At 67.8% G+C, this 56,539-nt stretch carries 57 protein-coding genes and 1 pseudogene (2 of these 58 only partly in view); 18 read left to right on the top strand and 40 right to left on the bottom strand.

What is annotated here, in order from left to right:
* The 7 genes and pseudogenes from AA983_RS08425 to AA983_RS08400 form a co-directional block, all read left to right on the top strand.
* Window positions 1-368, top strand: partial view of a cytidylyltransferase domain-containing protein gene (locus AA983_RS08425; protein ID WP_047311833.1) — the 3' portion only. It extends 340 nt beyond the left edge of the window; the window shows 368 of its 708 coding nt (coding positions 341-708); the start codon falls outside the window, past its left edge; it ends in the stop codon at window positions 366-368.
* Between the two features lie 118 nt (window positions 369-486).
* A complete protein-coding gene (locus tag AA983_RS08420; RefSeq protein WP_047311832.1) occupies window positions 487-2,760 on the top strand; it encodes an N-acetylneuraminate synthase family protein in 2,274 nt (757 codons plus the stop codon).
* Entirely contained in the window at window positions 2,761-4,785 is a 2,025-nt protein-coding gene (locus AA983_RS15190) for a glycosyltransferase (RefSeq protein WP_082128809.1), read from the top strand. It begins immediately after the preceding gene.
* Window positions 4,782-5,198: pseudogene (locus AA983_RS16010) on the top strand (glycosyltransferase); the annotation flags it as partial. The gene AA983_RS15190 and the pseudogene AA983_RS16010, both read left to right, overlap by 4 nt.
* A gap of 6 nt (window positions 5,199-5,204) precedes the next feature.
* Window positions 5,205-5,816 carry a glycosyltransferase family 4 protein gene (locus AA983_RS15805; RefSeq protein ID WP_231579572.1) on the top strand — a complete coding sequence of 204 codons (612 nt, stop codon included), beginning with the start codon at window positions 5,205-5,207 and terminating at the stop codon, window positions 5,814-5,816.
* Window positions 5,813-6,736: a glycosyltransferase family 2 protein gene (locus AA983_RS08405; RefSeq protein ID WP_047311830.1), complete on the top strand. Its 924-nt coding sequence runs from the start codon at window positions 5,813-5,815 to the stop codon at window positions 6,734-6,736. Before AA983_RS15805 ends, AA983_RS08405 begins: the two co-directional genes overlap by 4 nt.
* Window positions 6,733-8,631: an ABC transporter ATP-binding protein gene (locus tag AA983_RS08400; protein ID WP_052947011.1), complete on the top strand. Its 1,899-nt coding sequence runs from the start codon at window positions 6,733-6,735 to the stop codon at window positions 8,629-8,631. Before AA983_RS08405 ends, AA983_RS08400 begins: the two co-directional genes overlap by 4 nt.
* Here the strand turns inward: AA983_RS08400 and AA983_RS08395 are convergent.
* From AA983_RS08395 to rfbA, 10 genes are all read right to left on the bottom strand, one after another.
* The gene (locus tag AA983_RS08395; RefSeq protein ID WP_187037728.1) at window positions 8,587-9,360 is read right to left on the bottom strand and encodes an alpha-1,2-fucosyltransferase; all 774 of its coding nucleotides are present in this window, start codon (window positions 9,358-9,360) and stop codon (window positions 8,587-8,589) included. The two genes, AA983_RS08400 and AA983_RS08395, sit on opposite strands and share 45 nt — an antisense overlap.
* An 89-nt stretch (window positions 9,361-9,449) precedes the next feature.
* Window positions 9,450-10,457 (bottom strand): glycosyltransferase, encoded by a 1,008-nt coding sequence (locus AA983_RS08390; protein WP_047311828.1) that lies wholly within the window; start codon window positions 10,455-10,457, stop codon window positions 9,450-9,452.
* Window positions 10,454-10,978 carry a DapH/DapD/GlmU-related protein gene (locus AA983_RS14835; RefSeq protein ID WP_197078990.1) on the bottom strand — a complete coding sequence of 175 codons (525 nt, stop codon included), beginning with the start codon at window positions 10,976-10,978 and terminating at the stop codon, window positions 10,454-10,456. The genes AA983_RS08390 and AA983_RS14835 overlap by 4 nt, the downstream gene beginning before the upstream one ends.
* 17 nt (window positions 10,979-10,995) lie before the next feature.
* Window positions 10,996-11,898, bottom strand: a complete 903-nt coding sequence (locus AA983_RS08380) for a glycosyltransferase family 2 protein (RefSeq protein WP_047311827.1) — start codon at window positions 11,896-11,898, stop codon at window positions 10,996-10,998.
* On the bottom strand, window positions 11,895-13,154 hold the full coding sequence (locus AA983_RS08375) for an O-antigen ligase family protein (protein ID WP_156170303.1): 1,260 nt from the start codon (window positions 13,152-13,154) through the stop codon (window positions 11,895-11,897). The genes AA983_RS08380 and AA983_RS08375 overlap by 4 nt, the downstream gene beginning before the upstream one ends.
* A 119-nt stretch (window positions 13,155-13,273) precedes the next feature.
* Entirely contained in the window at window positions 13,274-13,546 is a 273-nt protein-coding gene (locus AA983_RS08370) for a PqqD family protein (protein ID WP_047311826.1), read from the bottom strand.
* The gene (locus tag AA983_RS08365) at window positions 13,543-14,451 is read right to left on the bottom strand and encodes a nucleotidyltransferase family protein (protein WP_052947008.1); all 909 of its coding nucleotides are present in this window, start codon (window positions 14,449-14,451) and stop codon (window positions 13,543-13,545) included. The genes AA983_RS08370 and AA983_RS08365 overlap by 4 nt, the downstream gene beginning before the upstream one ends.
* An 11-nt stretch (window positions 14,452-14,462) precedes the next feature.
* On the bottom strand, window positions 14,463-15,518 hold the full coding sequence (locus AA983_RS08360; protein WP_047311825.1) for an NAD(P)-dependent oxidoreductase: 1,056 nt from the start codon (window positions 15,516-15,518) through the stop codon (window positions 14,463-14,465).
* 70 nt (window positions 15,519-15,588) lie between these two features.
* The gene (locus AA983_RS08355) at window positions 15,589-16,191 is read right to left on the bottom strand and encodes a dTDP-4-dehydrorhamnose 3,5-epimerase family protein (RefSeq protein WP_047311824.1); all 603 of its coding nucleotides are present in this window, start codon (window positions 16,189-16,191) and stop codon (window positions 15,589-15,591) included.
* 3 nt (window positions 16,192-16,194) lie between these two features.
* A complete protein-coding gene (gene rfbA / locus AA983_RS08350) occupies window positions 16,195-17,082 on the bottom strand; it encodes a glucose-1-phosphate thymidylyltransferase RfbA (RefSeq protein ID WP_047312156.1) in 888 nt (295 codons plus the stop codon).
* Between the two features lie 77 nt (window positions 17,083-17,159).
* Between rfbA and rfbB the strand changes: the two genes are divergently transcribed.
* Together rfbB and rfbD are read left to right on the top strand one after the other, a co-directional pair.
* Window positions 17,160-18,167, top strand: a complete 1,008-nt coding sequence (rfbB, locus tag AA983_RS08345; protein WP_047311823.1) for a dTDP-glucose 4,6-dehydratase — start codon at window positions 17,160-17,162, stop codon at window positions 18,165-18,167.
* On the top strand, window positions 18,164-19,009 hold the full coding sequence (gene rfbD / locus AA983_RS08340; RefSeq protein ID WP_047311822.1) for a dTDP-4-dehydrorhamnose reductase: 846 nt from the start codon (window positions 18,164-18,166) through the stop codon (window positions 19,007-19,009). The genes rfbB and rfbD overlap by 4 nt, the downstream gene beginning before the upstream one ends.
* A gap of 303 nt (window positions 19,010-19,312) precedes the next feature.
* Here the strand turns inward: rfbD and AA983_RS15915 are convergent, their stop codons facing one another.
* Entirely contained in the window at window positions 19,313-19,435 is a 123-nt protein-coding gene (locus AA983_RS15915; RefSeq protein ID WP_255352622.1) for a hypothetical protein, read from the bottom strand.
* Window positions 19,436-19,442: 7 nt separating this feature from the next.
* Between AA983_RS15915 and AA983_RS08335 the strand changes: the two genes are divergently transcribed.
* Window positions 19,443-19,961: a hypothetical protein gene (locus tag AA983_RS08335; protein ID WP_047311821.1), complete on the top strand. Its 519-nt coding sequence runs from the start codon at window positions 19,443-19,445 to the stop codon at window positions 19,959-19,961.
* 127 nt (window positions 19,962-20,088) lie between these two features.
* On the opposite strand, the gene AA983_RS08330 is transcribed toward AA983_RS08335, so the two are convergent.
* From AA983_RS08330 to AA983_RS08295, 8 genes are all read right to left on the bottom strand, one after another.
* Entirely contained in the window at window positions 20,089-21,312 is a 1,224-nt protein-coding gene (locus tag AA983_RS08330) for an NADP-dependent isocitrate dehydrogenase (protein ID WP_047311820.1), read from the bottom strand.
* A gap of 142 nt (window positions 21,313-21,454) precedes the next feature.
* A complete protein-coding gene (locus tag AA983_RS08325; protein ID WP_052947007.1) occupies window positions 21,455-21,955 on the bottom strand; it encodes an NUDIX domain-containing protein in 501 nt (166 codons plus the stop codon).
* Window positions 21,952-22,794, bottom strand: coding sequence for an HAD-IIA family hydrolase (locus AA983_RS08320; protein WP_047311819.1), 843 nt, complete (start codon window positions 22,792-22,794; stop codon window positions 21,952-21,954). The genes AA983_RS08325 and AA983_RS08320 overlap by 4 nt, the downstream gene beginning before the upstream one ends.
* Window positions 22,795-22,824: 30 nt before the next feature.
* Window positions 22,825-23,646 carry a hypothetical protein gene (locus tag AA983_RS14830; protein ID WP_052947006.1) on the bottom strand — a complete coding sequence of 274 codons (822 nt, stop codon included), beginning with the start codon at window positions 23,644-23,646 and terminating at the stop codon, window positions 22,825-22,827.
* 1 nt (window position 23,647) lies between these two features.
* Window positions 23,648-24,457, bottom strand: a complete 810-nt coding sequence (locus AA983_RS08310) for an exodeoxyribonuclease III (RefSeq protein ID WP_047311818.1) — start codon at window positions 24,455-24,457, stop codon at window positions 23,648-23,650.
* Between the two features lie 91 nt (window positions 24,458-24,548).
* On the bottom strand, window positions 24,549-25,886 hold the full coding sequence (locus AA983_RS08305) for a UDP-glucose/GDP-mannose dehydrogenase family protein (protein ID WP_047311817.1): 1,338 nt from the start codon (window positions 25,884-25,886) through the stop codon (window positions 24,549-24,551).
* A gap of 73 nt (window positions 25,887-25,959) precedes the next feature.
* On the bottom strand, window positions 25,960-26,223 hold the full coding sequence (locus AA983_RS08300) for a DUF3017 domain-containing protein (RefSeq protein WP_047311816.1): 264 nt from the start codon (window positions 26,221-26,223) through the stop codon (window positions 25,960-25,962).
* Window positions 26,220-27,077 (bottom strand): bifunctional methylenetetrahydrofolate dehydrogenase/methenyltetrahydrofolate cyclohydrolase, encoded by an 858-nt coding sequence (locus AA983_RS08295; RefSeq protein ID WP_047311815.1) that lies wholly within the window; start codon window positions 27,075-27,077, stop codon window positions 26,220-26,222. The genes AA983_RS08300 and AA983_RS08295 overlap by 4 nt, the downstream gene beginning before the upstream one ends.
* 101 nt (window positions 27,078-27,178) lie before the next feature.
* Here AA983_RS08295 and AA983_RS08290 point away from each other — a divergent pair, with 101 nt between their 5' ends.
* Window positions 27,179-27,880, top strand: a complete 702-nt coding sequence (locus tag AA983_RS08290) for an SGNH/GDSL hydrolase family protein (RefSeq protein ID WP_082128806.1) — start codon at window positions 27,179-27,181, stop codon at window positions 27,878-27,880.
* Here the strand turns inward: AA983_RS08290 and AA983_RS08285 are convergent.
* From AA983_RS08285 to AA983_RS08275, 3 genes are all read right to left on the bottom strand, one after another.
* Window positions 27,858-28,829, bottom strand: coding sequence for a DMT family transporter (locus AA983_RS08285; RefSeq protein WP_047311813.1), 972 nt, complete (start codon window positions 28,827-28,829; stop codon window positions 27,858-27,860). The genes AA983_RS08290 and AA983_RS08285 overlap by 23 nt on opposite strands.
* A 104-nt stretch (window positions 28,830-28,933) precedes the next feature.
* The gene (gene purH / locus AA983_RS08280) at window positions 28,934-30,544 is read right to left on the bottom strand and encodes a bifunctional phosphoribosylaminoimidazolecarboxamide formyltransferase/IMP cyclohydrolase (protein ID WP_047311812.1); all 1,611 of its coding nucleotides are present in this window, start codon (window positions 30,542-30,544) and stop codon (window positions 28,934-28,936) included.
* A complete protein-coding gene (locus AA983_RS08275) occupies window positions 30,537-31,202 on the bottom strand; it encodes a phosphoribosylglycinamide formyltransferase (protein ID WP_231579571.1) in 666 nt (221 codons plus the stop codon). The genes purH and AA983_RS08275 overlap by 8 nt, the downstream gene beginning before the upstream one ends.
* Before the next feature lie 410 nt (window positions 31,203-31,612).
* Between AA983_RS08275 and AA983_RS08270 the strand changes: the two genes are divergently transcribed.
* The gene (locus tag AA983_RS08270) at window positions 31,613-32,257 is read left to right on the top strand and encodes an endonuclease domain-containing protein (protein ID WP_197078989.1); all 645 of its coding nucleotides are present in this window, start codon (window positions 31,613-31,615) and stop codon (window positions 32,255-32,257) included.
* Window positions 32,258-32,325: 68 nt separating this feature from the next.
* On the opposite strand, the gene AA983_RS08265 is transcribed toward AA983_RS08270, so the two are convergent.
* The 8 genes from AA983_RS08265 to pcrA all read right to left on the bottom strand — a co-directional run bounded on the left by AA983_RS08265 (window position 32,326) and on the right by pcrA (window position 41,370).
* Window positions 32,326-32,712 carry a hypothetical protein gene (locus AA983_RS08265; RefSeq protein ID WP_047311810.1) on the bottom strand — a complete coding sequence of 129 codons (387 nt, stop codon included), beginning with the start codon at window positions 32,710-32,712 and terminating at the stop codon, window positions 32,326-32,328.
* Window positions 32,713-32,764: 52 nt separating this feature from the next.
* Window positions 32,765-33,898, bottom strand: a complete 1,134-nt coding sequence (locus AA983_RS08260; protein ID WP_047311809.1) for a DUF6350 family protein — start codon at window positions 33,896-33,898, stop codon at window positions 32,765-32,767.
* Window positions 33,899-34,302: 404 nt separating this feature from the next.
* Window positions 34,303-34,974: a DUF4352 domain-containing protein gene (locus AA983_RS08255; RefSeq protein ID WP_047311808.1), complete on the bottom strand. Its 672-nt coding sequence runs from the start codon at window positions 34,972-34,974 to the stop codon at window positions 34,303-34,305.
* Window positions 34,975-35,052: 78 nt separating this feature from the next.
* Entirely contained in the window at window positions 35,053-35,748 is a 696-nt protein-coding gene (locus AA983_RS08250) for a DUF4352 domain-containing protein (protein ID WP_047311807.1), read from the bottom strand.
* A 217-nt stretch (window positions 35,749-35,965) separates the two neighbouring features.
* Window positions 35,966-36,865 carry a succinate--CoA ligase subunit alpha gene (gene sucD, locus AA983_RS08245; protein ID WP_047311806.1) on the bottom strand — a complete coding sequence of 300 codons (900 nt, stop codon included), beginning with the start codon at window positions 36,863-36,865 and terminating at the stop codon, window positions 35,966-35,968.
* Between the two features lie 16 nt (window positions 36,866-36,881).
* Entirely contained in the window at window positions 36,882-38,066 is a 1,185-nt protein-coding gene (sucC, locus tag AA983_RS08240; RefSeq protein ID WP_047311805.1) for an ADP-forming succinate--CoA ligase subunit beta, read from the bottom strand.
* Between the two features lie 101 nt (window positions 38,067-38,167).
* On the bottom strand, window positions 38,168-38,599 hold the full coding sequence (locus AA983_RS08235; RefSeq protein ID WP_047311804.1) for a cobalamin B12-binding domain-containing protein: 432 nt from the start codon (window positions 38,597-38,599) through the stop codon (window positions 38,168-38,170).
* Window positions 38,600-38,733: 134 nt separating this feature from the next.
* Entirely contained in the window at window positions 38,734-41,370 is a 2,637-nt protein-coding gene (pcrA, locus tag AA983_RS08230) for a DNA helicase PcrA (RefSeq protein ID WP_047311803.1), read from the bottom strand.
* Between the two features lie 147 nt (window positions 41,371-41,517).
* Between pcrA and AA983_RS08225 the strand changes: the two genes are divergently transcribed.
* Together AA983_RS08225 and AA983_RS08220 are read left to right on the top strand one after the other, a co-directional pair.
* Entirely contained in the window at window positions 41,518-42,186 is a 669-nt protein-coding gene (locus AA983_RS08225) for a DedA family protein (protein WP_047311802.1), read from the top strand.
* A 73-nt stretch (window positions 42,187-42,259) separates the two neighbouring features.
* Window positions 42,260-42,607, top strand: a complete 348-nt coding sequence (locus AA983_RS08220; protein ID WP_047311801.1) for a hypothetical protein — start codon at window positions 42,260-42,262, stop codon at window positions 42,605-42,607.
* Between the two features lie 182 nt (window positions 42,608-42,789).
* On the opposite strand, the gene AA983_RS08215 is transcribed toward AA983_RS08220, so the two are convergent.
* Both AA983_RS08215 and AA983_RS08210 read right to left on the bottom strand, forming a co-directional pair.
* Entirely contained in the window at window positions 42,790-43,476 is a 687-nt protein-coding gene (locus AA983_RS08215) for a response regulator transcription factor (protein WP_047311800.1), read from the bottom strand.
* On the bottom strand, window positions 43,473-44,696 hold the full coding sequence (locus AA983_RS08210) for an ATP-binding protein (RefSeq protein WP_052947004.1): 1,224 nt from the start codon (window positions 44,694-44,696) through the stop codon (window positions 43,473-43,475). The genes AA983_RS08215 and AA983_RS08210 overlap by 4 nt, the downstream gene beginning before the upstream one ends.
* A 125-nt stretch (window positions 44,697-44,821) precedes the next feature.
* On the opposite strand from AA983_RS08210, the gene AA983_RS08205 reads away from it, so the two are divergent.
* Together AA983_RS08205 and AA983_RS08200 are read left to right on the top strand one after the other, a co-directional pair.
* The gene (locus AA983_RS08205; protein WP_047311799.1) at window positions 44,822-46,231 is read left to right on the top strand and encodes a PspC domain-containing protein; all 1,410 of its coding nucleotides are present in this window, start codon (window positions 44,822-44,824) and stop codon (window positions 46,229-46,231) included.
* A gap of 67 nt (window positions 46,232-46,298) precedes the next feature.
* A complete protein-coding gene (locus AA983_RS08200; RefSeq protein WP_047311798.1) occupies window positions 46,299-46,604 on the top strand; it encodes a hypothetical protein in 306 nt (101 codons plus the stop codon).
* A gap of 356 nt (window positions 46,605-46,960) precedes the next feature.
* Here AA983_RS08200 and AA983_RS08195 read toward each other — a convergent pair whose 3' ends face one another.
* Together AA983_RS08195 and AA983_RS08190 are read right to left on the bottom strand one after the other, a co-directional pair.
* A complete protein-coding gene (locus AA983_RS08195; protein WP_052947003.1) occupies window positions 46,961-47,668 on the bottom strand; it encodes an NUDIX hydrolase in 708 nt (235 codons plus the stop codon).
* Window positions 47,665-48,783: a glycosyltransferase family 4 protein gene (locus tag AA983_RS08190; protein WP_047311797.1), complete on the bottom strand. Its 1,119-nt coding sequence runs from the start codon at window positions 48,781-48,783 to the stop codon at window positions 47,665-47,667. Before AA983_RS08190 ends, AA983_RS08195 begins: the two co-directional genes overlap by 4 nt.
* 35 nt (window positions 48,784-48,818) lie before the next feature.
* Here AA983_RS08190 and AA983_RS08185 point away from each other — a divergent pair, with 35 nt between their 5' ends.
* On the top strand, window positions 48,819-49,697 hold the full coding sequence (locus AA983_RS08185; protein WP_231579570.1) for a PIG-L deacetylase family protein: 879 nt from the start codon (window positions 48,819-48,821) through the stop codon (window positions 49,695-49,697).
* A 2-nt stretch (window positions 49,698-49,699) separates the two neighbouring features.
* On the top strand, window positions 49,700-50,818 hold the full coding sequence (locus AA983_RS08180; protein ID WP_052947002.1) for a lysylphosphatidylglycerol synthase transmembrane domain-containing protein: 1,119 nt from the start codon (window positions 49,700-49,702) through the stop codon (window positions 50,816-50,818).
* 87 nt (window positions 50,819-50,905) lie between these two features.
* Here the strand turns inward: AA983_RS08180 and AA983_RS08175 are convergent, their stop codons facing one another.
* The 6 genes in view from AA983_RS08175 to AA983_RS08150 are tightly spaced (at most 49 nt apart) and all read right to left on the bottom strand, a layout consistent with a single transcriptional unit that may run on beyond the window.
* Window positions 50,906-51,730, bottom strand: coding sequence for a cobalamin biosynthesis protein CobB (locus AA983_RS08175; RefSeq protein ID WP_082128804.1), 825 nt, complete (start codon window positions 51,728-51,730; stop codon window positions 50,906-50,908).
* Window positions 51,727-53,046 carry a Mur ligase family protein gene (locus AA983_RS08170; protein WP_047311795.1) on the bottom strand — a complete coding sequence of 440 codons (1,320 nt, stop codon included), beginning with the start codon at window positions 53,044-53,046 and terminating at the stop codon, window positions 51,727-51,729. Before AA983_RS08170 ends, AA983_RS08175 begins: the two co-directional genes overlap by 4 nt.
* Window positions 53,047-53,055: 9 nt before the next feature.
* The gene (locus AA983_RS14825; RefSeq protein ID WP_052947001.1) at window positions 53,056-53,907 is read right to left on the bottom strand and encodes a hypothetical protein; all 852 of its coding nucleotides are present in this window, start codon (window positions 53,905-53,907) and stop codon (window positions 53,056-53,058) included.
* 8 nt (window positions 53,908-53,915) lie between these two features.
* On the bottom strand, window positions 53,916-54,815 hold the full coding sequence (locus AA983_RS08160) for a phosphatase PAP2 family protein (protein WP_052947000.1): 900 nt from the start codon (window positions 54,813-54,815) through the stop codon (window positions 53,916-53,918).
* 10 nt (window positions 54,816-54,825) lie between these two features.
* Window positions 54,826-56,403, bottom strand: coding sequence for a glutamine-hydrolyzing GMP synthase (gene guaA / locus AA983_RS08155; RefSeq protein ID WP_047311794.1), 1,578 nt, complete (start codon window positions 56,401-56,403; stop codon window positions 54,826-54,828).
* A gap of 49 nt (window positions 56,404-56,452) precedes the next feature.
* Window positions 56,453-56,539 carry the end of a DUF3817 domain-containing protein gene (locus tag AA983_RS08150; protein WP_047311793.1) on the bottom strand. Its footprint extends 270 nt past the window's final position, so the window shows 87 of its 357 coding nt (coding positions 271-357); its start codon lies beyond the right edge, outside the window; its stop codon occupies window positions 56,453-56,455.

The raw sequence follows: 56,539 nt of genomic DNA, 5'->3' as shown, positions 1-56,539 counted from the left end.
TCGCGGGCACCCTCGAGCGATGCCTCGCCGAGTTCGCAGCCTCCGGCACCGACTCGATGGTCGGCGTCGTGCCGGCCGAGATCTTCCTGTGGAGCGCCGCGCCGACGGTTCAGGCGCACTACCCCTACGAGGCGCGCCCCCGCCGTCAGGACATCACGCCCGAGCAAATGCGCTATCGGGAGACCGGCTCGCTGTACCTCACGCGCACGGAGGTCTACGAGCGTCACCACAACCGCCTCGGCGGGCGCATCGAGTTGTTCGTCATGGATCCACTGGAGGGCATCGACATCGATGCCGAGGAGGATTTCGTCGTCGCGGAGCAGCTTCTGCGTCGTGCCGCCGAGGAACGCAGCGTCCCCGAGCTGTGAGGGTCAGCGGCGGTTTCGTGTGGTCGGCCGAAGGTAGGTCGCTCGGTAGAATGACGATCGGGATGCTCGCGGATCCGAGCCGCGAATCCCAGGCACGGCAAGGAAATCTGGGAGAAGAATGACGACGATCGACCGGCTCACCGGGCCCTTCGTGGTGGCGGGCCAGGAAACCATCCTGGCGTCGCTCAACAAGATCGGCGAGAACAAGGCGGGCATCGTCTTCTGTGTCGACAGCCGAGGCATCCTCATCGGCTCCTTCTCCGACGGTGACTTCCGCCGGTGGGTGACACAGGCCTCCCCCATCGACCTTCAGCGTCCTGTGTCGGACGCCATGAACCCCGACTGCGTCAAGGTCGCCCACGGTTCCGAAGCCGATCACATCGCTGCGGCCTTCTGGCCGGGCGTCGAGATCGTTCCCCTGGTCGACGAGCGCGGTCATGTCATTGCGGTGGCGCGTGAGGACGCCGGCGCGATGCGTATCGGGCGGCACGTCGTGGGCGAGGGTCACCCTTCGCTCGTCATCGCCGAGATCGGCAACAACCACCAGGGCGACGTGGACCTGGCGAAGCGACTCGTCGACCTCGCCAAGGAATCCGGTGCCGACGCGGTGAAGTTCCAACTGCGTGACCTCGCCACGCTCTATCGCCAGGGAGACGTCGCCTCCAGCGCCGGCGAGGATCTCGGCCCGCAGTACACGATGAACCTGCTGGCCAAGTACTCCCTCACGCCCGAGCAGATGATCGAGGTGCTCGATCACTGCAAGAGCGTCGACATCGATGCGTTCTGCACGCCTTGGGACGAGCCGTCGCTCGAGGTGCTCGCCGACTACGGTCTGCCGGCACTCAAGATCGCGAGCGCCGACCTCACGAACCACACCTTGCTCCGCGCCTGCGCGGCGAAGCATCTGCCTTTGCTGGTGTCCACAGGCATGTCGACCGAGGACGAGATCGCCGCGAGCGTCTCAGTGCTGCAGCGCGCGGGCGCGCAGTTCGTGCTCCTGCAGTGCCAGTCGACCTACCCGGCGCCGTACAAGGACGTCCACCTGCGCTACATGGACCGCCTCGCCGAACTCGGCGAGTGCCCGGTCGGGTACTCGGGTCACGAGCGCGGCATCCACGTGCCGATCGCGGCGGTGGCGCGCGGCGCCCACGTCATCGAGAAGCACTTCACGATCGACAAGACGCTCGAGGGCAACGACCACCAGGTCTCGCTGCTGCCTGAGGAGTTCGCCGACATGGTGGCGCGCATCCGCGAGGTGGAGCTCGCCCTGGGTAGCGGTGCGTCACGTTCCGTGTCGACGGGCGAGTTGATGAACCGCGCGAACCTCGCGAAGTCGCTCGTCGCGACGCGCCCGCTGGCGGCCGGCGAACAGATCACGCGTGACGCGGTGAGCATCAAGGCGCCGGGGCGCGGCTTGCAGCCCAACCGCCTCGAAGAGCTCGTCGGGCGCACCCTGCGTCGCCCGATCGAGGACGGCGACTTCTTCTACGCCACGGATCTCACGGACGCCGTCGCCGAAGGCCGGGCCTACTCGTTCAACCGCCCGTGGGGCCTGCCGGTGCGCTACCACGACGCCCGCAAGCTGCTCGGCTCCGGCGAACACGCCACCAACCCCGATTTCCTCGAGGTCCACCTCTCCTACCGCGACGTCGAGATGGACGATCAGGCGATCGGCGAGCTGTTCGGCTCGAAGTTCACGGGCATGTTCCACACCGTCCACTGCCCCGACCTCTATGCCGGCGACTTCATCATCGACCTCGCGAGCAGCGACGATCAGGTCTGGGAGCGCTCGATCCACGAGGTGCAGAAGGTCGTCGGCATCACCCGGGATCTCGGCCGCTGGTTCGACGGCACGGACGAGCCGGTCGTGATCTGCACGATGGGCGGCTTCACGCGTGACGCCTTCGACGCTCCCGAAGCACGCACGGCGAAGTACGAGCGCATCGCGCAGGCGCTCGAGCGCATCGACGACGACGGCGTCCGCCTCACCGCGCAGACCCTGCCGCCATACCCGTGGCTCATGGGCGGCCAGCAGCATCACAACCTGTTCATGGACGTCGACGACACCGTGTGGTTCTGCGAGCAGTTCGGTCGCCGTCTGACGTTCGACCTGTCGCACTCGAAGCTCGCGGCGAACTTCACGCGCAAGCCGTTCAGCGAGTACGTCGAGAAGCTCGCACCGCTGACGGAGCACCTGCACATCGTCGACGCCGAGGGCGTTGACGGCGAAGGCCCCCAGATCGGTGACGGCGAGATCGACTGGCCCACCACGGCGCAGCAGCTGGACCGCCTCGCGCCGGGCGTGCCGTTCATCCCCGAGATCTGGCAGGGACATGTCAACAACGGCGAAGGGTTCTGGACAGCGCTCGAGCGCCTGGAGACGTGGTTCTGAATGACTGGCGGCCCTCCCCCCACGGCCAGCGGCCACGTGGAACCGTTGGCGCTGTGGATCGCCCCGGTCTCCAACCTCGCCGGGGTGGCCCGGCACATCATCGACACCGCTCGCGCTGGATTGCCGGGATGGCGGCTCGTCGTCGCAGCGCCGGAGGGGCCTTTGCTCGATGAGTTGCGCGCGCTCGGCTGCCCTGTCGTGCCGTTCGAGGTCGACCAGCCGGTTCACCGGGCCGTGGCTGACCTGCGCGACATCATCGGCAAGCTTTCGCCGACGATCGTGCACTCGCACCTGGCCAAGGCGGACTTCCTTTCCGCCATGGCGACTGTCGGCATGCCGGTGACTCTCGTGTCGACCGAGCACCACATCCCCGAGGACCCGTCGGCTCTGCACAGTTCGCGAGGGAAGGCCGTCACCCGCCAGATGGCGCACCACGCGCGTATCCGCCGCTTCGCGCAGCTAATCGCGGTGAGCGATTCGACGAAGCGCGACATGCTGCGTTACTGGAAGCCGAGCGTGCTCATCACGGTCGTCAAGAACGGCGTCGACCGACCGGAGCGAGTTGAGCGTGAAACCGGTCTGCGCCTCCTCTCGCTCACCCGGCTCGACCGTGAGAAGAACCTCGAGATGACGCTGCGCGTGTTCGCGGGCGTCCTCACGAGGCACCCCGACGCGACGCTGACGATCGGCGGTACCGGGCCCCTCGAAGATGACCTTCGCGCCTACGCCCGCGAGCTCGGCATCGACCACGCCACGACCTTCGCCGGATTCATCGACGCGAACCGAGCGATGGCGGAGCACGACGTTCTGCTCCAGCCTTCGCGAGCCGACAACCTCTCCTACACGCTGCTCGACGCGGTGGCCGCAGGCATGGGCGTCGTGGCGAGCAACATCGGCGGCAACCCCGAGATCCTCCCCGAGCACGCGCTCGCTTCCCTCGACGACGTCGCAGCGATGGTCGATGCCGTGATCGATCAGGGTCTCGATCTGACCAAACGCCCGACGCTACCGGACACGATCCCGAGCGTTAGGGAAATGGTCGATCAGGTCCTCGACGTATACGCCGATCTCGGGCATGGAGGGTCACAACTCGCCGAGAGTTTGCGCAATCCCGTGCGGGAGGAGTCTCCCCGCGTCAGCGTCGTCACGGCTTACTACCGCAACCAGGCGACACTCGGCGCCCAGCTTGATGCACTAGTGAACCAACAGGACGCACCACCGTTCGAGGTCATCATCGCGGACAACGAGGGCTCGGTACGCTTGCCGCGCATCGTGGCTCCCTACCGCGACAGACTCGACGTGCGCATAATTCCCGCAACGCGAAAGCGCGGTCAGTGTTACGCGCGAAACGTCGGCGCACGCTCGGCGCGCGGCGAACACCTCGCGCTCTGTGACGCTGACGATGTTGTGGCATCGACATGGGTCGGAGCTCTGCACAGAGAGCTTGAGCAAAGCGACGCCTTGGTAACGGGGCCGCTCCGACTCGATCGGCTGAATCCTGAGATCGCTTGGCGCACCTACCTCGGGCTGACGGACGAGGCGCCCGCGCCGGATCCTGTCGAGGGCCTGCCGTACGAGTTCCTCGGGTATGAGCGATTCGCGGTCGGATGCAACCTTGGCATTCGGGCTACGACGTTCGATCTCCTCGGCGGAATGGACGAGGAGATGCTCGGAGGTTCGGAGGACGTCGACTTCTCCTGGCGTGCCCTTGAGACTGGTCTCCCTCTGGTCGTAGCCCCCGAGGCCGTTGTGGACTACAGGCTCCGCACAAAGCCCCGGGAGGTCTTCCGTCAGCGGCGCGCGTATCAGCGCTCTCAGCTGAATCTGTGGAGGAAGAGCGTCGACGCCGGACGCCCGGTCCGCGGCATGTCGCTACGGTGGGCCCTACAAGAAACAGCCAAATTGCCCCTTTCCTACGTTCCTACGTTCTCCATCTCGGCGAGCGAGCGCTATCGTCGAGCCGCGCGTACCGGGGCGGTGCTTGGCAATCTCCAGGGCCAGATCGAAGAGCGGATACTCCCATGAGGAGAAGGCGAATTGCGCTCCTATCAAATCAAGGCGAGATCGGTGGTGGGGAGGTCATGCTTCTCGCCATCGCGGAAGCCGCCCGAGAGTTGGGTCACGACGTCACCGTCGCCGCACCCGCGACTCCGTCCGAGGTCGCCGACACAGCCCGCACGGCCGGCTTCGTGGTCGAGCGCATTAGGGGCGAGGGCGCACGCTCGTACGCCCAGAATCTTCGTTCGTGGGCGCGTCAACATGACGCGGACCTCCTGTGGTGCAACGGCCTTCGACCGGCGTTCGCCACGGCCGGCCTCCCCCGCCGCGTAGTCCACCTTCACCAACTGCCCGCAGGGAAGACAGCATTGGCGGCCCGTGCCGCGCGGGGCGGAGCCCTCGCGACAATCGTGCCGTCCCACTTCGTGGCCGAACGCCTACCAGGCTTGAAGGTCCTCGAGAACTGGGTCGCACCAGTCGAGGTGAACCGTACGCCACCGCGGGATCCCCGCGTCATCGGCTACCTCGGGCGCCTGTCCGAAGACAAGGGCGTGGGCGTGCTCGCCGAAGCCGTCGAAAAGGTGATCGCTGACGGCCATGATGTCCGGCTGCTCGTCGCCGGGGAGGCGCGCTTCGTTGACAGAGCAACGGCAGCACGCATCGAAGCCAGCCTCAACCGACTTGGTGACCGCGTCGAACGACGCGGCTGGATGGATCGGGCAACGTTCTTCAGTGAGGTCGACTTGGCCGTATTCCCCTCGGTTTGGGAAGAGACGTTCGGTCTCGTCGCTGCGGAAGCCATGGCCGCGCGGTGCCCGTTCGTCGTCTCCGACGCGGGCGCCCTGCCTGAGGTTGTCGGCGCCGACTACCCGTTCGTCGCCCGCGCCGGGAACCCCGATGCACTGGCGGATGCACTCGTTCGCGCGTTGGGAACAGATGGAACGTCGGTGACCGAAAGCTCTTACGTTCGGTGGTCTGAGCGCTACTCACCCGAAGCCGGGCGAACACGCCTCTCCGTGCTCTTGGACTCCGTTCTCAGGGAGGTGCAGCGCTCATGACCAGCGCCTCCCTCGTCATCCCCACACGCGGTGGCGCCCAGCGGCTACCCATCCTCTTCGACGCCCTTCGCCACCAGACCCACACCGATTGGGAGGCCCTCGTCGTCATCGACGGCGACATCGACGACTCGGCGGCCGTCGTCGAGCGTTACGGCGACCTGCCGCTGCGTGCCGTCGTGCTTCCGGAGAACCGGGGACGCGTTTCCGCGCTCAACGCCGGCTTCGAGGCAGCCGAAGGTGATGTGCTCATCCGGTGTGACGACGATTTCGAGCCGGCCCCCGGCCATGTCGCCGCCCACGTGGCTGCCCACGAAGCACACGTCTGTGGTGCCATCGGCCTGCCCCTCAACATCGCGCCCGAGAATGCGTACATGCGTGTCTACGGCCATGACGCCGACGCAGGCAGCCGCCGCGAGGCCTATGCCACCGCGCCGGACGAACGCTGGAAACTGTGGGGCGGTAACACGTCCGTGCGGCGCGAGACCTTTGCCGAGCTCGGCGGTTTCGACACGCGCTATCGGGGATACGGTTGGGAGGACGTGGATTTCGGTTACCGGCTCCACAGTCTCGGGCTTCCGATCGAACTGGTGCCCGACGCAGAAGTGCGTCACCACATGGCGTCGGTGAACACCGTCGCTCGCGCGAACCGTGCTCTGATGTCGGGCAAGGCCCGCCACACCTTCGACCGCCTTCACGGGCAAGGGTCGTCCGGCTCGTCCCTGCGGGCACTCTCCTCGCCGTGGAACGCGGCCGTCGTCGCTGCATCGCGAACGATGACACCCACCACCACGCCCGTCATCGCCGAGGCTGTCGACCGCCTCATCGGCCCGCTGCCGAACAGCATCGGCCGCAAGCTGGTCGCCCTGACGGTCGAGGCTGCCGGGGCGTCCGGTTACCGCTCGGGTCAGGACCGAACATGACCTCGGCAACAGGCCCGGCAACCCCGGCAAAGCGCTCGATGATCCAGGACGTTCGCTACCTCCTCGGCACGTTCACCCCTGCCGATCGACGACGCTTCGTCCTCACCGGCCTCGTACAGTTCGTGCTCGCAACGATGGACCTCCTCGGCGTCGCGGCGATCCTCCCACTCATGCAGATCATGATGGGAGCGCCCCTCGACGAAGGAACCCTCGGCGCCCTGCATTCGCTGCTCGGCAAGCCTTCCCAGCACACCTTCGTGCTCCTCCTGGCCGGCGGGATGATCGCGACCTTCGTCCTGAAGGCCGTGCTGGCCCTCTGGCTCACGTGGTGGAGCGCGCGGTACGTGGCCCGGCTGCAGACACAGACTGCTCGTCGGCTTCTCGGTGCCTACATGTCGGAAAGCTTCCTCACGCACCGTCGCCGCAACACGGGTGAGCTCATCCGGAACGTCGGGACCGCCGTCACCGACGCTCACGCGCGTGTTCTCGGCGGGTTCCTGTCCGCCCTGAGCTCGTTGCTGTCCATCGTCCTCATCGTGGTGCTCTTGCTCGTGGTCTCCCCTGTGCCGACGCTGGTCGCCGTGCTCTACTTCGGTACCGCGGTTCTCCTCCTTCAGCGTCTTCTCGGACCCGCTAACCGCAGAGCGGGCAAGGAAGCCCAGCACACCTCCTGGGTGAGCAGCCACGCTCTCGTCGATGCGATGCACGGCTTCCGCGAGGCTGTTCTCCACAACGCCCGCGGGTACTTCGTCGACAAGTTCGACGTCGCGAACCGCCGAACCGCAGAGGCATCGATGCGGGCCAACTACTACTCGACGCTGCCGAAGTACGTCCTCGAACTCGTGACGATGGTGGGACTCACAACCTTCATCGTGGTTGCGATCCTCACCGGTTCTGCGGATCAGGCGATGCCGACGATGAGTCTCTTCGTCGCGGCGACGGTCAAGATGTTGCCGCTCATGGTCGCTCTGACCGCGACTGTCGGCTTCATCCGTGTGGGCAGAGAGGGTCTCGCCATCACCGTCGACTCTCTGCGGAGCGTCGACGACGGCGTCGCGCGGGCTCCTCGACGTCAAGGCTCTGCCCCGGCCATGCCCCGGGGAGGTGGAGCCATCGCGGTGCATGACGTGAGCTTCCGCTACCCCGACGGTGACGCCGATGTCCTTTCCCACATCTCGTTGCGAGTGCCTTCCGGCTCGTCCCTCGCCCTGTGCGGTATCAGTGGTTCGGGCAAGACGACTCTCGTCGACATCATCCTCGGCCTCATCACCCCCACCTCCGGGACGGTGACGTTCAACGACGTGCCGACCGACACGGCAGGTGACGCGTGGCACGACATCGTCGCTTATGTCCCTCAGGACGTCTACATCACCGATTCGACGTTGGCGGGCAACGTGGCCTTCGGCCTAACCGCGGAGGAACGTGACGAGGCGAAGGTGCGCGAGTGTCTCGAGCGTGCGGCCCTCGGTGGCCTGCTCGACAGCTTGCCCGAGGGCTTGGAGACGCTCGTCGGCGAACGCGGTACGCGCCTCTCGGGCGGTCAGCGCCAGCGCATCGGCATCGCCCGTGCCTTGTACCGTGACCCGCAGGTCCTCGTGCTCGACGAAGCCACCTCCGCACTCGACAACGAAACGGAACACCAGATCACGGCCACGCTTTCCGCTCTGCACGGACACATCACGACGATCCTCGTGGCGCACCGCCTGTCGACGGTGCGCGATGTCGATGCCCTGGCCTTCCTCAGCGAAGGTCGCGTTGCGGCCCTGGGGACGTTCTCGGAGGTCGTCGAGGCCTCGCCCGAGTTCGCTCGGCTCGTGGCCCTGGGCACGTTGGACGGAGCCACGGATCGATCAGTCGGCGAGCGCCCAACCACCGGGAATGTGACGCACGACTGACCATGTCGGGTCGAGCTGCCAGGCGACGCCGTCATTGATGTCGCGGCGATGGAACCGCGGAGCCCAGACGAGTTCGTGGTTGTCGCCGTGCAGGACATTGCTGACGTAGGCGCCCCAGTAGGAGAACGACGAGTTGCCGAGAATGAGCCGACGCGCCGATGCGAGGCGTACAAAGTGGTCCATCGGATCGCCGTTCGGCCCGTGCCAGGCCACGTCTCGACCTTTGTCCGCCAGCCAGCTCAGGTTTCGACGACACCACTCGGCATCATCACTGACGACGTTGATGCGTTCGATCGGCCCTTGTCGCCGGGCACCGTCGAACGCCACGCGCACATAGGCATCGATGTCGAAGCCGTACAGGGCGTGCCATCTGGGGTCGGAGTAATAGTCGCCTCGGCGTACGTTGATCGTGAGGCTGCGGTTATCCGAATCTGCTGCGCGTGCCCCTTCGAGTCGCGGCGCGGTGAGAATCCGCTGCCTTACGAAGTCCTCGAGGACGTCCCGCGGGTGGAGATCCCACTCCTGCCCCCAGACCAGAGTGCGCGCGCTGAGCAGTCCGATCTCCGATCGATCGATGAGAAGGTCGCGAACGGTAGGGAACTGCGCAAGCCAAGGGTCCATCGCGGTCGTCCGCATCGTCCACGCATCGCGCCCCGCTCTCCGCTCAGCGTGGGCCCACAGCCAGAAGCTCAACATGTTCCCCACGCCGATGCCGCTCTCGGGCGGCATGTTGACGAGCCGCGAACTGCGCCGACGCGCAATGCCCAGCCCAGCGCGAACCATCGCCCCCGGCCACTGCCTCACGTTCGGAAGATCCCTCACCACAGCCCTTCCAGCTGCTGCGCACGGTGCCGAAGGGTGTGCTCGGCGAGGGTGCGACGACGTGCCGCTTCCCTCAATGCAACGAAGCCTTCCGGTCTTGCCTCCACTCGGCGGGCGATCTCAACGAGTTCCTCGGCGTTCTCGAACACCAACACTTCCTCACCAGTAACGTAAACCTCGCTGACGTCGGCTCGGTCCACGAGCTGCACGCCGCCGCTGCCGGCAGCCTCGAACGTGCGCATCGTGAATCCGTCCTGGTCGCCGTGAATGTTGAGCGTGGCAATCGAGTTCCGCATGATCGCGTGTGCGACGGGTCCCGGCGTGTCACGACCGTTCGGCAAACCACTGGAGGAAAGGCGCCACGTACGAGCACGATCGAAGGGATGGTCCGACCACCCGCGTCCCCACGCACGCACCGGGATTCCTGCCTCGTGCAGGGCAAGAAGCGCGCCGTGACGCTTGGGAGATGGCGCGCCGAGAAAGCTCACGACACCGATTCCCTCGGTGCTCGCATTGGGCTCGGCCGTGTCGTCATAGCCGAGCGGAACGTGGAGTGCCTCGATCCCCTCGGCCACCAAAGCCTGCACGTCGAGTGGGCTGTAGCTCGCGATGCGCGCGTACTTCGAAACGAGCGAAGCATCGAACGCCGTCCTCCGCATCTCGTCGTACATCCACACGACCACGGGTCGCCCACCTGCGGACGCGACCTGCCAGAACTCCTCCGTGAGCGTGTCGCCGCGAACGACGAGGACGACGTCCGGCGCCACGTCGCGGACGCGCTCGGCCGCCCGCCGTGAAGAGGTGTCCGCGGATTGGTGCGCGTCGCCCCCGACGAGCTTGGTCGGCAGCTCGTAGCGCAGCTTGTTCCAGACCTTCTCGGTCGTCGAGTCAACCGCGTCGTAGCAGTACGTCACGGCGTCGTAACCGAGCTTCTCGAACGCTCGCGCGATCGCTGCGTGGTAGCCGTGGAAGCTCGGCGACACGATGAGCATTCGCCGCGTCATGCGGTCACTGCCAATTCACGCGCGGGCACTCCCCCGACAACAGCGCCCGCAGCAACGTCACTAATCACCACGGCACCAGCGGCGACCGTGGCCCCGTCCCCGATCGAGACACCGCCCAGCACGACGACGTTCTGGCCCAGGAACACGTCGTCACCAATGGTGATCGGTCCCGTCCCGTGAACCTGGTGTCGGTCGCGGCGGTCGTGGTCGGTCGTCGAGACCATGACGTTGTCGGCGAAGACGCAGCCGCGTCCGATGACCACGGGGTCGATCGAATGCAGGTGTGCGCGGTGTCCGATGTAAGTGTCGTCTCCGATCCGCAAGGCCGAGACCTCGTTCTCCGTGGCAAGCCACGCACCGTCACGCACCAGCACGCCGTCGCCGAGGTGGATGCGATCAACGCCCCGGAGATACAGGGGTGCCATGATCACGCTCCCCGCACCGAGCCCGCCGAATGCTCGACGCAGAATCGGCGCCCGGAGTTGGGCCCGGCGATAGCGCAGGCCGGCGCCCTTCTCCACGAGAAGTTGTGCCACGTTCATCGACGGTTCCTCCAGGCATGACGGACAAGAGAGATCTGACGCTCGTAGCCGCCGCGGGCGTCCACGTCGCGCCCAGCGAGCGCACGCGCCGAGTTCCACGCAAAGTTGACCACGGCCGCGGAGCCGAGCCCGAGGGCGAGGCCGGGCCCGCCGTGCCACTTCTCGTGGTAGCGCAGACGCGCGTCCATGAGCCACTGCGAGCGCCGAGCAGAATCGGACGATCCGCCACCGATGTGGCGAATGAGTGGGGCGGGCAGAATGACGGTTGGGAGGCCGCGACGATGCAGGCGGCGCTGGAGGTCGACTTCTTCACAGTTCATGAAGAAGTCCTCGTCGAAGCCACCGACTGCGCGGAAGGCATCCGCCGGCATGAACAGGCAAATGCCCGTTGCCCAGTCCGTCGGCATGGCCACTGGCGCGTCCCACGATCTGAGGTCGTTACCGAGTTGCTTCTCGAACCACGGCCGACCGTGGAAGCGCGCAAGCGGCTCGAGGTTCTCGAGGACGACGTGGCGTGCGCGCGGCCAGAGCCGTCCAACGCAGCGCGAACCGAACGGCTCCTCCACGCGGGTGGCGACGACGGCCGGCATCCATGGCTCCGCGCCGTCGACCAGCTCGGCGAGGAAGCTCTGCTCGATCGTGATGTCGCTGTTGAGTACGAGCAGGAGATCGTGCTCGGCAACCGCGACGCCGGAGTTGACCGCCGAGCCGAAACCCCCGTTGCGGTCGCGACGAACGACGTCGCACCCGTCGGCTGTGAAGGGCTCAGGGGACGCGTCATCACTGACGATCACCTGAACGGCTCCGTCGTAACGCTGTGCGGCGAGCTGCGCGAGGAGATGCCGCGTCGGTTCCGGGCTGCCGTAGTGCGGCACGACGATGCTGAGCGCCGGTCTCACAGTGTGGCTCCTCGGCTCGGTGACGGCTGGTGCTTCTTGGGTGAGGTCTGCTCCGGATCGACGAACTCGAGATGCTGCCAGGCCCACACGTCGTCACGCTCGATCGGTGTGCCGAGGCGGTACGCGACGGCGATGCCGAGGATGAGGAAGGCAGCAGGCGTCATGAGGGTCTCACCGAGCTTCCACGCGCAGACCATCATGGCGATCGTCGCGCCCTCGGCGACGAGCAACTCGCGACTGATGTGCAGGCGACGATCGAGGAGCCCGACGCCGAGCAGGAGGAACACCCCTGTGACGATCCACAGGTTCGGATAGCCACCCTCGACGAACGCCTGCACGTACGAATCGTGGAACCACTGCGGTCGCGTTCCGATGACGACCTGGCCCTCGTTGAGCCCGAGTCCGTACCAGGGAGTGATGTCAGCCTTTGCCTGCATCGCCAGTTCGACCTGTTCGCGATACCAGTCACTTCCCGTGCGATCACCGAACACCTTCGACTCGGCCAGGTTGTTCACCGCCCACGTCAGGGTGGCGAGGCCGAGGGCCGCGTAGATGAGCCGATAACTGACGCCCACCCGATTGCGGAACGCCAACCAGGCAAGTGCTCCCAGGTAGGCAGCGATGGACGTGCGCGATCCCGTGGCGAACAGAAACCCGAAGGAGACGACGACCCATGCGAGGCTCGTGAAGCGACCTCTCAAAGCCAGGAGCCCGAGAATGCCCCAGACGACGTAGTACAGGCCCGCGACGTTCTTGTCGCCGTAGAAGCCGGTGAGATACGGGGGGTAGTTGTTCGGTGTGAGGCCGGCGTAGAACAGCGGAACGTTGACCACGGCACCCAGGCACCCGCCGATGACGAGCGAGCGCACGTTGATGCGCCCCGTGGCCAACACCGAGCACAGGAGCAGAAGCAGGGCGAACTTGCCGGTGCGCTGCGTCCAGGGCTGGCCGTTGAGCATCGAAACGGCCACGAGGAACACGAGCAGCGCCATGCCGAGCAGAAAGAGCAGGCTGCCCCATTTCACCTTCAGCGTCGAGGGCCGAAAGACACCCACGGCGATGACCGCCACCGCCGCGGCCACACCGCCCGGCAGCTTCGCGGTGATCGGGTAGCCCGCCCACATGAAGAGGAACCCGAGAAGGCAGTCGAGCAGCACGATGGGGCCGGCGAAGGTGCGCACGCTGTGCCCGACGGCCAGGAGACGCCGCTCGAGGGCACCGGATGGGGCGTCGTGGACGGACCTGTGCTCCTCCATCGCGCCCGGCTCTGCTGGGTCGCGGCCGCCTGGGCGATCACCCCTGACGCCGCCGCGGACGTTCGCACCGCCTCCGTCTGAGAGAAGGCGACCCCACGCAGACTCCTGCTCGAAACGGGTCACGCCGTCACCTCGTCGAGAAGGCGGGCGTCGAGCAGATGCGGCACGAAGGCCTCCACATCGCACCGGACAGCGGTGACATCGACATCGTGTTCTCCTGCGATGCGGTCCGCGACCTGATCCGTCGAGGCCGCCCCATCGGCTGCCTGCCAGATGACGTAGCCGTGGACGGACAGGCCGTGCGGCTCGCGGCTTCCGACGCGAAGGGCCCAGAAGCGCTCGTGGGTTTTGTCGTAGGTGACGGCGACGTCACCCGGGATTCGCCAGGTCATCGTTGCCCCTGCTTGCGTCGTCGTCGCGCGGAGCTGACGAGGTCGCCGACGGCTGTGCGCAGACGGAGGCGGTAGGCGTGGGCGTACTCACGCGTCGTCGGTTCGCGCCCCAGATCGAAGCGCAGCAGGTCTGCGTTGACGGAGACGAGACCCCGAAGAACGAGCATCTTGGCACGCACTCCTGTGGCTGCTTCGTAGCGGCCCCACCACTCCTCCCAGCGGCTCTGCTCGCCACGGACGAAGTAGCGCCACAGTGCGTACCCTGGTCGGCTGCGGAAGTTCTCGAGCTGGCCCAGGGCAGCGGCGAGCGCGAGCTCGGCGTCGAATTGCTTCGCGAGGTCACGGATACGACGACGGGTGGCCTCGTCGGAGTCGGCCCAACCCGCCTCGAGGTCACGTGTCGAACCAGACCCGCTGCGTGCGTGGTGAAGAAGAAGAATGAGTCGTTGATCGTCCAAGGAGGGCACCGGACACGGGACCTCGGCGATCGACATCTCCTCGTGCCGACTCCAGAGGGTTTCGAAGGCTTCGACAGGCGACACCTCGAAACCAGGCCAATGCCGGTGCAGGTCGATGAGCCCCAGTTCGTGGCGCATGTTGGTGGCGTGCCCGAACGCCGAGCCCTCCTCGAAACCGGTCAGCCTCTCCCACCCCAGGGTTGAAAGGGCATCGAGGAACGGAGCCACGTCGTCCGGATGAACGAGGACGTCGACGTCGAAGCTCGTTCCGTGCCCACGCCGAAGACCCTCGTGCACCGCCGCGCCCTTGAGGTGCAGCAGGCGGACCCCGTGCCGCTCGGCGACGAGTTGGACGTAGCCGTGCAGCAACTCGAGGCGCACCCGATCAGGCACGTCGACTGCTGCGCCCGAGGCCTCTGCGCCCTTGCGGTGACCTATCTGAACCATGCCGGTCCAGCTCAAGAGGTGAGGCCGCGGCGGCCGAGCTCGTCGAGGGCAGAATCCCAGGCGCTCGAGTCTGCCCCCGGCACCTCCCACGAACGAGTGATGAAGTCGGTGACAGCGTCCTCACTCGAGAGGGCGGGTAAGGGCGCACCCGAGGAACGCAGCGCCGTGAGGTCAGCGACAGCGTGGTCGATGTCTCCTGCGCGGTGGACGTCCACATGTTCCAGAGGCGGACTCTCCAGAGGCGCTGCACGCCGTGCCGTCTCTGCCAGGTGGGTGAGGGTCATCCGTTCTCCCGTGCCGGAGTTCAGCACGCGCGGCGTGCCAGGCTCGGTCGGATGTTCGACCAGCCAGGCGATGAGCGCTGCGACGTCGCTCACGTGCACGAAGTCACGTGTCGCCGTTCCGTCGCCGTACACCGAGAGGGGCCGCCCCTCTCGCAGCCGGGCGAGAAAGGCCGCGAGCACCCCCGTGTAGGGGTTGTGCAGCGCCTGGCCGAAGCCCACGACGTTCTGCGGGCGAACGACGTCCACAGGAATCTCGCGGGCGTACTCGCCGAGAAGCTGCTCGCCGAGCGACTTCGTCTCGCCGTAGACGGAGACGGGGCGGTGCGGGTCGCTTTCACGCGACGCGGCCGGCACCGCCTTCGCACAACACGGCTCGGCATAGGAGTCGCCGTGTTCCGGGCAGGAGAAGCGTCCGTTGCCGTAGACAGCTCGCGAGGACATCGCAACGAGGGGCACGCCCCAGGCGCGCGCGGCCTCCGCTGCGCGTCGGGTGCCTTCGACGTTGACGAGCCGGTAACGATCCTGATCGTACATCGACTGGCCGGTACCGGTCTCAGCGGCGAGATGCACGACCGCCTCGGGGCGATCGAGCCGGCCCCAGGCATCCGGGTCACTCACGTCAGCGCGGATCACTTCGCCGGGAAAGCGCGACGCGGCCGCGTCAGGGTCCGCGTGAACCTGTGCACTGAGCAGATCGAGCGCAACCACGTCGTGCTCAGGCGTGAGCGCCCGAGCGAGGTACTGCCCGATGAAACCGGTGCCTCCGGTGATGAGGATCGCCATGGTGCCTTCCGGTCTGACGTACGGGAGAGTCCAGTTTAGGCGTCGTCGAACCACTCCGAAACCAACGGTCTCAAGCGCGGCGCAGGCTTTCCGCGAACGCGAGGCAATCGTCATAGTCCGGAAGCAGGCCCTGAGCAGCAGCTTCCTCGAGATTCGGCGCCGCGGCGTCCTTGGCCGAGACAACCGGCTCCAGGTCGGCAGGGAGGTCGAGGCCCACGCGGGGATCGAGCGGGTTGATGCCGTGTTCCCCCGTCGGGTTGTACGGCTGCGAGCACAGGTACACGGCCGTCGAGTTGTCTTCAAGGGCGACGAGGCAGTGCCCGAGGCCCTCGCTCAGGTACACCGCCACACGGGAGTCCGTGTCGAGTCTCACGCTCTCCCATTCACCGAACGTCGGTGAGCCGACGCGGATGTCCACGACGAAGTCCAGGAAAGAGCCAGTCACCGCAGTGACGTACTTGGCCTGTGACGGGGGAACGTCGGCGAAGTGGATTCCACGCACGGCCCCGCGGGAGGAGACGGAGATGTTCGTCTGCACGACGCGCATCTCGTGGCCGATGTGTTCGGCTAGCTTGTCGCCGCGGAAGCCTTCCATGAAGACACCGCGGTCATCGGGGAACTGGCGTGGAGCGACGCGGTAGGCGCCTTCGATTCGCAGCGGCGTGATTTGCACGGGTCAGTACACCTTCGGCATGGGTCGGGGGTCGGACGCGATACGGGTGAGGTACGTGCCGTATCCGCTCTTCTCCAAGGGCGCGGCGAGATCGAGCAGCTGCTCGGTGGTGATCCAGCCGTTGCGCCAGGCGACCTCCTCGATGCAACCGATCTTGAGGCCCTGTTGCTGCTCGACGACGGAGACGAACTGTGAGGCGGTCATGAGGCCCTCGAACGTACCCGTGTCGAACCACGCCGTACCGCGCGGCAGCACCTCGACGGTGAGTGTTCCCTCGTCGAGGTAGGCCTCGTTGAGCGACGTGATCTCGAGCTCTCCTCGCGGGCTGGGCTCCAGCGCCTTCGCGCGCTCGACGACTGTGTTGTCGTAAAAGTAGAGGCCCGGGACGGCGAAGTCCGACTTGGGCTCCTTCGGCTTTTCCTCGAGAGAGATCGCTGTACCGCTCTCGTCAAATTCGACAACGCCATAGGCGGTCGGGTTGGTCACGTGGTAGGCGAAGATGAGGCCCCCCTCGGAGGGGATACGGCGCTGGAGCGCCGTCCCCATTCCCGCACCGTGGAAAATGTTGTCGCCGAGCACGAGGCCGGCACTGTCACCGTCGAGAAATTCCTCGCCGAGGATGAATGCCTGCGCCAGCCCGTCCGGCGAAGGCTGCACCGTGTACTGGATGTTCATTCCCCAGGTGGTTCCGTCACCCAGGAGCCGCTGGAACTGCTCCGCGTCATGCGGCGTCGTGATGACGAGGATGTCGCGGATGCCCGCCATCATGAGCGTCGAGAGCGGGTAGTAGATCATCGGCTTGTCGTAGACCGGCATGAGCTGCTTGCTGATGCCGCGGGTGATGGGGTGCAGCCGTGTGCCCGAGCCCCCGGCCAGAATGATGCCCTTCATGCGGTTGAGCATACTGGCCGGGCTATGCCGAAGTCCTCGAAGATCGGGATGGCGCCCGCCCCCGTATACTTGCCGCCATGCGAGTTCTCGTCACCGGTGGAGCCGGATTCATCGGCAGCAACTTCGTCCACCTCACCCGCCGGGAGCGACCCGACGCGCAGATCACGGTGCTCGACAAGCTCACGTACGCGGGTACGACGCGCTCACTCGACGGTGTGGAGGACGACATCACCTTCGTCGAGGGCGATGTGGCCGACCGCGAACTCGTCGACCGCCTCGTAGCTGACTCCGACGTCGTCGTGCACTTCGCGGCGGAGAGCCACAACGACAACTCGCTCGCCGACCCGTGGCCGTTCGTCGACACGAACGTGCTCGGCACGGTCTCGCTTCTCGAGGCGGTGCGCAAGCACGAGGTGCGCTACCACCACATCTCTACCGACGAGGTCTACGGCGACCTCGAACTCGACGACCCGGCGCGCTTCACCGAGGCCACGCCGTACAACCCGTCGAGCCCCTACTCCTCGACGAAGGGCGCGAGCGACCTTCTCGTGCGCGCCTGGGTGCGGTCTTTCGGGGTCAAGGCCACCATCTCGAACTGCTCGAACAACTACGGCCCTCGCCAGCACGTCGAGAAGTTTATTCCCCGCCAGATCACGAACGTCATCGACGACGTGCGCCCGAAGCTCTACGGCGACGGTCTCAACGTGCGCGACTGGATTCACGTGGACGACCACAACTCGGCCGTGTGGGCCATCATCGAGCGCGGTCGTATCGGCGAGACGTACCTCATCGGCGCCGACGGCGAGGAGAACAACAAGACCGTCGTCGAGTCGATCCTGACGACGATGGGCAAGGACGCCGGAGACTACGACCACGTCACCGACCGTCCTGGTCACGACCGGCGCTACGCGATCGACCCGACGAAGCTGCGTGACGAATTGGGTTGGGTGCCGAAGTACACGACGTTCAGCGATGGACTGTCCGCAACCATCGACTGGTACCGCGAGAACGAATCCTGGTGGCGTCCGATGAAGGACGAGACCGAGGCGAAGTACGCGAAGACGCAGAAGATCGAGAAGCGTTGAGCCGCTGGGTCATCACCGGCGGAACGGGGATGTTCGGCACCGACCTCGCCGCGGTGGTTCGCGAGAGCGGGCACGAGGTTACGGCTTTGGGCTCGGCTGACTGCGACATCCGTGACCTCGAGGCCGCGCGAGCAGCCGCGGCCGGCGCTGATGTCGTCGTCAATGCGGCCGCCTACACTGCCGTCGACGCCGCTGAGTCCGACGAAGCCGCGGCCTTCGCCCTGAACGCCGTCGGTGCGCGCAACGTCGCCCGTGCCGCCCGCGGGGCGGGGGCACGTCTCGTGCACATCTCGACCGACTACGTCTTCGACGGCGGGGACAGCGAGCCCTACCCCGAGGATGCCCCGCAGGCACCTCGCTCGGTGTACGGACGCAGCAAAGCCGCCGGTGAGTGGGCCGTCCGAGCGGAGCACCCGGACGCCCTCGTTGTGCGCACAGCGTGGCTCTACGGCGAACACGGCCCCAACTTCGTGGCGACGATGCTCCGCCTTGCGCAGGCGCACGAGACGCTGAACGTTGTCGATGATCAGCACGGTCAACCGACGTGGACCCGCGACCTCGCGCACTACGTCGTCGACCTGATCGAGGCGAAGGCCCCGGGCGGGTACTACCACGGCACGAGCAAGGGCTCGACGACGTGGTACGAGTTCACGCGCGAGATCTTCCGCCTGAGCGGCCTCGACCCCGAGCGCGTCAACCCCACGACGAGCGAGGCATTCCCCCGGCCCGCGCATCGACCTGCGAACAGCGTGCTGGCGCATTCAGGCGGTCCGCCCCGTCCGGAGTGGCACGTTTCCCTCGCGGCCTACCTCCGGTCGACCTGCCGAGTCGGCGCAAGTTAGGCAGGGTCGCCATCGACTCCCCTACCGGCCGGATGTGACAAGAAACACATCCTTCCCGGAAACGTTCCAGGAGAGACCACTTGAGCCGGGAGCTCCCCCCGCGTCGCCCATTTGGTCGGACGTCATGCTTAACGCGCCCTACAATAGGGACGCAGCTACGACTACCGCAGGGAGAGAAATGAACGCGTCACACCACGGCATCACACGCAGGAGGGTGGTACGAGGCAGCGCCTGGGCTGCGCCGGCCATCGTGGTGGGCGCGGCCGCGCCACGGGCGGCTGCATCCCCGTGCCCGCCGGTCAGCTACACGATCGACTGGTCGAACTCGAGCTTCGTGCGAACGTCAAGCACAAAGGCGAGCATCCGGGCCACGAGCCAGAATGCGTCCGCGCCACCAATCACGTTGACGGTCACGGCCTCGTACACAGGCGCGATGAAATCCGGTACCGAGACTACCGGTGACACCAACCTCACCACAGTTGGTCAGGTCGGCGGCTCATTCACCAACGGCCTGAGGATCCAGCAGACCGTCACCACACCGGTTTATTCCACGCCTAAGCGCGCGGCCCGCGGTGCGTACACCTTCGCGTTCACTGGAGCCGACGGCAGGCCGGTCAGCGTGTCCAACCTGGCGTTCACCGTGACGGACATCGATAGCACGGCGGGCGATTTCTGGGACGTCGTCGAACTGTCAGGCACCTTCTCCTCCACTGCCGGCTCTGGCGTCACTGGCGCGGGCACTACCGACTCCCCAGCCACGGCCACCTCGGGCAACGCCCCCGTAGCGGACACGACGTCGAGCGCCGGTAACCTCAGCGTCACATACCAGGCACCCACGAGCAGTGTGATCCTCACCTACTGGAACAACGCGCAAAGGTTCTCGGGCGTCGACCGCAGCCAGGGCATATACATCGCGGGCATGACGTTCTCCGCCATCGCGAACAACTGCTGACGGCCCCTCGGGGATCGGGTGCCGCACTCCGGTGCTCGGCTGCACAGCCCGCCCCGCCGTGCGAATGAGAAGGCGGCCCACCACCCTGCACGGGTAGTGGGCCGCCTTCTGCATGGCGCATCCTGCGTCAGGCCTGCTGCATGGCCTTCGTCAGGTTCTCGTCGATGGCGGCGAGGAAGTCCTGCGTGTTGAGGTAGGGCTGGTCCTTGCCGATGAGCAGGGCCAGGTCCTTCGTCATCTTGCCGCTCTCGACGGTCTCGATGCACACACGCTCGAGGGTCTCAGCGAACTTCGTCACCTCCGGCGTCTCGTCGAGCTCACCGCGCTTGGCGACGCCACGCGTCCAGGCGAAGATCGACGCGATCGGGTTCGTCGACGTCTCCTTGCCCTGCTGGTGCTGACGGTAGTGACGCGTCACCGTGCCGTGCGCAGCCTCGGCCTCGACGGTCTTGCCGTCCGGCGTCATGAGGACCGACGTCATGAGGCCGAGCGAGCCGAAGCCCTGCGCGACGATGTCGGACTGCACGTCACCGTCGTAGTTCTTGCAGGCCCAGACGTAGCCGCCCTCCCACTTGAGCGCCGCGGCGACCATGTCGTCGATGAGACGGTGTTCGTAGGTGAGGCCGCGCTTGTCGAACTCGGCCTTGAACTCGCGCTCGAACACGTCCTGGAAGATGTCCTTGAACGCACCGTCGTACGCCTTGAGGATCGTGTTCTTAGTCGAGAGGTACACCGGCACGTTGCGCTCGAGGCCGTAGTTGAACGACGCGCGAGCGAAGTCCTCGATCGACTTGTTGTAGTTGTACATGCCCATTGCGACGCCGCCCTCTGCGGGGAACTCGGCGACCTCGTAGACGACCTTCTCGCCGCCGTCGGCAGGCGTGTAGGAGATCTCGACCTTGCCGGCGCCGGGAACCTTGAAGTTCTGCGACTTGTACTGGTCGGCGTGAGCGTGGCGACCGATGATGATCGGCTTCGTCCAGCCCGGCACGAGGCGCGGCACGTTGCTCATGATGATCGGCTCACGGAAGATGACACCGCCGAGGATGTTGCGGATCGTGCCGTTCGGGCTCTTCCACATCTCCTTGAGGCCGAACTCCTCGACGCGCGCCTCGTCGGGCGTGATCGTGGCGCACTTGACGCCGACTCCGTACTCCTTGATGGCGTTGGCCGCGTCAACGGTGACCTGGTCGTCCGTGGCGTCGCGGTTCTCGATGCCGAGGTCGTAGTACTTGAGGTCGACGTCGAGGTACGGGTGGATCAGGCGGTCCTTGATGAACTGCCAGATGATGCGCGTCATCTCGTCACCGTCGAGTTCGACGATGGGGTTCTTGACCTTGATCTTCTCCATGCCTGTTTGGCTCCTGACTCTGCGACGTGGATGGTGATACCTCGCCCAGGCTATCGCTACGTGGGCGACCTCCCCAAGACGAAGGCGTGGCAGCCCGAACGCCTGTGTCATCACCTACCCCGGCGGCCGTCTCGGGGCACTCCTACCCCACTTGGAAAGAGCCGCTGCGCAGATATGCGCGCAGGTGCGCTGCTGTTGCCCCTGCAGTCCGGTCAAGAGAGGTGGGGAGGCCGGCCAGCGGCCACCACGTGTGCTCTGCGGCTTCACCGTCCGCGCCCCAGGCCGGCGGCCGCTGTGCTACGCGCACAACAAAGCACAAGGCGAACGCCTGCACCTGGTCGCCATTGGAGTAACGAAGATGCGTGATCTTCGGATCGGACAGGCAGGCAAAGGGCTCGAGCTCGTCCTCTCGCACGAGCACCCCGGCCTCCTCGGCCAGTTCTGTGATCGCGATGTCGACGAAAGATTGCCCACGCTCGGCTGAACCGGACGGAAACTCCCACTGGCCTGAATCGGCGCGTCGCTGCATCAGAACGTGGCTACCCGCATCAAGCAGAACCACCTGGGCGCCAGGCATCAGGATGAGCTGGGACCCCACGAGGGCTCGCAAGCGTCCGAGGTACGTCTCGGCGAATTGGGTCATACGGCCTCGTCGTGCGAGCCGTACCCCATGACGTCGTCGTCGGGGTGCGGCGCGAGCTCGTGGACAAGCGGTACGACGTCGGCGATCGAATCGCAGATGCGCGTCGGCACGAATGGGTACCGGTCGACCTGATCGGGCCTCGTCGAACCGGTCAGCACGAGGATGCTGCGCAGCCCCGCTTCGAGGCCGCTACGCACGTCCGTGTCGAGACGGTCACCGATCATCACCGTCGACTCCGAGTGTGCGTCGATACGGTTCAGCGCACTGCGCATCATGAGGGGGTTGGGCTTGCCGACGTAGTACGGCTTGACGCCCGTCGCCGCCGTGATGAGCGCCGCGATCGACCCCGTCGCCGGCAACGGCCCCTCCGTGCTCGGGCCCGTGACGTCCGGGTTCGTCGCGATGAACCGCGCGCCACCCTCGATGAGACGGATCGCTCGCGTTATCGCCGTGAACGAATACGTGCGCGTCTCCCCCAGCACGACGTAGTCGGGGTCTCGCTCCGTCATCGTGTAGCCGACGTTGTAGAGCGCCGTCGTCAGCCCCGCCTCACCGACGACGTACGCGCTGCCACCGGCGCGCTGATCGGCGAGGAACTGCGCCGTCGCGAGCGCCGACGTCCAGATCGCCTCCTCCGGCACGTCGATGGCCGACGCGAGCAACCGCGCCCGCAGATCGCGCGGCGTGTAGATCGAGTTGTTCGTCAGGACGAGGAAGCGACGCCCCGTCTCCTGCAACGCCTGCAAGAACTCCGCAGCCCCCGGAATGGCGCGCTCCTCATGCACGAGAACGCCATCCATGTCCGTCAGCCAGCACTCCACTGCATGGTGGTTGCTCATCCGCTCATCCTCACTGTCGTGCCGAATCGTTCAACCCATGATGCGACGAACGGCCGCCGCCACCCTCGCGAGCGCCGGATCGGCCTGCGCCGCCATCCTCGCAAAGACCTCCGGGCTCTGACGGAACGGGTCGAGAATCTCCGCCTTGGCATCCGAACGAGCGCTGTGACGCTCGACACTGCCCGCCGGCGACTTGGCGACGAACTCCCGCAGCCCGTCGACGCCTCGGGTTCCAGGCACAGGGGCGGCGCAGACGTCGGCGAAGTCGAGCAACGCGAAGACGCGCGACGCCGCCGTCGGCGCCTCTTCGACGAGGATGCGCCGATGCTCGCGCGACGCCGTCAGCACGAGGTCTGCCTCGCGCACGAGCGCTGGCGTCACCTGACGCGGACGGTAGCGCGCGCCGTCGAGGCCGCGCTCGCGCAGGAGGGCCTGCGATCCCGACGACATTCGGTCGATGAGCAACGCGCCCGTCCCGGCGCCCTCGACGCGCACCGACAGGCGAGCCAGGTCGGCAGCCAGCACACGCTCGAAATACGGTGAGCGACAGACGTTTCCCGTGCACACGACGAGGATGGTGAAGGTCTCACGATCATCCCCGGTGGCCAGGCTGTCGACCTCATGGCCCACCTGCTGAGGGCGAACCGGCGCCGGCCCGGCATCGAGGCTGAGCGAAACGTCCGGGCGGGCTCGCGCTGCCTCACGCTCGCGCTTCGCGGCCTGCACCTGCGCGAGCCGTCGCTGATCGGCGCGCGTGCGGAACGTGCCCCACTGCCCGGGCGTGACGGGCTCGACGGCCTCGTCAGCCTGAGCCGGTTTGCCCGACGGCGCGGCGTCGCGCGGTTCGCTCACGTCACTCCCCCGTCGTCTCGAGCGCGGCCAGGTCGTAGTCGACGACGACCGCCGCGTGGTCGCTCCACCGCTGGTCGTAGGCATCGGCCCGCCCCACCCGCGGATCGCTCGCGACGGCCGCGAGCGCCGGGCTCGCGAACTGGTAGTCGATGCGCCATCCCGCGTCGTTGTCGAACGCCTTGCCGCGCCACGACCACCACGTGTACGGCCCCGGCACATCACCGTGGTGCTCGCGCACGACGTCGACCCACCCACTCTCGGTGAACCGCGTGAGGTAGGCCTGCTCCTCGGGCAGGAAGCCCGCCTTGCCGCGGTTGCCCTTCCAGTTCTTGAGGTCGTTCGGGCCGTGCGCCACGTTGAAGTCACCCATGACGAGGGCCGGGCGGTCGACGAGCTGCGCCATGCGCGCCTCGACGGCGTCGAGGAAGCGGTACTTGGCCATCTGCTTGTCGGTGCCGACCTCCCCGCTGTGCGCGTAGACGCTCACGATCGTCACGGTGCGCCCATCGATTGTCACCTCGGCCTCGACCCAGCGGCCGGCCTCGTCGAATCCCTCGATGACGGTGACCGGCGTCGCCATCGCGTGGCGGGTCAGGATGGCCACGCCCTCACGGCCGGCCGTCGCCGATGCGGAGTGGGCCAGCGCGTACTCCTCGAGGGCCGAACCGCTCAGGGCCGTGGCGAACTGCTTGGGCGTCGCCCGCACCTCCTGCATGGCGACGACGTCAGCCTCCTGAGCGGCGAGCCACTCGAGGCCACCTCGACGCTGCGCGGCTCGGATCCCATTGACGTTGGCCGTGACGACTCGCATGCCGTCATCGTTTCAGGTATGCGCGAGGGGTGTCGAACGCTCGAAAGCCGCACCGTCTCACGCGAGAGGTGCGGCCCGTGCGCCGGCGAGATCAGCGCGCCTCGACGACGGGCCGTCCGAGCGAGTGCACGGTGAAACCTGCGTCGGCCCACTTCCGGCCGTCGAGAACATTGCGACCGTCGATGACGACCTTGCCCGCAACCTTCGACGCCACGTCCGCCGGGTCGAGTTCGCGGTACTGCTTCCACTCCGTGAGGTGAAGAACGATCTGCGCTCCGTCGAGCGCTTCGTCGACGGTGTCGACGTAGTTCGGACCGGGGCGGTTGGCCCGGGCCACCGGCAGGGCCTCGGGGTCGTGCACGCGAACGTCGGCGCCGAGTTGGACCAGACGTTCGGCGACGTCGAGCGCCGGGCTGTCGCGGATGTCGTCGGAGTTCGGCTTGAACGCGGCACCGAGAACGGCGATCGGCTTCCCTGCCACGTCACCGAGGGCGCCCTCGACAAGCGTGACGACACGTTCGCGGCGGCGCAGGTTGGTGGCATCGACGCCGCGCAGGAAGGCGACCGAGTCGGGCAGGCCCAACTCCTCGCCGCGGGCAAGGAAAGCGCGAATGTCCTTGGGCAGGCAACCCCCGCCGAAGCCGACACCCGCACCGAGGAACTTGCGGCCAATGCGCTCGTCGTGACCGATCGCGTCGGCCAGGGCGAGCACGTCGCCGCCCGTCGCCTCGCAGATCTCCGCCATCGCGTTGATGAAACTGATCTTCGTCGCGAGGAAGGCGTTCGCACTGACCTTGACGAGTTCCGACGTCGCGTAGTTCGTCACGAGGCGCGGGGTGCCCGTTGCGAGGGCCTTCGCGTACACCTCGTCGAGCCGCGCGACGTCAGCGTCGGCGAACTCGCCCTCGACGCCGTAGACGAAACGGTCGGGTGTGAGCGTGTCCTGGACGGCGAAGCCTTCACGGAGGAACTCGGGGTTCCACACGAGACGCCCGTCCACGCCGTCCGTGACGTTCTCGCGGATCGCTTCGAGGACACGAGGCACCGTGCCGACCGGCACCGTCGACTTGCCGACCGCGATCGAGCCTGCCTTCATGTGGGGTGCAAGAGCGGTGAACGCGGCGAAGACATAATCCGTGTTGGCCGCGTACTCCCCCGCCCGCTGCGGGGTGCCCACGCAGACGAAGTGGACGTCGGCGTCAGCGGCGGCGCTGATGTCGGTGCTCCAGGTGAGACGGCCCGTCTCCGTCATGCGCGTCAGCAGATCGGTGAGGCCCGGTTCGTAGATCGGGCTGCGCCCCTGCGACAGCGCCTCGATCTTCTTCGCGTCGACGTCGATGCCGACGACGGTGTGGCCCAGTTCGGCCATACAGGCCGCGTGCACGGCGCCCAGGTAACCGGTGCCGATGACGGAGATCCGCAAACTCATGCGGGCAGTCTAGGTCGCCGGGTCAGTGATCACGCGGCGACTTGCGCAGTCACCGGAAATTCACTCGGGGGTCTCAGCCCAACTTCACGACACCGAACGCGACGAGTGTGATGACGGCCAGGAGCGCGTACCCCGCGATGTCGACGCTGCGCGAACGAACCTTGATGTCGAGCACGTAACGCTCGGGAAGAACGGCACGCATCACGGCGCCCGCGAAGAGACCGAGCGACATCACGACCCCGCCCGGACGAACCTGGCCGGCCATGACGGTGATCAGCCCCGCCACGACGAGACCGACGACGACGAGCCAGGGAATCCCGAGGCGGAAACGGGTCACAGGCCTCGCGCGTCGGCGTCGCGCTCCGCCGCCTCGACGACGTTCATGAGCAGCAGCGCTCGCGTCATCGGACCGACGCCACCCGGGTTCGGGGAGACGTACCCGGCGACCTCCGTGACGTCCTTGGCGACGTCACCGGCGACCTTGCCCTCGACGCGCGAGACACCGACGTCGAGCACCGCGGCGCCCGGCTTGACCATGTCCTTCGTGATGAGATCCGGTACGCCTGCAGCAGCGACGACGACGTCCGCGTTCTTCGTGTGCTCCGCGAGGTCACGGGTGCCGGTGTGGCACAGCGTGGCCGTTGCGTTCTCGCTGCGGCGCGTGAGGATGAGTCCGAGCGGGCGACCGACCGTGAGGCCACGGCCGACGACGACGACCTCCGCGCCCTTGAGCGGGACGTCATAACGACGCAGCAACTCGATGACGCCCATGGGCGTGCATGGCAACGGTCCCTCCTCGCCGAGCACGAGCTTGCCGAGGTTGACCGGGTGCAGACCGTCGACGTCCTTCTCGGGCTTGACGCGCGAGAGCAGCGCCACCTCGTCGAGACCCGTGGGCTGCTGGATGAGGAAGCCCGTGCACTCCGCGCTGTCGTTGAGTTCGTCGATGACGGCCTCGACCTCCTCCTGCGTCGCGCTCGCGGGCAGATCCTTGCGGATCGAGACGATGCCGATCTCCGCACAGTCCTTGTGCTTCGCCCCGACGTACCAGTGCGAACCCGGGTCGTCACCGACGAGCACCGTGCCGAGGCCCGGCGTCACGCCGCGCTCCTTGAGACGGGCCACGCGCTCACGCAGCTCGTCCTTGATCGTCGCGAGGGTGGCCTTGCCGTCCAGCGTCGTCGCAGTCATGGCCCCAATCCTGCCAGACGCCCCGGGCGCGCGGTCGGCGCTCACACCGGGGTGTGACGGGGCGCTCGTGATCGACGTGGGCTCGCGCGTACGGTCGTCGTATGACACGAGCGAACGAGCGTGCCGAGCGGCGAGTGGCGTGGCGCGTTCCCGCGCTCGTGGCACTCGTCGTTGGGGTGCTCGTCGTGGCGTTGTTCCTCGTCGTCGACCGCCGTTCGTCAGCCCCGGTCGCCGACGCGCCCTCACCCAGTTTGAGCGGACGCCACGTGGTGGCCTTCGTCGGCGACAGTTACTCCGCCGGCTCGGAGGCGAGCTCACCGGAAGGGCGATGGACCACCGTCCTGAGCGCTGAGCGCGGGTGGAACGAGATCAACGTCGCCGTGCCTGGCATGGGCTACGACGTGGGACGTCCGACACAGCACTACGCTTCCCAGGTCGCACGAGCCGCAGCGTCGAAGCCGGGCACGGTCATCATCTCCGGCGGATGGAACGACGTCGCCCGCGGCGTGCCGACGGCGACCATCGTCGAGGGTCTGCGCGAGACGCTCGCGGCGGTGAAGAAGCACCTCCCCGAGGCGCGCGTCGTCGTCATCGCACCGATCGGACCGGCGAGTTCTCCCCCACCCGACCTCGTACGGCTGCGCGATGCCGCCGCACCCGTGGTGCGCAGCTCAGGTGCGACGTGGCTGGATCTCGACTTCCCGCTCACCGGTCACCCTGAGTGGATCAGCCCTGACGGCCTGCACCCCAACGACGCGGGCTACAAGCGCCTCGCCGAGCTCACGAACGCGCGTCTGAAGTAGCCCGTCGGCCACCGGAGCGTGCCGCCATGGCTGCCGCCGCAGCGGTGACGACCATGCCGACGACGGTGCGCACACCGACACCTTCGCGCGCCACCGGGTCGAGCAGGTCGATGACGAGCGCCGCGACGAGCTGCCCCATGATGCCCATGAGCCCGAGCACGAGCACGCTGATGTGCTCCGTCGCCCACGCCGACAACCCGATGAACGCGATGCCCAGCGGCGCACCGAGCCACGCCCACCAGGGAGCGTCGTGCGGCCACTGCCACTGCGTGAAGCCGAGGAGCACGCGCGCACCGGCGAACACCACGAGAGCGATCACGCCGACGAGGAAGTTCTGCAACGTCGTCGCGTACGAACTACCTGCCCGCGCACTGACGCGCCCGTTGAGACCCTGCTGGAACTGCGTCATGACGCCCGCGATGATGACGGCGAGGGCCGGCAGGATCGCGATGCCACCCGGTACGTGCTGCCCGCTCACCGTGATGGCGACCCCCACGACGGCGACCGCTCCCGCGATCGCTCGCACGGGGGTGATCGGCGTGCGTCCCTTGGGCCCGGCGCCGACGTGGTCGGCGAGCAACCCGCCGAGCGCACGACCGCCGACGCTCGCCACGATGAAGACCGCTACCCCGAGGATGGCGACCGTGCTCGTCTGCACCGCCACGAACGCACCGCCGAGAACGCCGCCGAGGCACTCCCACCAGCGCAGACGCCCCGCCCGAATCGCGTCGACGAGCCGACCGGCGCCGCGGCGCAGGCTCGGCACGACGAGCGTCAGCACGAGCAGCGCGAGCCCCGAACCGAAGCTCCACACCGCCGCGACGAGCGGCTCGGACAACGGCTCACCGAGCGTCCCGTTGAAGCGCGCCTGCAACGACAGGCACGCCCCACCGAAGAACGCGGCAGTGAGGGCAAGCGCCTCGGAGGAGGCTCTGGCGTCACGCGTCATCGCAGGTCACCGCGACGATGGCAGGTTTGGCTGAAGATGTGGCCGACGTTCAGGCCATCTTGAGTCAAACCCGCCATCGGGGGGTTGTCGATCAGAGGTGTCACTCAGTGCGCGAAGTGACGCGTGCCGGTGAAGTACAGCGTGACGCCGGCCTTGTTCGCGGCCTCGATGACCTCGGCGTCACGAATCGACCCACCCGGCGCGACAACGGCCTTGACGCCCGCGTCGAGCAGGATCTGCAGGCCGTCGGCGAACGGGAAGAACGCGTCCGACGAGGCCACCGAACCACGGGCCCGCTCGGCGCCTGCACGCGTCACGGCGAGGTTGCACGAGTCGACGCGGTTGACCTGGCCCATGCCGATACCGACCGACGCGCCGTCCTTGGCGAGCAGGATCGCGTTCGACTTCACGGCGCGCACCGCACGCCACGCGAACGCGAGGTCACGCATCGTGGCCTCGTCCGCGGCCTCGCCGGCGACGAGCTGCCAGCGCTCGGGATCGTCACCCGTGGTGCCACCGTCCTTGTCCTCGCCCTCGGCGTCGATCATGTCGCGCTCCTGCACGAGCAGACCACCGCTGATCGGGCGCATGTCGAAACCACCCGCAGTGGGCGCGGGCACGGTGACGAGGCGCAGGTTCTTCTTCGCGGTGAGTACCTCGAGGGCGTCGTCGTCGAACGCCGGCGCGACGACGACCTCGGTGAAGATGTCCTTCACCGCGTCCGCCATGGCCTTCGTCACCGGTCGGTTGGTCGCGATGATGCCGCCGAACGCGCTCGTCGAGTCGCACTCGTGGGCGCGCTGGTGCACGGCCGCGATGTCCTCGTCCGGTGCGCCGACGGCGATGCCGCACGGGTTGGCGTGCTTGATGATTGCGACCGTCGGCACGTCACCGTGGTCGTACGCGGCGCGGTAGGCGGCGTCGGCGTCGACGTAGTTGTTGTACGACATCTCCTTGCCGTGCAGCTGCTCGCCCTGGGCGAGGCCGCTCGCGTCGGCCGACGTGTAGAGGGCCGCCGCCTGGTGCGGGTTCTCGCCGTAGCGCAGGCTCGCGGCCTTGGTGTACGTCGAACCCGTCCAGTCGGGGAAGGTGTCGCCGGTGGTGGCGTCGTTCGAGCCGACGAGGTTCGCCCCCATCCAGGTGGCGACTGCGACGTCGTAGGACGCGGTGTGGACGAAGGCGTCACGCGCCAGCGCGGTGCGCTGCTGCAGTGTGAAGCCGCCGCCGCGCACGGCGTCGAGCACGTCGGCGTACGACGTCGGGTCGGTGACGATGGCCACCGTCGGGTGATTCTTCGCGGCCGCGCGCACCATCGTCGGGCCGCCGATGTCGATCTGCTCGACGCACTCGTCGATGCTCGCGCCCGAGGCGACCGTCTCACTGAACGGGTAGAGGTTCACGACGACGAGGTCGAACTGCTCGACACCGAGGTCCTCGAGCTGCTTCATGTGATCGCTCTTGCGCGAGTCGGCAAGGATGCCGGCGTGCACCTTCGGGTGCAGCGTCTTGACGCGACCCTCGAGGCACTCGGGGAAGCCCGTGAGCTCCTCGACCGCCGTGACGGGGATGCCGAGACCCGCGATGAGCTTGCTCGAACCGCCCGTCGAGACGATCTCCACCCCGGCCTCGTGCAGGCCGCGGGCGAGCTCCTCGAGCCCCTGCTTGTCGTACACCGAGACGAGAGCCCGCCGAATAGGGCGCATGCCGTCACTCATTGATCGAAACCGTCCTGCCGTTGATGGACCAACCTCGTGCGAACCCGCGGACCACGTCCACGAGCATGGTGCGCTCCTCGACCTTGATGCGTTCGTGGAGCGATTCCTCGTCATCGTCGGCGCGTACGTCGACGACGCGCTGATCGATGATGGGGCCTGTGTCGACACCGGCGTCGACGACGTGGCACGTCGTACCGGTGACCTTGACGCCGTGCGCGAGCGCGTCCCGGACGCCGTGCGCTCCGGGGAAACTCGGCAGCAGCGCCGGGTGGGTGTTGATGACGGTGTGGCGCGAGAGAGTCTGCGCGCCGAGGATCTTCATGAACCCGGCCGAGACGACGAGCTGACGAGCCGCGACGTCACCGCCGGTGAGCGCGGCGAGGTCGAGGTCGTCGTCGGCATCGCTGAACGCGCGCTCGATGGCGTCGGCGAGCGCCGCGTCCCACTGGCTGCGCTCGGGGAAGTGCCGCGTCTCGACGGCGAAGGTGGGGATGCCGGCGATGGTGGCGCGCTCGAGGCCGGTGCACTCCCGATCGGCACCGACCGCGACGATCTCGTACACCTTGCCGTGGGCGTCGTCGTCGATGAGAGCCTGCAGCAACGAGCCGCTTCCGGAGACGAGAACGACGACCTGCAGGGGCTTCGACTGCTCGCTCACGCCCCCACCCTATCCCCCGATGTTGAGCGGTCGCAGCGGCATCTGTACCCGGATACCCAGGCAACATCGGCGAGGTTTTCCACAGGCCCACATTCATCGGGAGCATCCTCACCGCCGGCACGCAGGCTGGAAGCATGACTCCCCGTTGGAAGCAGACCCATGAGCGAGCCGTGGCGCTGGCAGAGTCGAGCTACGGCGTTGTGAACCGCGCGCGTCTTAGGCAAATCGGCGTGACACGGGAGGACGTACGCACACATGTCCGCGCCGGACGTTGGATGCAGTTGGGCAACAACACCTTTCGCCCGCCGACAAACGCTTGGTGCCCTGAACGCTCTCCCATCGCTGTCGCCGTCTTCGAAACTCAGGGGCCGGCCTGGGCCGAGGCCTCGAGTGCCCTGATTCTCCACGGTTTGCGAGGCTGGAGCGCGCAGCAGATCGTCGTGGCGCTGCCTCACTACGGTCAGCGCACGTCCTTCCCGCCCGGCACGCGAGGGATGTTCCTGTTCCGGCCACCCCGGCTGTCGCAGACACCGATTCCCCACTCTCATCCCGCATGGGCGTCGTTGCGCGCCGCCGCCATCGCGCGAACGGATCGGGAGGCTGCGACGGTGCTCGCCATGACGGTGCAGCAGCGACTCGCCCGAGCAGACGACTACTGGCAGGCCCTCGAATGCCTCCCCAAACTGCACCGCCGCAAACTGATTCGCGAACTTCTCGGGGACATCACCACCGGGTCCGAGTCGATTGGTGAGATCGATTTCGTTCAGCTGTGCCGCAGACGCGGTCTACCGGTGCCGGATCGTCAGGTTCGACGACGTCACCCGAACGGCTCGTACTACCTCGACGTGCGCTGGGAGGCTGCGAAGCTCACCGTCGAGATTGACGGCATGCACCACTTCATGGGCGACAACCCGACTCAGGACGCCCTGCGTCAGAACTACCTCACCCTGGGCGGTGACGCCGTGCTGCGCATTCCCGTGGTGGCGCTACGCACCGATCCGGATCCGTTCTTCGCACAGATCGAACATCGGCTGCGCGTCGCGGGGCTCCTGTGACGCCGATGTTTCCTGGGTATCGCGGGACCGGTGCCGCGGCGCCCGCTCAACATCGGGGGTGGGGGTGGTCAGTCGAGGAAGAAGCGCTGGACGGTGCCCGGGTGCTGGTCGTGCTGGTTCTCGCAGGCCTCGCGCGCCTGGTTGGTGTTCGCACCCCAGAGGCACTTCTGGTAATCCATCGTGCGCTCGTACTGAACGAGCGGGGCGACGACCATGGCGATGAGCAGTGCCGTGAGACCGAGCCCGATCATGTTGGGCGCAACGGCCTTGTTCTGGCCGGACTTCTTGAGGTCCTGGATGAAGCGCACCCCGTAGTAGAACGACGCGACGAGCGGGATCACCGCAAGCGCCGTGCCGGGCATGGGCAGCCACGACAGGGCGAAGCCGAGGATGAGGTAGCGCAGCGACAGCATGCTGTTGCGCGCACCGACGGGCGCCTTCGGAGTGTCGTTCACGTCTCTCCCAACGAGCGAGGGCCTGGGATTACTCCCGACCTCAGCGGGTTTTTCAGTGGGTGTGGTTCAGCATCCAATGCCGCACGCCGGCCACCGCGACGGCCGGCGTCACGAAAAGGACGGGCAGCAGCACCCATGCGTTCCACCCGGGGCCGACATAGTCGAGGAGCCCGGTCGAGACACGGGCCGTTGCGAACCACCACACGAGCCACATGACGAGCGTGGCGAGCGCAGCGGCGCACAGAGCCACCGTGCATTTCGCGCGAAGGCTCGACAGTCGCGTCAGCGCGCCGACAGCGTCCCAGCCGATCCAGCCGCCCACTGCGATCGGAACGAGGAGGAAGATCCACGCCCAGGGCCCGACCCCGTCCGGCAGCGCGCCGAGCACCGGAATCATCGGCAGAGTGCCGGGCGTCATCGCGCCGTGCCCGATCGAGACAGCACCGACGTGCACCGACGAGCCGGTGAACCATCCGGCGCCGAGGGCCATGAGGTTGGGCAGAGCCAGAAGCTGCGCCGCGACGAGGAGGATGCCTCCGACGAGACCGGGGTTCAGCTGTTGGTGGACGGTCCAGACGCGTCCGCCGTGCCAGGCGACGAGCGCGACGACGAGAACGAGCGAGGCGAGGGCAAGCCAGCGCAGGCCGCGTAGCCCGGACCGGATCGAACGCTGCAGCAACAGCGGTGTGGCCTCGAGGACGAGATCGTCGAGAGCCTTCAGCTCAGGTGAGTGCTCTCGCTCGTGCCAGGCCGTCCATGCCACGCCGGCAGCCGCGACGACGAACGGTCCGAGCAGGAGGGACCACCAGCTGATGTGGCTCGCACCCAACGAGGCAACGACGGCGAGCACCTGAGCCGCAGCGACGTAACCGCCGATGAACGCGAGCAGGATGAGGCGCAGGTCGCGCGCGTGCAGGCGCTCGTCGGGGAACGCCGCGCGAGCGCCGAAGCGAGCTGCCAGAACGCAGAGAAAGGTGAGGACAAGGGGGCTGAAGACGACGCTCGTGCCGTCGACGTTGACGTGTCCGCGGTGCGCGAGCGCCCACAGGTCGATCGTCACGCCGAGCGTGTCGTTCCACGACGAGCTCGACTGCGAGTCGATCGTCCACGCTGCGAAGACCGGCACCATGAGCGCGATGACGACACCGATGGCCGAGAGCGCTCCGTAGCCGAACGCGAGGGGCACGTGCGGGCGTCCCTCGGGCCGGGCGTCCTTGCCGCTCGTCGGCCGTCCGGGGCCGGGCCGCTGGGAAACGCGAGGGTTCTGCGCGTCACGAGGGGGTTTCGCACCGCGGTTCGACGCGTTGCGTCCTCGGTCGAGCTCCCGACGCGACGCGCCCCTGCCGGTCTGGCTGCCCTGCGCTGCGCGCTGCGGACGCGCACCGGCCCCACCTCGGCCGTCACTCGGACGCGGGGGGCGCGGACGGTTCGAGGAGGGACGTTCGGCGGGATCGGGGCGTCGTGAAGTCATCTCGCCCGTCATCCTCTCAGGCCCGCCTGGGAGCCTCACGATGCCACGCCGTGGGCACACGCGAGCGGGCCGGCGAGACACTCTCACCGGCCCGCTCGGGGCAAGACACCGCTCGGGCGTCAGTTGGCCTGGATACGCACCGGACGGTCGTCGCCGTAGCTGCAGTCGACGTCGATCGTCTTGATCTTCTGGCCGGGCGAGACTTCGTACACGAGGTCACCGGTCGTGGTGTCACCCTTGTAGAGCGAGCCGTAGCCGAGCCGCGAACCGTAGTCGACGTACTTGTCGCTCGGGCTCGTGTTGTCGCTCAGGCGCACCTTGACACAGCTGCTGCTGAAGCGCAGCTCGTCGTCGTCGAGGTTGGTTGCCGAGATGTTGATGGCCACCCAGTGCTTGCCCGCCGCGGGCTTCTGGTAGTCGCTGGAGGACTTCACGTCGTCCGTGACCTTGCTGACCTTGATCGACATCTTGTCGGTCTTGACCTCCTGGCCGACCTTGCCGACCTTGGGGCCCGACGAGTCGTCGCCGCCGGAGTCGTCGTTCGACTCCGAGGAGCTCGGGCTCGACGACGAGCTGCTGGGCTCCTCACTCGGGGACGAGGACTCCGACGACTCGGGCGATTCCGAGCTGCTCGGGCTGTCCTCGCTCGGGGCCGCCTCGCTCGAGGAGCTGGACGAGGAACTCGAGCTGGTACCACTGGAACCTTCGACCTGCGTGCAGGCGCTCATGCCGAGAGCCATCGTGCCTGCGATTGCGGCGACGCTCAGCTTGCGCGTCATCAACTTGGTCATGTGCTCTTCTCCCTGTTCTGAGTTAATTTCGGACTCGCGCCCGAACGGTGCTGTCGAAAAATTGAGGATGATGTGCGCTTACTTGCTCACATCGATGCGGATGGCGCGCTGGTCGCCTTGCAGCGAACTGAGCGAGCACTTGACGTCGACCTGCTTGAGCTTCTGACCGGTCGGCACCTCGAACGTGATGTCACCGACGGCGGTGTCGCCCTTCTGCAGAGCACTCGAGTTGAACTTGGTGCCGTAGTCGGAGAAGAGCGAGTCGTCAGCCGTCTGGTTCTGGTCGGTCTTCGCATCGACGCAGAACAAGGTCGAGAAGTTGAGCGGCTTCGACGACGTGTTCGTCACGCTCATGTTGACGGCCACCCAGCGCTTGCCCGCGTCGGGCTTCATGAAGCTGTCGGAGGAGACGGGAACCGGGTCGACGACCTTGCTGATCTTGACCGTCATGTCGCCCGTCTTGGCTTCCTCGCCGACCTTCGCCCGCACGAGGCCCGACTGCCCCTCGGAGCCCGAACCGGGGTCTTCGGAGCTCGACTCGCTCGACGAGCTGGATTCACTCGGCTCGCTCTGCGAACTCGATTCGGGAGCGGACGAGCTCGCCTGTGCCTGCTCGCTCGAGGATTCACTCGACTGCGGCGCTGCCTCGCTCGAGGACGACGACGATGATGAGTTGGACGATGCGCCCGACCCGCCTTCGACGCTGGTGCAAGCCGAAGCGGACAGCACCACCGCGGCAGCGGCCGCGAGCATTGCGGAACGTGAGACCTTCATGACTTCTCCTCCCCCGCCCGGGCGCCATCGCTCGGGATCTCAGGACAAAACTAACTGCACCTGAGACGCGAAGAAGGCTCGTTCGGTTCCGCCGGTGATCAATGTTCTCAATTCGTGTCCGAGCAGCCGGAATGTGGACGTTTTTCGCGCTCGGACACGACAACGCCCGGCCGCCGTCCCCTGCGGGACGACGGCCGGGCGTCGGTGATTCAGTGCGTCACTTGGAGAGGTTGTTCATGATCTCCGTCATGAGAGCAGCCGTCTCGGACGGCGTCTTGCCGACCTTGACGCCGGCAGCCTCGAGGGCCTCCTTCTTGGCGGACGCGGTACCCGACGAGCCGGAGACGATGGCGCCGGCGTGGCCCATCGTCTTGCCCTCGGGGGCCGTGAAGCCCGCGACGTAACCGACGACCGGCTTCGTCACGTTCTCCTTGATGTAGGCCGCGGCACGCTCCTCGGCGTCGCCACCGATCTCACCGATCATGACGATGGCGTCGGTGTCGGGATCGTTCTGGAACGCCTCGAGCGCGTCGATGTGCGTCGTGCCGATGACCGGGTCACCGCCGATGCCGATGGCCGTCGAGAAGCCGAAGTCACGCAGTTCGTACATCATCTGGTACGTCAGCGTGCCCGACTTCGAGACGAGGCCGATGCGGCCCGGGCCGGCGATGTTCGCCGGGATGATGCCGGCGTTCGACTGTCCGGGGCTGATGATGCCGGGGCAGTTCGGGCCGAGCAGGCGCGTCTTCGTGCCCTTGCTCAGGTTGTAGAACTCGGCCGAGTCCTTCACCGGGATGCCCTCGGTGATGACGACGGCGAGCGGCATCTCGGCCTCGATGGCCTCGACCGCGGCGCTCTTGGCGAAGGCCGGCGGAACGAAGATCACGGAGACGTTGGCGCCGGTCTCGGCCATGGCGTCCTTGACGGAGCCGAACACCGGAACGGACTTCGACTCACCGTTCACGTCGAAGTCGACCGTCTGGCCGGCCTTCTTCGGGTTGACACCGCCGACGATGTTGGTGCCGGAGGCGAGCATGCGCGTGGTGTGCTTCATGCCCTCCGAGCCGGTCATGCCCTGGACGATGACCTTGGAGTCAGCGTTGAGAAAAATCGACATGGAAGTCTGATCCCTTTCAGTTGGCCGCGGCCAGCTCGGCAGCCTTGCGGGCTGCGCCGTCCATGGTGTCCACGACCGTCACGAGCGGGTGGTTGAAGTCGGCGAGGATCTTGCGGCCCTCTTCGACGTTGTTGCCGTCGAGACGCACGACGAGCGGCTTCGTGGCCGAGTCGCCGAGCTTCTTGAGGGCGCCCACGATGCCGTCGGCGACAGCGTCACACGCGGTGATGCCGCCGAAGACGTTGACGAAGACGCTCTTGACCTGGTCGTCACCGAGGATGACGTCGAGACCGTTGGCCATGACCTCGGCCGAGGCACCGCCACCGATGTCGAGGAAGTTGGCCGGCTTCGCCTTGCCACCGGTGAAGTCCTCACCGGCGTAGGCGACGACGTCGAGCGTGCTCATGACGAGGCCCGCGCCGTTACCGATGATGCCGACGTTGCCGTCGAGCTTGACGTAGTTGAGGTCGAGTGCCTTGGCCTTGGCCTCCAGCGGGTCGGCCGCGGCCTTGTCCTCGAGCTCCTCGTGACCGGGCTGACGGAAGTCGGCGTTCGCGTCGAGCGACACCTTGCCGTCGAGGGCGACGATGTCGCCGTCCTCGGTCTTCACGAGCGGGTTGACCTCGACGAGGGTTGCGTCCTCGTCGCGGTAGACCTCCCACAGCTTCTGCAGCACGGGAACGATCTTGGCGCCGGTCTCGGCGTCGAACTTCGCGGCCTCGACGATCTCCTTGGCCTTGGCCTCGTCGATGCCGACGTTGGGGTCGACCTCGATGCGTGCCAGAGCCTCGGGACGCTCCACGGCGAGCTGCTCGATCTCCATGCCGCCCTCCTTGGAGCACATGGCGAGGTAGCTGCGGTTGGCTCGGTCGAGCAGGATCGAGAAGTAGTACTCCTCGGCGATCTTGGCGCCCTGGGCGATCATCACGGTGCCGACCGTATGGCCCTTGATGTCCATGCCCAGAATCGCACTGGCGTGCTGCTCGGCCTCGTCAGCGCTCTTGGCGACCTTGACGCCGCCGGCCTTGCCTCGGCCACCGGTCTTGACCTGGGCCTTGACGACGGTGACGCCGCCCGACTTCGCACCGATCTGCTCGGCGGCAGCCTTGGCTTCTTCCGGGGTGGTGGCCGTCTGGCCTGCCAGCACCGGAACGCCGTGCGCCTCGAACATGTCGCGCGCCTGGTACTCGAAGAGATCCACGCGAATCCATCCTCATCGTTGAACTGGAGTGTTCCGTCTGTGACTTTAACGCGCTTTCGACGCGGGTAGTAACGGGGGGCTTCCCAGCGTCGCGACGGAGGTCAGGCTGTGGCTGCGGGCTGACCGACGTTGGCCCGCACCCAGTCGACGACCGTGGTCGTCGGGGCACCCGGAGTGAAGATCTGCGCGACACCCATCTCCTTGAGCGGCGGGATGTCCTCCTCCGGGATGATGCCGCCACCGAAGACGACGATGTCGTCGACGCCCTGCTCCTTGAGCAACTCGGTGACCTTGCGGAACTGCGTCATGTGAGCGCCGGAGAGAACGGACATGCCGATGGCGTCGGCGTCCTCCTGCACAGCGGCGGTGACGATCTGCTCGGGTGTCTGGTGCAGGCCCGTGTAGATGACCTCCATGCCCGCGTCACGCAGGGCACGGGCAATGACCTTGGCGCCACGGTCGTGGCCGTCGAGGCCCGGCTTGGCGACGACGATGCGCAACCGCTCGGTGGCACCTTGCGTGTTCTCGGACATGGTGGGCTCCCTTCGCTCGTTGTTCGAACTGTAACGCGCACCACACGGCAAAATTCAGTTAAGCGTCGTTAACCGAGATTTCGATCGTGTTGCGCTCGCCATCTGTTCGGGCCCGCACGGGGGCTCCGGCCGGCTCAGAGCTTCGTCACCGGCGCGTAGCGCAGCAGGAGGCGCTTGGGCGGGCCGTCGCCGAAGTCGATGTGGGCCATGGCGCGATCACCCTGGCCCTCGACGCGGATGACCGTGCCGAGGCCGAAGCTGTCGTGCGTCACCTTGTCGCCGGCATCGAGGTTCGGGATGGCGCGGTTACCTCGTCCCACGGCCGAGTTCTTGTTCGCCGAGAACGAGCCCGCGCGACCGCCACTCGAAAGGCGCGCGACGGGAGCGGTGCCGCGGCCGATGACGGGGCCGTCATCGTCGTCACGCCCAGAGAACCCGCCCGAGCGTGAGCCCCCGCCGTAGCCGCGCGGACCCGTGGCGAACGTCGTGCCCTCGCGCTCCCAGTGCAGCAGGTCGTCGGGGATCTCGCCGAGGAAGCGCGACGGGGGGTTGTACTGCGGCGCACCCCAGGCCGAACGCACCGCAGCACGCGAAAGGTAGAGCCGCTGCCGAGCGCGCGTCAGACCGACGTAGGCGAGGCGCCGCTCCTCCTCGAGCTCCTTGGTGTCGCCCAACGCGCGCATGTGCGGGAACGTGCCGTCCTCCATGCCGGTGAGGAAGACGACGGGGAACTCGAGGCCCTTGGCGGTGTGCAGCGTCATGAGCGTGACGACGCCCTGGTCCTCACCGTCCTCCGGAATCTCGTCGGTGTCGGCGACGAGCGAGACCTGCTCGAGGAAGTCCTCGAGCGTGGCCCCCGGGTAGTTGTCGTCGAACTCGTTCGCGACGGCGACGAGTTCGGCGAGGTTCTCGATGCGCGTCTCGTCCTGCGGATCGCGGCTCTCGCGCAGCTCTTTGAGGTAGCCGGTGCGTTCGAGGATCGCCTCGATGAGCGGGCCGACCCCGCTGCCGCTCTCGCGCACGACCCGCAGGCCCTCGAGCAACTCGGTGAACCCGCGGATCGCGCTCACGCTTCGCGTGGCGATGCCCGGCGCGTCGTCCGGGCGGGCGAGCGCCTGGATGTACGTGATGCGCTCCCTTTCGGCGAGCGCCCCGATGCTCGCCTGCGCCCGATCGCCGACGCCGCGCTTGGGGGTGTTGACGATGCGACGCAGGTTGACCGTGTCGGCCGGGTTGGAGATGACGCGCAGGTAGGCGAGCGCGTCCTTGATCTCCTTGCGCTCGTAGAAGCGCGTGCCGCCGACGACCTTGTACGGCAGGCCCACGCGCACGAATACCTCTTCGAGCGCGCGTGACTGAGCGTTCGTGCGGTAGAAGACGGCCACGTCCTTGGGCTTGACGCCGTGGCTGTCCCCCAACGAGTCGATGGTGCGCGCGACGAAGGCCGCCTCGTCGTGCTCGCTGTCGGCGACGTAGCCGACAACCTTCTCCCCCGCGCCCTGATCGGACCACAGGTTCTTCTTGCGCCGCTCCGGGTTGCGCTCGATGACGGCGTTCGCCGCACCGAGGATGTTCTGCGTCGAGCGGTAGTTCTGCTCGAGCAGGATCGTCGTGGCGTTCGGGTAGTCCTCCTCGAACTCGACGATGTTGCGGATCGTCGCGCCGCGGAACGCATAGATCGACTGGTCGGCGTCACCGACGACGCACAGGTCGGCCATCGGCACGCCCTCAGCCGCGCGCGAGTCGCCCTCGGCATCGACGGATTCGATGCCGCCCGACGCCTTCTCACCCCCGGCGAGTTCACGCACGAGCACGTACTGCGCGTGGTTCGTGTCCTGGTACTCGTCGACGAGGATGTGGCGGAAGCGGCGCCGGTAGTACTCGGCCACCTGCGGGAACGCCTGCAGGATCGTCACCGTCGTCATGATGATGTCGTCGAAGTCGAGCGCGTTCGCGGCCGTGAGGCGCTGCTGGTAAAGCCGGTAGGCGTCGGCGACCTTGCGTTCCTGATCGGTCTCGGCGCGACGCGCGGCCTCCTCGGCGTCGATGAGCTCGTTCTTGAGGTTGCTCACCTGGAAGCTGAAGGACTTGGGCGGGTAACGCTTCGGGTCGAGGTCGAGATCGCGGGTGACCATCGCCATGAGGCGCTGGCTGTCGGCGGCGTCGTAGATGGAGAACGTCGACTTGAGGCCCACGTGCTTGGCCTCGCGGCGCAGGATGCGCACGCACGCCGAGTGGAACGTGCTCACCCACATCGCGTTCGCGGCGCGCCCGACGAGCTGCTCGACGCGTTCACGCATCTCGGCCGCGGCCTTGTTCGTGAAGGTGATGGCGAGGATCTGCCCGGGCTGGGCTCCTCGTTCGGCCATGAGGTAGGCGATGCGGTGGGTGAGCACCCGCGTCTTGCCCGAACCGGCACCGGCCACGATGAGCAGCGGCGAACCGAAGTGCTTGACGGCCTGCGCCTGCTGCGGGTTCATGCCCTCGAGCAGGCTCGCGGGGTTCGCGCGGAAATCGGGCCCGGCTGAGGTGTCGGGGCGCCCCCAGTGCGAACCGCGCCCGAGCATCGGTGCGTCGGACTCGTCCGGAGGAACGTCGCCGTCGCCGTCGGCCGGGGGCTCTTCGAGGGCCCACAGCGGCACTCCTGAATCGTCGACCGCAGAGGTCTGCGCGCCCTTCGGCGTGCGTTCCGCGCGGTTCGCCCGGCGCGCGTCGCCGTTGCTTCCGGCGTCGAAACCGGGCAGGGGAAGGTCGTCGAAAAGCCCACTCATGATGGTGCCCAGTCTAGGAGTGAGCACCGACAACGTCGGCCCTCCCCGCGAGAGGCCGTGCGGGGGCTGCACGCAAGGTGGGCGAGGACACGTCTCATCGGCGTCATGACGGTCAAAACTGCCGAAAAAGGCGCCTACCCTGGAGGGGTGGATTTCAATGCCCTCCTCGATGCGGTACCGGCTCAGGCCGTCTATGCCCTGACCGGCCTCATCATTCTCGTGGAGAGCATCGGCATCCCCCTGCCCGGCGAGATCATGCTCGTCACTGCGTCCCTTCTCGCGTCGGGGCCAGAGCCGCGCATCAGCATTCACGGCGTGGCCGCCGCCGCCATCGTCGGCGCTGCGGTGGGTGACTCGATCGGCTACTTCGTGGGCCGCCACTTCGGCGATCGCCTGTTCGGCTGGCTCGGCGAACGCTTCCCGCACCACGTCAACGACGAGACGATCGGCTACGCCAAGCACGCGTTCCACCGCCACGGCGTGTGGGCCGTGTTCTTCGGCCGCTTCGTGGCACTGCTCCGCATCTTCGCGGGCCCGCTCGCGGGGTCCCTGCGCATGAGCTACCCGCGCTTTCTCCTGGCCAACGTCACGGGCGCTTTCGCGTGGGCCGGCGGTCTGGCCTACGGGGTTCACTTCCTCGGCAAGGTCGCGGAGAAATGGATGCACAACTTCTCGTTCGTCGGCCTCATCGTGGCCCTCGCGTTCGGCGTCTTCGTCTCCACCGTGATGCGCAAGCGGATCAGCGCCAACGTCGCCGCCTACGCCGAGGCCAAGCGGGCCGACGGCGAAGAGATCAACCCGACGATCGTCGCCTGACGCTCGGATAGCGAACGCACGGCGAACACCCCCGCCGCACAAGCGATGTGCAGCGAGCACCTACCCTGGAGTCATGACGACTCTGCAGAACGTGCTCCTGTTCGCCCACCTGCTCGGCATGGCCGCGATCATCGGTGGGTACGCCGCCGTCGCCAAGGCACCGCGTGCCGTGCCCGCGATGGTGTGGGGTGCCCGCGCGCAGCTGCTCATCGGCCTCGCGATGGTGGGTGTGGCCTCATCGCAGAGCTGGGAGCTCAACCACGTCTGGGTGGCGGTCAAGCTCCTCATCGCCTTCGTCGTCGTGGGCCTGCTCGAGGTGGCCCAGTCGAAGGAGAAGAAGAACGAAGTGGCTGCTCCGCTCGTCACCGGTGCCGCGGTGCTGGCCGTCGTCAACGTCGCCGTGGCCGTCTTCTGGCACTGATCGACTCACTCGCACGAAGGTGCGCCCCGGTTCGCCGGGGCGCACCTTTCGTCGTCCGAGCCTGGCCGCGATGGGCTGCTCGTGAAGTGCGCACTCGTCGTCACGCCACTTTGGATCCTGAACTCGCCCGGTTGAGGTGCCGACCTGCCGTCACGGCGCATGCGGCTCTCAAGGCCGGGACGTCAGAGCAGGCGCCGCGCCATCGCCCACGACGTGAGCTCGTGCCGGTTCGACAACTGCAGCTTGCGCAGGACGTTGCTCACGTGGGTTTCGACGGTCTTGACGGAGATGAACAGCTCCTTCGCGACCTCTTTGTACTGATACCCCCGCGCGATGAGGCGCATCACTTCGCGCTCACGGGCCGAGAGCTTGTCGAGCTCCTCGTCGACCTCGGCCACCTCCCCTGCTGCGGCGCCGAACGCGTCGAGGACGAATCCGGCCAGCCGCGGCGAGAAGACGGCGTCACCCGCGGCGACGCGCTCGAGGGCGCGCAGCAGGTCGTCGGGTGAGATCGTCTTCGTCACGTAACCGCGAGCGCCCGCGCGGATGACGGCGACGACGTCCTCCGCCGCGTCCGAGACCGAGAGCGCGAGCATCCGTACCGGCTCCCCCGCGTTCGAGTCGACGCCCGCACAGGCGCGGGCCACGTCGGCTCCGCCACGTCCGTCACCGCCGGGCAGGTGCACGTCGAGCAGGACGACGTCGGGGCGCTCGCGGGTGATGACCTCGACCGCCTCCTCGACGCTGCCCGCTTCACCGACGAACTCCACGGGCGTGCCCGCCGACGCGGCCTCGAGCAGTTCGGCGCGCACGCCGGCGCGAAACATCCGGTGGTCGTCGACGAGGACGACGCGCAACGGTGCAGTCATGACCTTTCCTCCAGGGGCATCGTGAGTGAGACTTCGAGACCGTCGTCGAGACGACGGATGCGGGCGCTGCCGCCGTGACGTTCCATGCGCCCGACGATCGACTCCCGCACCCCGGCGCGGTCCTCCGCGACGGCGTCGGGATCGAAGCCCTCGCCGTGGTCGCGGACGAACACCTCGGCCACGTCGGCGTTGAACTCGGCGTAGACGGAGACGGGCGGCGCACCGTGCTTGGCCGCGTTCGTCGTCGCCTCCCGTACCGCGCTCACGAGTGCTTCGATCCGCGGGGTCACGGGTGCTTGCCCGGTGACGATGACGTCGACCGGCACGGCGAAGCCGTCCTCGACCGCGTGGACGACGCCGCGCAGCAGTTCCGGCGCGTCGGCCACCTCGGGGGCGTTCTCGTCGTCGGCGAAGAGCCACGAGCGCAGGTCGCGCTCCTGGGTGCGGGCGAGCTGGGCGATCTCCGGTTCGTTCGTGCGGCGCTGGATGAGCGCGAGCGTCTGCAGGACGGAGTCGTGCAGGTGCGAGGCGACGTCGGCTCGGGCGTCGGCCATGGCCTTCTCCGCCTGGTCGCGACGCATGTCGTCCCACAGGCGCAGCCCGAACGGCGCGAGCACGGCCGCCAGCCCGCCGAGCAGGACGACGAGGGCGATACCCACGTCACGCAGACCGGCGAAGCCACGACCCGTCGCGGCCGCCGTGACGAGACCGACGAGCACGAGGAACGCACCGAAACTCAGGCGCAGCAATGACTCTCGTCGACCGAAGTCACTGCTCACCCAGGCTCGTCGGTCGCGGTCGGCCAGGCGTGACCACGCAATGACGAGGCCCGCCGACGACACGAGCAACGGAATGCCGAGCTGAACGCTGACGCCCGAGGTGTCGGCCAGCAGTGCGCCGACGAGCGTGACGATGAGGAATCCGGACGCGAGCAGCAGGCGCGGACGCGGCGTCCGACCGGCCTGCTCGGCGCGCGGCATCGAGAACCACAGGAAGAGGTAGACCGGCAGCCCCACCCACACGAGCGACGTGACAATGACGACGCCCCGCACGGCCCACGCCGAGACGCCGAGGTGGCGTGCGATACCGGCACAGACACCGCCGAGCCAGCCTGCTCGAGGCAGGCGCTCGAGCGGAGGCCGTTCGTTGACGTCCGGCCAGTGCGCAGGCAGCACGCGTTCGGCCCCCGAGGGGGCCGAGGTGCTCTGCTGCGTCGTCATGACTCCATGGTGTCGCACGCGCGAGCGCGAGCGCCCCTTTCCCGGGGTCGCCTCGGGGAAGTTCAGGGTCGCGTCAGGGTTGCTCCCCCTGCCGGTGGACCGCGAGTACGCGGCAGGCTGGGAGCATGAACGAGACGGCCACCCCGAACCCGCGGGAAGACGAGCGCACCGGAAGCAGTGCGAGCGGCGCGACAAGCGCCACGACGGGAGCGGGCTTCGACCGCTTCATCGAGACGTTGCGCGACATCGACCTGCGTCGCGACACCGACGGCGGGTGGCTCGGCGGTGTCTGCGCCGGCGTCGGGCTGCGACTCGGCGTCGCGCCGTTGCTCGTGCGCGCGGTGGCCATCCTGCTCGTGCTGTCAGGTGTCGGCCTGGTGGTCTACCTCCTGGCGTGGAGTCTCGTGCCCGACCTCGCCGACCGCGTCGTGCTCGACGAGGCCCGCCGCGGCGACAGCGGTATGCCGATGGTCGTCCTCGTAATCACCGCGCTGGCGCTCATCGTCACGATGCCGTGGGGCTTCGGTTTCGAGTTCCTCGGCAACACCGGCCCCGTGATCTCCCTCGTTGCACTCGGGGCCCTGGCGTTCGTCGTCGTTCGTCGCGGCCGTAAGGACGAACCTCTCCCCCTTGGCGCGACCTACGCTCCGACGCCCGCACCAGGCGGGAGCAACACCGTGGCAGAACCACCCGTGACGGGCTACGGATTCGACGGCGACGCCACCTCGAGCTCGGTGCCGTTCATCGACGAGCGCCGAAGCGCCCGGGAGCAGTTCCGGGCGGCTCGGACTCACCACCAGCAGAACAACCTCGCCGCCCAGGAGGCCCGCCGCGCGCGCAACGCCGAACGCCGCGCCCGCCGACGCCGCACCCGGTTGCCGTTCGCCGCTCTCCTCCTGCTCGCCGGCCTTGCGATCGTCCCACCGGCACTCGGCCTCGTCGGCGGCGTGACGACCGGCGGCGAAACGGCATTGCCCTGGTTGGTGTTCGGGAGCCTTGCCGTCGTCAGCCTGGGGGCCCTCTTCTTCGCGCTGCGCGGCTACCGCGTCGGTGTGTTGAGCCTGCTCGTCGTGCCGCTCATCGCCGTCAGCATCACCTTCGCGTCGTTGCACTCGGCCGGCTACTCGAGTCGCACGAGCTCCCTGTCCGCCCAGCCGACGACGTTGGCCGCCAGGCAGTCGTACGACGCCGGAATGGGCACGAGCACGATCGATCTCACCCGCGTCGATGTCGCGACAATGCCCGAGGTCGTCGACGTCAACGCCCGCCTCACCGCCGGGCGCCTGCGCGTCGAGGTGCCGCGCGGCGTCAAGGTCGAACTCACCTCTGTGACGCGCCTCGGGTACATCAGCGCCGCCGACGGCGCCGGCCAGGTGTTCTACGAGGCAGGCGGTTCGAGCGGCACGGAGCCGACCCGGACGACTCTCGGGTCGGGCAACAAGACGATCCGTCTGAAGACCGACGTCGGAATCGGCGACGTGTTCGTCCATGTGCGCAGCCAGGCACCGTCGCAGACCCCCGGGTCGAGCTCGTGAACGGCGAATCGACCCCCGACGCGGCACCGATGACCAACCCCACCTCACGAGAGCAGGCGAACGAGCGATGACGAGTTACGACGACTTCAGCTACGGCGCGAGCGCCCCCACGCAGGCCTGGTCGTACGAGCAGGGGGCCACACCCGCACCGGCGAGCGCACATGAGCGACGCGACGACGAACGTCGTGAAGCCAACATCGTCGGGGCCGTCCTCGCCACGATCGGACTCGTCACAGCCGTGCTCTGCGCGCTCGCGTACGGCGACGTCATCAGCCTGGACTCGCGCTACACGGTGCCCGGCATCCTGCTCGGCATCGGCGCCACGGCCGTCGTGGCCGGTGCGCTGGGGCTCGTCCACGGGCGCCGACGCTGATTCGTGTCCTGGATACGACGCTGGTTCCATCGACGCACACGTTGCCGGACGAACAGCACCATGAGCACCGCCACGGCTGCGACCACAGCGTCCGCCAGCCAGAACCATCGCGTGTCCACGAGGTTCGCCACCCGATGTTCATGGTCCTCCACCGTGGCAGCGTTCGGCGCCCCAGGGACGTAGCGCACTTCGAGAGGCGGATAGGCGCGGGTACCCGGCATCGGAGGTTGCAGGCCACCCCGTGTGTACCAATGGCGGGTGGAATCAGGCCGGAACCCAGAGCAGGCAGATCGCCAGGAGCCCGAAGGCGAGCTACCCGTAGACGGTGCGAGCCCTCACCCGGCCGCCAGTCGCACTCATGGCATATCCGCGAAGGCCCGCACCGCATCGAGGGCCCACGAGGCCATGCCGCCCTCGGGGTAACCGGGCGCTTCGGGGTCGACGGCGTCGGCGATCGAGAACCACGCCGCGCTCTCGGTCGAACCACCGACGTCGTGGACAACGGGTTCGGACGGCTGCGAACAGGACGCGGTGAACAGCAGGCGCACCGCGTGGAAGTCCTCCACGACGTCACCGCGCCCGATACCCACCCGATGCGAGGACGAGACGTCGACGAGCTCACCGAGCTCCACGTCCTGCCCGGCTTCCTCCCAGACCTCTCTCACGACGGCTTCCGCCGGGTGCTCCCCCGCGTCGACACCGCCACCCGGCAGGATCCACAGACCCGGTCGTCCGGTGGTCTGGGACAGGCGGGTGAGCAGCACGCCACGTTCGCTCGTGACGACCGCGTAGGCGGCGAGGCGCTGCCGCACGAGGTCCGCCTTCTCCGTGGCATGCGCACAGGGTGTGCGGGACGAGGCCGGCAGCGACGTCACCTCGTACGCGAGGACGGCGTCGTCGGCGTCGCTCGTCACGTGGGGCAGCCTGGAGGCCCGGAATCCAGCCTCGCGCAACTGGCGCCGGGGCGCGACGCCCTGGCGCAGCGTTTCCCGGAACACCTCCCGAGTGCCACCCGCGTCATCCGCGGTGAGTCCGACGACGGTGATGCCCGCCCCGACGTTCATCGTCGCCTCTGCAGGTCGGCGGCCCGCGCGTACTCGTCCTCGGCGAGGCGTACGACCTCGGGCCACGCCTGCTTCGGGCGCACGGTGCGGTTCGTGTGGGCCATCGACTCGCGCAGGTCCCGGTCGAGTGCGAGCCGGGTGAGGCCCGCGACCAGCCCCTCGTCACCGTCGACGAGCAGGCCGTTCACCTCGTTCTCGACGAACTCGCAGACGCCACTGCTCGTGGGCGCGAGCACCGGCAGACCCGACGAGCGCGCTTCGAGAGCCGCGATGCCGAACGCCTCGAGGCGCGCAGGCGCAACGTAGAGGTCGGAATCGAGGTAGCGCTCGTGCAGTTGCGCACGCGTCATGCGCCCCGGCAGCGACACCCACTCGTGCGCGTCGGCGAGGTCGACAGCGCGTACGAGCTTCGCGCGCAGCTCCCCCTCGCCGGCGATCTCTAGACGCACGTTCGGCGCTTCGCGGTGCACGGCCTTCATCACCTTGAAGAACTCAAGAGGCCGCTTGCGCCGCGCCAGACGCATCGCCGAGATGACACGCACCTCGTCACCGATCCGCGGGCCACCGGGGGTCCAGACGTCCGTGTCGATGCCGTTGGGCAGGACGACGACCTCGTGCCCGGCGCCGGCCATCGACGCCACCGGCCGCGCGGCCACCCGCGACACCGCCGAGAGCGCCGCGCCGTCGGCGGCCCACCGCTTGATGAAGCCCAGCGGACGCAGCAACGGTCCCGCCCAGCTCATGACCGAGTGCCACGTGACCGCGGTCGGGATGCCCATGCCGAGCGTCATCCGGACCGCGTCCATCGAGAAGGGGCTGATGACGCCGATGTGGGCGTGGACGACGTCGAATCCGCCGTTCGTGATGGCGACGCGCAACTGCGAGATGGCCATCGGGTTGAGCGCGACGTCGTAAGGCAGACCGAGCGCGAAACGGTGGACGTGGATGCCGTCGATGATCTCCAGGCCGCTGTACTGCTCCGCGTGCGCCGGCGTCACCGTGTAGGCGACGACCTCGTGGCCCTGGGCGACGAGGCGCTGCGCGAGATCGTGCACCTGCACCTCGATACCGCCCAAGCGAGGCAGGTAACAGTCCGACACCAGCGCGATCTTCACGGATGGAAGTCTGTCATGCGCGAGGATGGCACACGATGACCACGCCAGATGCCATGTCCCCCGATGCCATGCCGCGCACGCTTGTCGCCTTCCACGCTCACCCCGACGACGAGGCGCTGCTCACCTCGGGCACGATGGCGAAGGCGGCCGCAGAGGGACACCGCGTCGTCCTCGTCGTCGCCACCGACGGCGCCCTCGGCCTCGCCGACTCCGGCTACGGCGGCCCCGACGAACTCGCCGCCCAACGCTGGAACGAACTCCTCGAGAGCGCTCGCGCACTGGGCGTCGCGCGCGTCGAGACGCTCGGCTACGCCGACTCCGGCATGGGTCCCGAAACCTTCCCCGACCCGCCCGGTAAGCGCCGTTTCATCACGGTCGACGTCGACGAAGCGGCCGAGGCGCTCGCCGAGATTCTGCGCGCGGAGGACGCCGACGTCCTGCTCTCCTACGACGAGAACGGCGGCTACGGCCACCGGGATCACGTGCGTGTGCACGAGGTGGGTGCCCGCGCCGCCGAGCTCGCCGGAACGCCACGCGTCCTCGAAGCCACCGTTCCGCGCGACCTGCTCGTCCGGGCTCTGCACCTCGTCGCGCGCTTCTATCGTTTCCCCGACGACTTCGACATGGCCTCGTTCGAGCGCGCCTACAGCGCCCGGCGTGACATCACCCACCGCATCTCGGTGGGCCGCTTCGCCGCGCAGAAGCGTGCCTCGATGCGGGCCCACGCTTCGCAGGCCAGCGCCGACGGCGACGCCGACCGAACTCTGGCGGCATTCCTGAGAATTCCCCGACCGCTCTACGACGTAGTCTTCTGTCGGGAATGGTTCCGCGACCCGCTCCACAAGGGCCCGGTCGCGCGTGACATCTTCGGGGACTTGCCACCGCGCGCCGCCCGAACGGACACGAAGGAGTGAGTGTGGGGCGTCAACCTGCCGCGACCGACGCCGAAGGGCGCGCAACGCAGGAAGCCGACCCCACGGCGTTTCCGAAGGCCACCGGCAAGCAGCTGCTGCAGGCCGTGTTCGGCCTCGCGCTCGCCGCGGCGATCCTCGTCTTCGGTCTGCCGTGGTTCGGTCAGACGACGTGGACCGAGATCGGCACTCACCTCGATCGACTCGGGTGGGTCAACGGCCTCGAACTCTTCGGTCTCGTCGTCCTGGGCCTGTGGCTCTACACCTTCACCCTGACGGGTTCGCTGCCCGGCTTGGGCCACGTCAAGGCGCTCATCGTCAACGTCTCCGGCTCTGCAGCGGGCAACCTGCTGCCGGGCGGCGGCGCCGCCGGGGTGGCCGCGACCTACCTCATGCTGCGTTCGTGGGGCTTCGCACGCGCTGCGATCTCGACATCGGTCATCGTCTCGGGCGTCTGGAACGTCGTCGCCCGCATGGCGATGCCGCTGCTCGGCGTGGCCCTGCTCTCCTCCACGGACGCACTGCCGAAGGGCGTGCGCCGCGGGGCGTTCACGGGAGGCATCGTCGGGCTCGTCATCATCGCCGTGTTCGTGGCCATTCTCATCTCGCCGCACAAGACCGAGCGCTTCGGCGCGTGGGTGCACCGCCGCTTCGGCGGACGCGTCAGCGCCTGGCGAGAACAGCGCGGCAAGTCGCGCGTCGACCTGCGTCACGTGCTCGTCGACCAGCGGCGCCGCCTCGCCACGGTGACGGCCACCGGGTGGTTCCCCATGACGGTCGGCGTCGTCGGGTTCCTCGGCGTCTACTTCCTTCTCTTCTGGCGAACGATGGAGGTCGTCGGCGTCGACCTTTCGCTCGGCAAGCTCTTCGCCGCCTACGCCGTCGGACGCCTCCTCACCGCGGTGGGCGTGACGCCGGGTGGGCTCGGCATCACCGAAGCCGGCACGCTCGCCGTCATGGTGGCCTGGGGCGCCGACAAGCCCGCCGCCGCTGCCGGCGTGCTCGTCTTCGCAATCTTCACGCACCTGCTCGAGGTACCGCTCGGCGCCATGGGCTGGCTCGCCTGGTTCGTCTTGCCCAAGGTGCCCCTGACGCCCGACGGCGCGCCCGGCGCCTGCGCGTAGCCATCACACGTCGTCAGAAGACCGATAAAGCCCTTCACCGCCCGCAAGCGGTGAAGGGCTTCCTCGTGCGGCTCGGCGAAGTGCCGATCAGCTCTTCGTAAGGCGGCGAACCTGACGCTCGCGGGCCTGGTCGGCGAACCGGTCGTCGATCTCACCCGGTTCGAACGGCTGGGCGAGCGCCTTCTCGACGGCGCGGGCAATGAGCCAGTCCGCGAGGTGCGGGTTGGCCGGCAGGATCGGGCCGTGCAGGTAGGAGCCGACGACGTTGTTCGTGCGGGCGCCCTCGTGGCCGTCCTCGCCGTTGTTGCCGAAGCCGGAGCGTACGGAGCCGAACGCCGCCTGCCCCTCCCCCAGCACCGTCGAACCGGAGTGGTTCTCGTAGCCGACGACGTCGCCGAACTCGGTGGAGAGCACGACGGGGCCGATCATGCGCTTCTCGTTGCCGCGCGTCGTGACGTCGAGGATGCCGAGGCCCGGCAGCGTCTTGCCGTCAACCGTGATGAAGGCCTTGCCGAAGAGCTGGTACATGCCGCAGATCATGAGCATCGGCACGCCGTCCTCGGCGAGCTCCTTGAGCTTCGGGCCGATCTTCTCGAGGTCGGCCTCGACACGCACCTGCCCGGAATCCTGGCCGCCGCCGCCGACGACGAGGTGCGCGTCGTCGGGGAAATCGTCGCCCGGGTTGTGGCTGATGACGTTCGGCTCGTACCCGTGCCAACGCAGGCGCGCCTCGAGGCAGCGCGTGTTGCCGAGGTCGCCGTAGATCGACATCTCACGCGGGTACAGGTGAACGACGGTGACGCGTCCCTTGCTCGGCCCGGTCGGGTCGCCGAGCGTCGTCGGGACGACGTCCATGGCGGCGAGGTCGTCGTTGACGACGGGCTCGACGTTCTCGGGAGTGGGCTGGCTCATTCGGGGGCGTCCTCTCCGATGTCGGGCAGGTCGTAGCGCTCGGCGAGCGTGCGGCGTAGCGCCATCATCGCCGTGTAGGTGCAGAAGATGCGCTTCGGCTCGTTCGGGTGCTCGGCGAGGAACGTGTCGAGCGCGGACGTGAGTTCGGGCTCGACGTGACGCACCTCGACGCCGTCGTAGGCGAGGCGCAACGCCATGTCGTAGGCGCGCACGCCGGAGGTGAGTTCGACGCCGCGCTCACGCAGGGAGGCGAAGTTGACGTCGTACAGCCACGACACGTCACGCCCGTCGGCGTAGTTGTCGTTGATGGCCACCATGCTCGCCACCGGGCGCCCGCCGTACGTCGAGAGGGCCACGGTGAATCCGGCCGGGTTCTTCACGAGCACGAGCTCGAGTTCCTGACCGTCGACGTCAATGACCTCGCCGCGCCCGAACGGCGGCTGCACCGCTTCGAGGGCGCTGACGGCGGTGGCCGGCAGGAAGTCGTCGCCGAGCAGCCGACGCGCCATCGACGTGGCCGCCGTGGCGTTGATCATGGCCGCGAGACCGTGCTGACGCATCTGCATCGGCCCGACGTTGGCGCTGCCGTCGGCGCGGTCGGCGAACGTGACGAGGAACTTGCGATCGTCGATCGGCAGAAGGAGTCCGTCACCGGAGCTCACGAGCGGCTGGACGAAGTCGTCGTCGCTGCGCACGTCCTGTTCCACGAGCTCACCGAGACGCTCAGCGATCGTCTCGTCGACCCCGAAGTAGGAGACCTCGACGTTCGGCTTCAGCGCGCTCTCGATGCGCGCGACGAACGAGTCGTCACGGTTGAGCACGACGCCCTCGGTGGTCTGCTCGGCGAGCTGACGTAGGAGCTTCGCGGTGTAGTCGATCTCGGCGAAACGGTCGAGCTGGTCTCGTGCCACGTTGAGCAGCAGCGCGTGCGTCGGCTTGACCACCTTGGCGAAGTGCAGGGCGTGCGCCTCGTCGAGTTCGAGCACGGCGATGTCGGCGTCGATGGTGCCGCGCAGCGACACCTCACCGAGCACCGAGGAGATGACGCCGCGCGTGAAGTTCGAGCCCGTGGGGTTGGTGAAGACCTTGAGACCGTGCGCGCGAAGGAGCGCGACGAGCATCTTCGTCGTCGTGGTCTTGCCGTTCGTGCCGGTGACGACGACGACACCCTTCGGGAGGTTCGCGAGAGCCGTGGCGAGGAACTTCGGGTCGACCTTCTCGACGACGAGACCGGGCAGGGCGCTACCGCCACCGCGCAGTCTCGTTGCGACGCGAGCCGACTTCCCGGCGAGCACAGCTGCTGTAGTTCGAAGCACCCGCCCAGCCTAGTGGAGGCGACTGACAGGGCTTTCGTCGACGCGCGCGGCGCACCACACGAGCAGCCCCGCCGCGAGGGCGAGGCCCCATCGCACGGCCAAGCCGCCGAGAAGGGCAGCGACGTTCTCGCCGACGAGCGCCGAACCCCACCCCTGGTAGAGCACGACGCAGCCGGCTGCGCCGCACAGCACGGCCACGAGAGCATCGGTCGACGGGCTGTAGCCGAAGCCACCCCGAAACGTGTGCGCCCGGTTGCCCTCGGCCTCGCTGACGGCCGGGGCGATCGCGCCCGTCCTGGCGAAAGGACGAGCGACCGCCGTCACGGCCGTGACGAGGGCGAGGGACGCGAGCACGTCGCCCGGGCGGTGCCACTGCGCGACGACGATGCCGAGCGACCCGGCCGTCGCAACGACACCGGCTGCGCACAGGACCGCGAGGCGATGCCGGGCGGGTGCGATCCAGATCCAGGCCACACAGGCGCCGAGCACGAGGGCCGCATGCCCGCTGGGGAGCGTCGCGGACTCCTGTCCGAGCACGGGCACGAGGAGACGCCCCAGCACCTGCGCCCCCACGCCGCTGACAACGAGGACGAACGCCCCTGCGAGTGCTCGGCGCCGCAGCGAGTGGCGCGTCAGTGCGACCGCGAGCGCCACGAGCGTCAGCGCAACGAACGGCAGATAGGCACGCGTCACGAGGCCGGAGGCGGGCCAGATCAGACCGCCGTCAGGGCGATCGGCTTCACCGAGCCAGTGCGTGGTGGCCGCAGCCAGGCGCTTGCCGGACGCCGTGGCGCGCAGCGCGATGAGGGCCACGAGAACGAGCAGGCTCCCCGCCAGGACGAGTGGCTCGATTCGCTTCACCGGGTCCCTCATCCGAGGTTGTCGTCCGCCGCAGCGCTCACCCATGCGACGACGAACGCCGCGAGCAACCCGGTGACTCCGAGGGCGACGATCGCCTCGGCCAGCTTGAGGTCGGCGTCGAGCGGCCGCACTCCGAGCCCGACGAAGATGAGCCCCGCCGTCATGCTCCCGACGACGCCTGCGGCAGGGCGCAGCGCGTACTTCGCGTCGCGGGTGTGGCGCCGCAACTGGAGTTTGAGCACGAGACCGATCGCTCCGGCCGACCACAGGAGGCATACGAGGAAGGCCGCCCACACGTCGGCCGGGCGGTGCCAGTGCCCGACAATCGTTCCGGCGCCGACGAACGTGGCTCCGAAGGCGGCAAAGGGCACGAGCCACCGTCTGGCACCGGACGGCGCGACGAGGATCGCCGCGAGGCTGAGGCTCATCGCAACGGTCGAGTGTCCGCTCGGTAGGGAGTTGTCCCACAGGTGCGGGCTCGTGGGCCAGTACGCCTTGAGCAGTTGCGTCGTGACGTTCGCTCCCCCGACCACGAGGATCGCGGCCAGCGCGAGACCCGCTCGTTGCCGCGCGAGCGCGATGACGACGAAGGCGGCGAGCAGCGTCGCGACCGAGCCGATCGTGATGTAGGTGAGCGGATCGACGATGTGAACCCACGCCCGCGCGCTCGCACCTGTGCTCATCCGCCCACGCTCGTCCCACACCTGGGCGCGCGCGGTACGGGTGAAGACCCACAGGACGAGGACGAACGACGCCAGTGAGGCGAACGTCATCGTCCGCACGGAGCAGACGAAGCGGCGGACGGGCTCGGTGAGGTCGCTGGGTTCACCGACCGGGGTCGCCCCGTGGCACGCCGACGGCGCAACCACGTGGGCCGCGCCGTCGGGAGCGGGCTGCTGCTCGCTCATCGGTGGGCGCTCACTCCCACTCGATGGTGCCCGGGGGCTTGCTCGTCACGTCGAGCACGACGCGGTTGACGTCGGAGACCTCGTTCGTGATGCGGTTCGAGATCGTGGCCAGGACGTCGTAGGGCAGGCGCGTCCAGTCGGCCGTCATGGCGTCCTCGCTGGAGACGGGGCGCAGCACGATGGGGTGGCCGTAGGTGCGGCCGTCGCCCTGCACACCGACCGAGCGCACGTCGGCCAGAAGGACGACGGGGCACTGCCAGATGTCGCGGTCGAGGCCCGCGGCCGTGAGCTCCTCGCGGGCAATCTTGTCGGCCGCGCGCAGGATCTCGAGACGCTCGGCCGTCACCTCACCGATGATGCGGATGCCGAGGCCGGGGCCGGGGAACGGCTGGCGCCAGACGATGGAATCGGGCACGCCGAGTTCGAGGCCGACCTGGCGCACCTCGTCCTTGAAGAGGGCGCGCAGCGGTTCGACGAGCTTGAACTGCAGGTCGTCGGGCAGACCGCCGACGTTGTGGTGGCTCTTGATGTTGGCCGCGCCGGTGCCGCCGCCGGATTCGACGACGTCGGGGTAGAGCGTGCCCTGAACGAGGAACTCGACGGGGTGTTCGCTGTCCGATTCGGCACCGACGATGTCGCGCGCCGCCTGCTCGAAGACGCGGATGAACTCGCGGCCGATGATCTTGCGCTTCGTCTCGGGATCGGACTGGCCGGCCAGCGCCTCGAGGAAGCGCTCGGAGGCGTCGACGACGACGAGGTCGACACCGGTAGCGGCGACGAAGTCCTCCTTGACCTGCTCGGCCTCACCGGCGCGCAGCAGGCCGTGGTCAACGAAGACACACGTGAGCCGGTCGCCGATGGCCTTCTGCACCATGGCCGCGGCGACGGACGAGTCGACACCGCCGGAGAGACCACAGATGGCGCGGCCCTCACCGATCTGCTCGCGCACCTGGGCGACGAGTTCCTCGGCCATGTTGGCGGGCGTCCACTCGGCCTTGAGGCCGGCGCCGTTGAGCAGGAAGTTGCGCAGCACTTCCTGGCCGTGCGTGGAGTGGAGCACCTCCGGGTGCCACTGCACGCCGAAGAGCTTGCGCTCGGCGTCCTCGAACGCGGCGACGGGGGCGCCGGGCGTGCGAGCGCACACCGTCATGCCCGTGGGGGCCTCGCTCACGCCGTCACCGTGCGACATCCACACAGCCTGCTCGGCGGGCTGACCGTCGAAGAGGATCGAGTCGGTGTGGGTGATCGTGGCCATCGTGTGACCGTACTCGCGGCCACCGGTGTGGGCGACGGTTCCGCCGAGGGCGTGCGCCATGGCCTGGAAGCCATAGCAGATACCGAAGACCGGCACGCCCGCTTCGAGCAGCGCCACGTCGAGCGACGGAGCACCGTCGGCGTAGACGGACGAGGGCCCGCCCGACAGCACGATGGCGGCGGGGTTCTTGGCCAGCATCTCCTCTGCGCTCATCGTGTGCGGCACGACCTCGGAATAGAGGGCGCACTCGCGCACGCGGCGCGCGATGAGTTGGGCGTACTGGGCGCCGAAATCGACGACGAGTACGGGGTGATCCTGCAGGTTGTCGCTCACGCGTTCATCCTATCCGTCGCCACCGACAGGCCTTCCGGCCGTCGGCTCGTCAGCGGCCCGCGAGGTCGGCCTCGACCTCGCGGCTCATCTTGCGCTCGACCCAGAACGACAGGAACGGCACGCACCCGGCGAGGAT

This window comes from Dermacoccus sp. PE3 (assembly GCF_001021715.1).
GTDB lineage: Bacteria > Actinomycetota > Actinomycetes > Actinomycetales > Dermatophilaceae > Dermacoccus > Dermacoccus abyssi.
The sequence above is the reverse complement of the archived record's forward strand: the minus strand, read 5'-3'. Positions and strand labels throughout refer to the sequence as shown.

Bases quoted from the DNA above. Each gene is read 5' to 3' on its own strand.
- AA983_RS08420 (WP_047311832.1), top strand. From the start codon at position 487: ATGACGACGATCGACCGGCTCACCGGGCCCTTCGTGGTGGCGGGCCAG.
- AA983_RS15190 (WP_082128809.1), top strand. From the start codon at position 2,761: ATGACTGGCGGCCCTCCCCCCACGGCCAGCGGCCACGTGGAACCGTTG.
- AA983_RS08405 (WP_047311830.1), top strand. From the start codon at position 5,813: ATGACCAGCGCCTCCCTCGTCATCCCCACACGCGGTGGCGCCCAGCGG.
- AA983_RS08400 (WP_052947011.1), top strand. From the start codon at position 6,733: ATGACCTCGGCAACAGGCCCGGCAACCCCGGCAAAGCGCTCGATGATC.
- AA983_RS08395 (WP_187037728.1), bottom strand. From the start codon at position 9,360: ATGCCGCCCGAGAGCGGCATCGGCGTGGGGAACATGTTGAGCTTCTGG.
- AA983_RS08390 (WP_047311828.1), bottom strand. From the start codon at position 10,457: ATGACGCGGCGAATGCTCATCGTGTCGCCGAGCTTCCACGGCTACCAC.
- AA983_RS08375 (WP_156170303.1), bottom strand. From the start codon at position 13,154: ATGGAGGAGCACAGGTCCGTCCACGACGCCCCATCCGGTGCCCTCGAG.
- AA983_RS08370 (WP_047311826.1), bottom strand. From the start codon at position 13,546: ATGACCTGGCGAATCCCGGGTGACGTCGCCGTCACCTACGACAAAACC.
- AA983_RS08365 (WP_052947008.1), bottom strand. From the start codon at position 14,451: ATGGTTCAGATAGGTCACCGCAAGGGCGCAGAGGCCTCGGGCGCAGCA.
- AA983_RS08360 (WP_047311825.1), bottom strand. From the start codon at position 15,518: ATGGCGATCCTCATCACCGGAGGCACCGGTTTCATCGGGCAGTACCTC.
- rfbA (WP_047312156.1), bottom strand. From the start codon at position 17,082: ATGAAGGGCATCATTCTGGCCGGGGGCTCGGGCACACGGCTGCACCCC.
- rfbB (WP_047311823.1), top strand. From the start codon at position 17,160: ATGCGAGTTCTCGTCACCGGTGGAGCCGGATTCATCGGCAGCAACTTC.
- AA983_RS08335 (WP_047311821.1), top strand. From the start codon at position 19,443: ATGAAATCCGGTACCGAGACTACCGGTGACACCAACCTCACCACAGTT.
- AA983_RS08330 (WP_047311820.1), bottom strand. From the start codon at position 21,312: ATGGAGAAGATCAAGGTCAAGAACCCCATCGTCGAACTCGACGGTGAC.
- AA983_RS08325 (WP_052947007.1), bottom strand. From the start codon at position 21,955: ATGACCCAATTCGCCGAGACGTACCTCGGACGCTTGCGAGCCCTCGTG.
- AA983_RS08320 (WP_047311819.1), bottom strand. From the start codon at position 22,794: ATGAGCAACCACCATGCAGTGGAGTGCTGGCTGACGGACATGGATGGC.
- AA983_RS08310 (WP_047311818.1), bottom strand. From the start codon at position 24,457: ATGCGAGTCGTCACGGCCAACGTCAATGGGATCCGAGCCGCGCAGCGT.
- AA983_RS08305 (WP_047311817.1), bottom strand. From the start codon at position 25,886: ATGAGTTTGCGGATCTCCGTCATCGGCACCGGTTACCTGGGCGCCGTG.
- AA983_RS08295 (WP_047311815.1), bottom strand. From the start codon at position 27,077: ATGACTGCGACGACGCTGGACGGCAAGGCCACCCTCGCGACGATCAAG.
- AA983_RS08290 (WP_082128806.1), top strand. From the start codon at position 27,179: ATGACACGAGCGAACGAGCGTGCCGAGCGGCGAGTGGCGTGGCGCGTT.
- AA983_RS08285 (WP_047311813.1), bottom strand. From the start codon at position 28,829: ATGACGCGTGACGCCAGAGCCTCCTCCGAGGCGCTTGCCCTCACTGCC.
- purH (WP_047311812.1), bottom strand. From the start codon at position 30,544: ATGAGTGACGGCATGCGCCCTATTCGGCGGGCTCTCGTCTCGGTGTAC.
- AA983_RS08255 (WP_047311808.1), bottom strand. From the start codon at position 34,974: ATGACCAAGTTGATGACGCGCAAGCTGAGCGTCGCCGCAATCGCAGGC.
- AA983_RS08250 (WP_047311807.1), bottom strand. From the start codon at position 35,748: ATGAAGGTCTCACGTTCCGCAATGCTCGCGGCCGCTGCCGCGGTGGTG.
- sucD (WP_047311806.1), bottom strand. From the start codon at position 36,865: ATGTCGATTTTTCTCAACGCTGACTCCAAGGTCATCGTCCAGGGCATG.
- AA983_RS08235 (WP_047311804.1), bottom strand. From the start codon at position 38,599: ATGTCCGAGAACACGCAAGGTGCCACCGAGCGGTTGCGCATCGTCGTC.
- pcrA (WP_047311803.1), bottom strand. From the start codon at position 41,370: ATGAGTGGGCTTTTCGACGACCTTCCCCTGCCCGGTTTCGACGCCGGA.
- AA983_RS08220 (WP_047311801.1), top strand. From the start codon at position 42,260: ATGACGACTCTGCAGAACGTGCTCCTGTTCGCCCACCTGCTCGGCATG.
- AA983_RS08215 (WP_047311800.1), bottom strand. From the start codon at position 43,476: ATGACTGCACCGTTGCGCGTCGTCCTCGTCGACGACCACCGGATGTTT.
- AA983_RS08210 (WP_052947004.1), bottom strand. From the start codon at position 44,696: ATGACGACGCAGCAGAGCACCTCGGCCCCCTCGGGGGCCGAACGCGTG.
- AA983_RS08205 (WP_047311799.1), top strand. From the start codon at position 44,822: ATGAACGAGACGGCCACCCCGAACCCGCGGGAAGACGAGCGCACCGGA.
- AA983_RS08200 (WP_047311798.1), top strand. From the start codon at position 46,299: ATGACGAGTTACGACGACTTCAGCTACGGCGCGAGCGCCCCCACGCAG.
- AA983_RS08195 (WP_052947003.1), bottom strand. From the start codon at position 47,668: ATGAACGTCGGGGCGGGCATCACCGTCGTCGGACTCACCGCGGATGAC.
- AA983_RS08185 (WP_231579570.1), top strand. From the start codon at position 48,819: ATGACCACGCCAGATGCCATGTCCCCCGATGCCATGCCGCGCACGCTT.
- AA983_RS08175 (WP_082128804.1), bottom strand. From the start codon at position 51,730: ATGAGCCAGCCCACTCCCGAGAACGTCGAGCCCGTCGTCAACGACGAC.
- AA983_RS08160 (WP_052947000.1), bottom strand. From the start codon at position 54,815: ATGAGCGAGCAGCAGCCCGCTCCCGACGGCGCGGCCCACGTGGTTGCG.